This window comes from Mesorhizobium sp. RSR565B (assembly GCF_054719465.1).
On sequence record NZ_JBTTIE010000001.1, the window covers coordinates 3102501 to 3160171 of the forward strand.

Consider the following 57671-nt stretch of genomic DNA (forward strand, 5'->3'; position numbering starts at 1 on the left):
AAAAACACAGGGCTCTGCGAAGTCGCAAGACGACGTATAGGGTCTGACGCCTGCCCGGTGCTGGAAGGTTAAGAGGAGGGGTGCAAGCTCTGAATCGAAGCCCCAGTAAACGGCGGCCGTAACTATAACGGTCCTAAGGTAGCGAAATTCCTTGTCGGGTAAGTTCCGACCTGCACGAATGGCGTAACGACTTCCCCGCTGTCTCCAGCATAGACTCAGTGAAATTGAATTCCCCGTGAAGATGCGGGGTTCCTGCGGTTAGACGGAAAGACCCCGTGCACCTTTACTATAGCTTTACATTGGCATTCGTAGTGGCATGTGTAGGATAGGTGGTAGGCTTTGAAACCTGGGCGCCAGCTCAGGTGGAGCCACCCTTGAAATACCACCCTTATTACTATGGATGTCTAACCGCGGCCCGTTATCCGGGTCCGGGACAATGTATGGTGGGTAGTTTGACTGGGGCGGTCGCCTCCTAAAGAGTAACGGAGGCGCGCGATGGTGGGCTCAGAACGGTCGGAAATCGTTCGCTGAGTGCAATGGCATAAGCCTGCCTGACTGCGAGACTGACAAGTCGAGCAGAGACGAAAGTCGGTCATAGTGATCCGGTGGTCCCGCGTGGAAGGGCCATCGCTCAACGGATAAAAGGTACGCCGGGGATAACAGGCTGATGACCCCCAAGAGTCCATATCGACGGGGTTGTTTGGCACCTCGATGTCGACTCATCGCATCCTGGGGCTGGAGCAGGTCCCAAGGGTATGGCTGTTCGCCATTTAAAGCGGTACGTGAGTTGGGTTCAGAACGTCGTGAGACAGTTCGGTCCCTATCTGCCGTGGGTGTAGGAATATTGAAAGGATCTGTCCCTAGTACGAGAGGACCGGGATGGACGGATCTCTGGTGGACCTGTTGTGGCGCCAGCCGCATAGCAGGGTAGCTATATCCGGACGGGATAACCGCTGAAGGCATCTAAGCGGGAAACCCACCTTAAAACGAGTATTCCCTGAGAACCGTGGAAGACGACCACGTTGATAGGCCGGGTGTGGAAGAGCGGCAACGCTTGAAGCTTACCGGTACTAATAGTTCGATCGGCTTGATCGTTCTCATTCCTTATGCTCATCGTGAAACACGATGATCTGACCAGCGCTCACGCATGAGCGGCCCTTACAGGGCCTATGCTCCGCGAGGGCGCCGGAAAACCGGCGACGCGCAGTCGCGCTTGCGGGCTTACGCCCGTAAGCAAAACACAAACGTCGCCTTGGCACGAAAAAACAGCTTCTCGATATAACGTGCGTTTTGCCGACCTGGTGGTTATGGCGGAGCGGCTGCACCCGATCCCATTCCGAACTCGGCCGTGAAACGCTCCAGCGCTGATGGTACTTCGTCTCAAGACGCGGGAGAGTAGGTCGCTGCCAGGTCTGCAAAACGCACGTTGAACTCTCATCCGCAAACCGGATGAAACTGAAATCTTCTCTCTACGAAAAGGCCCGCCAAGGGATCACGGGCCGCGCAAGCGGCCCTTTCATTTGGTCAGCCATATACCTATGTGTAAGCCATCCTGTTCATAGGCCCAGGCTTACGTCCAGATAAGCAAGCAAACGCTTGCTTCAGATCCGGAGCAGGCAAGAGCTTGCCCTGGAGAGTCCGGAGCAAGCAAGAGCTTGCCCTGGAGAGTCCGGAGCAAGCAAGAGCTTGCCCTGGAGAGTCCGGAGCAAGCAAGAGCTTGCCCTGGAGGTGACGCGGGGTGGAGCAGCCCGGTAGCTCGTCAGGCTCATAACCTGAAGGTCACAGGTTCAAATCCTGTCCCCGCAACCAACATCAAAAACAGCCCGCTTCACGCGGGCTTTTTGCGTTCGGACCGCGATCTATGGCCGCGACCGACTATTCAACGATTGAGGAGGGCAGCAAGGTTGGCGTGCTCGGCTTTATTGAGAGGTCCGCGAACCGGGGGATTGATGCCGCCTCGGCGCATTCGCGAAAGCTATACGTCGAGCATTAGGAAGTTCGCCAACCCGTCATGGCAAGCGATCTGCACGACAACAGCATGATTCGAGCCGCGGAGAGATCGTCGTGCGAAGGCGCGAACCGTTGATTTAAACAACCCGCGCCTTGCCGAAGCTTTTCGTCGCGGGCCGCGTCAGCCAGCTCGCCGCAATGACGCCTGGAAGGCCAGCGAGGTCCAGCTGTTGCTCGAGGCGAGATGGCAATAGAGCAGCGCAAGCGCGCCGGATTTCCTGAGATCAAGAAACGCCTCGTCGCTCAATTTGTTGAAGGCCGGCTCGTCGATCACCTGAAAGTCGGTGAGGTTGAGGGTCTCGCCGCCCTCCAGCGTCACCTTGCTCTGCCGCGGCGCGAACAGGCCGTGCGCGTCGATCTTGTCGATCATGGCGCGAGTCGCATTGAAGTCGGTCTGGAACTGGCTGCAGAAGGCGAGCGCCTGCCTCGAGGCCTCGGCCGGCTCGTTGCCGTCGAAGAAGGGCGCGGTCTCGTCGCCGCCCTTGGACGAAGGCGTCTGCTCGACGACGCGTTCGCTGGCGCGGTCGATGCACAACGTCAGGCGGCCGGTCGTTTTCGATTCATCGGCCAGGATGAAGGGGTACCGGCGGACATAGGCGGGAATGTAATGCGGCTCCGCCCATTTGCCGTCGGCGCCGACGAACAGGTTCTGGTCCTGACGCAGGCCGGTGATGATGACAGGCGCCTTGGCGTCGCCGATGAAAACGATCGGGTAGGAGCGCATTGCCGCCGGCATTTCCGAGGCGACGACGGGGATTGCGTGCGCGGTGCGGGCAAAGGAGAAATCGGCCCGCGCCGTAAGGCCGAGTGAGCCGTGCCGCAGCGGATTGAGCGCCTCGGGTTTTTTGTAGAACAGCGGCAGCGCGTTTGTCGCGGTGCTTCCGGCCGGGGCCGTGTCTGTTTTCGCGTCAGTCATCCCTAGTGTTCTCCTCTTATACCATTCCGGTTTAGGCCAGTGGCTGCCGGTGCGCAACGCGTTGACGGCTGCTTCACCCTACATGGCCAAGATAAATCTATCTGTTTGTTTGATCGTGCTCTTTTGTACTTCTGGAGATCGAGCTCTATAGACAGCACGCCATGAAGCGGCGAGATTGGCTGACGGGATAGACATCTCAAGAGAGCCGTCTGAAAGACAGACGAACCAGGGCAGGCGCATGGCATCGCTTTCGGATTTCGAGCAGGGGCAGAGCTTTTCCGTCGAAGCCGGCGGTCAGACGCTCACGATGGAACTGAGCGCGGTGCAGCCCATTGCCAACAGCCCGCGCGACGGCGGTGGCTTCACGCTGCTGTTCAGGGGGCCGCGCGACGCGGCGCTGCCGCAGGCTATCTATCGGTTCAACGGCAAAAGCGGCGCCCATGAGATCTTCATCGTGCCGATCGCTGCCGATGAGGCAGGGCGGCTTTACGAGGCGGTATTCAACTGATTTTTTTCGACCGGATCGGCCACGGGGACGCTCCGGCCATCAGGGCGATTTGGCAGCGCGGCGGCTCGACATATGATCGACTATATCGAGATTGCGGACGTATTTGACGGAGCGGCGTGTAGCGCACTGTGCGCGGAAATTCGGGCGGCCTTGGGCCGTCCGGCCGGCCTGCTGGGGCGTGCCGACCAGAAGATGGCATGGCCGGAGATCCGAAAGACCGTGCGCGCCGATGTTTCGCAGGCCACTGAAGAGCGAGTGAGTGCCCTGTTGGCGCAGCAGAAGGCGGCTCTGGAGCGGCATTTCGGGCTGCTGCTCGGCCAGGTCGAGAAACCTCAGTTCCTTCACTATCGGCAAGGCGATTTCTTTGTGCCGCACCAGGATGGCAACACGCCGCTCATTCACGACGAGTCGCGGTTCCGAAAGATCTCGGTGGTGATCTTTCTCAACCGTCAATCGGACAACCCTTCGCCAAAAAGCTATGCAGGCGGCTCGCTGGTCCTGCATGGGCCTTACAGCGGCCCGGGCCTGCGCGTTGCCATGCCCGCGTTGCCGGGCTCTCTCGTCGCCTTTCGTTCGGAAACGACGCATGAAGTCACCCCGGTCACGCGCAACGAACGTTTCACCATCGTCTCCTGGTATCGCGGCACGTGACGACCGGCACGACCCTTACGGCGAACGGATCATCAGGTCGTAGAGGCCCTTGTCCTCGGCAACGGTGAAGCCGAGGCGTTTGTAGAGCCGCCGCGCTGGATTGTTCTTCTCGACATGGATCGAGACCGACTTGCCGACGGCGGCGGCCTCATCGATGAGATCGGCGAGCAACGCACCGCCAGACCCCTTGCCGCGATGCGCCGGCAGGAAGGCGATATCTATGATGCAATGCTCGCTCGCCGAGCGCTCGATATACAGGCGACCGATATCTTGCCTTGCCTGCTCGATCACCAGCCAGTCGGCGTTGGGATAGTATTTCTGGTAATGCGCGTGCTGCGCTTGAAACTGCATGTCGAGGAACGCCGTTTTCTGCGCATCGCTCCACGGCGTGACGGCAAGTTCTTCGGCGCGGGTCGAGGCGTAGAGCGCCGACAGGAACGGCAGATCGGCGTCCGCCATCGGGCGGAACGTCAGATCAATCCGCGCCGCGCGCACCCAGCAAAATATAACAGGCCCGTTGTCCACAATCGGAAGCTGGATCATGGAGTGGCGCTTACGGACGCGCCGGATAAACGCCTTGCATGGCAATGATGAACGTCATCGCCAGATAGGGAGGCAGGTTGTTGTGAGGCAACGTACTGCCCGCCATGCTCAGTGCCTGGGGGTCCATCTGGACCAGATTTTGCGAAGTGTTGTTCTGATACAGCGTTCCGCCCCCCGACTTCCCCAGAACAACCGCATCGGTAAGAGTTCCCTGGGCGCCACTCTCGGTGGACATCGCGACAAAATGATTATGTTGCGGCATTTCCGTTTGCAGAAGGGTGATGGACGTTTCGCCACCCGTCTCGCCGAGAAACCGCTCCGACAAGCCATTGCCGTGTCCTTGCCCCATGGGCGCGGAGCCAGCCATATTCGGCAACGCGAAGGTCGACTTGCCGTCGCCGCCGTAAACTGTGCCCAGCAGCGAAAACAGCGCCGTATTCTGCGAGATTGGCAGGAGCTGGCCATCGCAGGTCGCCCACCCCGTCGGGGCGAAATCTCCGGCAAAAATTCGAATTTCGGCGACGAACGGATTGGTCATGGCAAGTCTCTAGCTTTGCTGGGGGAAGATGCCAAATAGCGAGATGATGAAACTGACGGCGAGGAACGGCACCATATTGTCGTGAGGCTGGCTGCCGCCGGCCGGCGAAATGGCTCCGGCGGCCATGTTGCCATCAGGTGCGATACCCACATAGGGCGTCAGCAGGCTCGATGTCGCCAGGACACCGCCGGACGGACCCGGATTCTTGGCGATATTCGACGAACCGGTCCAGGTATGGGAATGGTTCGGCATTTGTTGGGTTGAAACAGTGACGGATTCGACCCCGCCCAGTTCTCCGATGATATAGGTCTGGCTGACCAGCGGGCCCTTGCCAGCATGGACGGGGATGCGGGATGCGAGGTTGGGCAGGGCGAATGTTTCCTCCCCGTCGCCGCCATAGGTCGTACCGATCAGATTGAACAAGGTTTCGTTCTCGGAGATCGGCATCAACTGGCCTTGGCAGAACGCCCAGCCATTCGGAGGGAAATTGCCACCGAACATCCTGATCTCGCCGACAAAAGGTTGGCTCATCGAAGCGTCCTCTTAATTTCGCGACGGGAATATGCCTTGCAGGGCAATGATGAAATTCAAGACGAGATAGGGCGATCTGTTCTCATGCGGCTGGCCGCCACCGACGAAAGTGATGTTTTCCTTCGCCATAGCCACCGCGCTGCCAGGCGGCTGATAGATCGGGCTGGCGTTCGCCCCCAACAGCGCGCCGGATGGATTGTTGACGTTGCCGGCAGTGTTCGATGCGTTGACGAAATGGTTGTGTGTCGGCATTTCGCCGAGCGTGAGCGTGTGAAACTCTTCGCCGCCCTGGCCGCCGACAATTGCACCGATAGGGCCGCCCGTATGAACCGGCGCACGTCCCCTCATATCCGGAAGGGCAAAATTTGTCTGGCCGTTGCCGCCGTACCTGGTGCCAAGAAGTGAGAACAATGGCTGGTTCTGGTTAAGCGGCAACAACTGGCCGTTACAAAATGCCCAGCCGCGCGGTGCATAGTTCCAGGAAATGATCTTGACTTCACCTAAATAAGGCTCGCTCATCCCCGTTCCCTTCGTTGGCGGCTTACTGTCTGAATTCTTGTATTATGCCTAAGTAAGACAACAAGTCGATATCAGATTCATAAAATATATTTCCTAGGACGAAATCCAAGGTTGCTGACTACGGTGTCGCGGCAGGCAGCAGTGGCAGCGGCTGGTTGAAGAACGTCCGGGTGTCCGTCAGTGCCGTTGCCCCGCCATTGACGGTTTCGATACCGGCCTCGCTCGCCTGCGGTACGTTGATCGTGCCGTCGGCGCCGCCGAGGCCGTCCGCGAGGAAGCGGATGGCATTGGCGTTGTTGACGTTGGTGATGGTGTTGGCATGAACGTCGGCATTGATGATAGCGCCGGCAAATGTGGCGGTGACCGTGATGCCGCGGCTGTCGGCATTGTCGCGAATGGTGTTGTTGGTGACCGCCGCGTGCACGGTGCCCGGCTGCACGAGCTGCGTGATCGAGACGCTGTCGCCACCGCTTATGCCGTTGACGCCGATGCTCTGGATAATGTTGTTGTCGATCAGCACCTTGGCGACGCCGAGGCTTTCATGCCCAACCCTGATGCCGTTGCCGGTTCGCGATCCCGAGGTTGCTACGCCTTGCGTACCGATGACGTTGTTGGCGATTGTGCCGTCAAGCGTCCGTGCGAGGTCGCCGCTGCTGAACACGTTGATGGCCGTCGAGTCGCTGTTGGTGACGGTGTTGTTCCGGACGGTGAAATTCAGATTGCCGCCCGTGCCGGCGCCGGAATTGCTGCTCTGGGTGAGGTTGATGCCGTTGTTCAGATTGTTGAATAGATTTCCCGTGGTCTCGCCGATGTGAGCGTTGACGGTGCCGTCATTGGCAATGACGAACAGACCGGTTCCAGGGATGACTCCCGGTCCGGGATAGGCGTTGTTGCCGGTGAAGGTTGCGCCGTCGACGGTCAGCGTCATCGTCGGCGCGCCGGCGACACCGGCGCCGTCCGCCTCGAAGATGAAGTCGCTGCCGGCATTGTTCGAGGCGCCGTTGTTCGAGAACGTGCCGCCGCTCACCACCAGGTTCGCCAACGTGCCGCCGGAATTGATGACCTGCACGTTATGGGTGAATGAGTTGGAGACCGTGAGGTTGGTGAACGTGGTGACGTGCGAGGCGTTGCCGGTAAGTTCGTTGAACAGGATTCCGGACTCGGTGTTGGCATCGGCATTGCTGTTCAGGGTCAGACCGTTGAGCACCACGCCGTTGACCCGCAGCCCCTTTATGCCGTTGCCCGCATTGTCGCTGATGATCATGTTGCTCAGGCTGACATCCTGAGTGTCGGTCAGGCTGACGCCATCGCCGGTCGAGTTCTGGATCGTGCCGCCGCTGCCCCCCGTCGCGCCGGTGCCGGTCACCACCAGATTGCCGCTGGTGCCGGTGTTGTTGAGCACGATGCCGTTGGCTGCACCATTGGACGCAATGCTCCTGAACGTCACGTCGCCGGCGCCGATCGTCGTGTTGGCGACATTAAGCGCCGTGCCCGTGCCGGACGCGATGGTGTTGCCGGTGCCCTGCACCGTCACCGTGCCGCCGCCGGTGGCATTGAAACCGGCGCCGCTGGTGGTGGCGATGACCAGCCCGCCATTGGTGAAGTTGATCGTCGCACCGGTATTGTCGCTCAGGCTGACGCCAGCCGCCGTGGTCGAGGTGATCGACTTCGACGCGCCGGAGAAGGTGATGATGCCGGCGACATTGTCGTCCAGCAGGAGGCCGATCTGGCCCGCCGCATTATGCGTGATGTTGCCCGACAGGGTGATGTTGCCGGCGGTCAGGGCGCGATCCTGGATGTTGACCGCCTGGCCGGTGCTGCCGCTGGTGATCGCGCCGGCATAGGTGAAGGCCGCCGTGCCGCCGCTGTTGGCGGTGCCTAGGCCATCGCCGATACGGATCACGGCGCTTGTTCCGCCCACCAGCGCGCCGGTGCCGAGGTCGATCGCTCCCGAACCGGTGACGGTATCGAGGATGACGGCGCTGGTGCCGCCGGCGCCTTTGTTCGTGGAAGCGAAGGTCACGCCGCCCGCCGCGATGGCAACGCTGTCAAGGTTGACCGCGACGCCGCTGCCGGTCGAAATCGTGTTGCCCGAGCCGATAACGGTCACGGTGCCAGTACCGTTGCTCGTGGCGTTGAAGCCGGTGCCGGAGGTGGTGGTGATGGCTAGGCCGCCGCCGGTGAAGTTGACCGCGGTGTTGGTGTTCGCCGTCAGGTCGACGGCATTGTTGGCTCCGGTGGTCAGTATCTTGCTGGCGCCGGAGAAGTTGATCGTGCCGCCGGTGTTGGCGTTGACGAGGATCCCGTTGGCCACGCCGCCGGTGGCGCTGAGAGTGCCCGACAATGTCGTGGTGCCGGCGGTGCGGGTGGAGATGCTGACGACGTTTCCGGCCGTGGTCTTGGTGACCGAGCCGGCATAGCTGACATTGGCCGAGCCGCCGGTGACCAGGAAGGCCGCGCCGGTCGCGCCGCCGAGCGCACCGGAGCCGAGGCTGACAGTGCCGGCGCCGGTGACATTGGTCAGCGACACGTTGTTGGTTCCGCCGGTCGAATTGGTAGAGGTGAAATTGATGCCGGTGGTGGTGGCGATGCCGTTGAGGTTGACCGCCTGCGCGGAAGTGGAGCTCACCGTGCCGGTCGTCACATTGACCGTGCCGCCATTGATGGCGCTGAATCCGGTGGTGCCGTTGGTGACGATGTCGAGGTTTGCGAAGCTGACGGTCGAGGCCGTGGCGCCGTTGTTGATTGCGACTGCGGTGCCGGTCATCGGCGTCGTGGTGCCGAGATCGACCGTACCGGTGAAGCTCACCGTATTGGCCGCCGTCGCGCCGGAAATACTAATGCCGCTGGCAGCGCCATTGGCGATCACCGAGCCGGCGAAGGTGAAACTGCCGCCAGCGCGGGTCGAGATCGTGGCCGCCGCGCCCGACGTGCTGATGATAGAGCTGGCGCCGTCGAAGCTGATCACCGCGTTGCCGCCGGTCACCGAAAGGCCGCTGCCGCCCGATATGTCGACATTGGTACCGGCAATCGTGCCGCCAGCGCCCGACGCGCCACCGAAGGCGATGCCGGTTCCGGTCGCCGCCGTGGTGATGTTGACGTTGGTCAGCGTCGTCGTGCCGGTGGTGTTGTCGAGTTTGAAAGCAATGCCGGTGGCGCCGGTGCTGGTGACGTTGGTGATGGTGGTGTTGGACGCGTTCAGCCACACATCGCTGGCGTTGCCGGAGAAAGTAACGTTGTTGATCGTCGTGCTGTTTGACGGCGTGATCTCGATACCCTGCGTGGCGAAATTGCTGATGGTCATGTTGCTGATGACGGTATTCGCAGCACCCGCGCCATTGTCCTTGACGCCACGCGCGGCACCCGCCGGGCTGCCATTCAGGATGAAGCCGTCGATGATGTTGCCGCTGGCGCCGAGCGTGATGACATTGTTGCCGGCGCTCGTCGTCAGCGTCGCGGCGCCATTGGGCGTCTGGTCGATGATCGAGATGCTGTTGCTGGCGAGCTGGATGGTGGAGGGCACTGTCAGCGCCAGATTGATGTTGCCGTTGCCGAAGCCGCGCACCTGCTCGCCGGTGGCGAGAGCCAGCGTGTCGTTGCCATTGCTGCCTGCCGCGGTGATGGTGCCGCCATCGTTGACGAGAACCAGAATGTCCGTCGCCACGGCTGCTGCTTCGGCGGTGGCCAGCGTCGCGAGATTGTTCTGGTCGCGACCGCTGCCGTCACCGGTCGCGGACGCGCCGACGAAATAGACCTTGCCGACTCCGAAGCCCAGGCCGGGAGCCGACTGGAAGTTCACATCCTGGAAATTGTAGGTGCCGGCAACCGGCGCACTGGATGCGTCGATGCCTACATTGGCGCCGATGGTCGAGAGCTGGTCGGTCGCCGATTCGCCGTCGCCATAGGTGAAAGCGAGGTTGGTGGCGCTGTTGAGGAACACGCCGGTGTTGACGCCGGCAATGCTGGAGCTGGCGCCGCCGACAACGGCATCGCCGAGGCGTACCGTCTGGCCGCCAGTGGTGCCACGCAGGTCGACGCCTATCGAGGTGCCGGCGGCGGCGGCATTGGTGACATCGAAGTCATTGGCCGTCACCGCCGCATTGATGGTGGCACCGTTGAGGTCGAAGGCCACGCCCGTGGTGCTGTTCAGGCCGATGTCGAGATCGTTGAAGGACAGCGCCGCGCCAAGCGTGCCGGAAACATCGACACCACGCGTGGTGATGCCTTGCAGGTTGACCGTGCCGAGAATGATGGCCCCGCCGCCGGACGAGGCGATATTGGTCAGCGAGATGCCGGTTGCGGCGGCAGTGGCCGAAACACTGTCGAAATTCATGCCCGCAGCGCCAATCGTAACGCCATTGAGGTTCAACGCGGTGCCGCCGGCCGTCGTGGTGATGCTGTTGTCGCTGAGGAGCGCGCCGACGCTGACCGTGCCACCGCCGCTGGCGTTGAAGCCCGTGCCGGAGGTGGTGGTAATCACCAGGCCACCCGTATCGAAGTTGATCGTCGCGCCGGTGTTGGTCGTCAAGTCGACCGCCGTATTGGCGCCAGTGGTCAGCGTCTTCGTGCCACCGCTGAGAGTGATGGTCCCGCCGGAGTTGCCGTGGACATAAATACCATTGTCGAAACCGCCGGTGGCGCTGAGCGCGCCGGACAGTGTGACCGTGCCGCCGGTGACGCCGGAGATGTCGACGATCTTGCCGGCGGTGGTCTTGGTGACCGTGCCGCCATAGCTGACGGTCGCAGCACCGCCGGTGAGCTGGAATGCGACGCCCGAAGCGCCGCTCAATGCGCCGGATCCGAGGCTGACTGTTCCGGTGACATTGGCCAGGCCAACATTGTTGGTGCCGCCGCCCGACGAGGTCGAGTCGAGCGCAATGCTGGCGGCGACGTTGATGAGGTTGATCGCCTGGCCGCTGGTCGAATTTACCGTCTGGGCTGCAGCGGAAGCGGTGATGCCCATAACGCCACCGGTCCCGACAATGCCGGTGCCGCTGGTGGTATCGATGGTCAGGCCGTTGAGGAAGTTCACCGTGCCGGCGCTTTGCGAGAAGCCGACGCCGCTGCTCGTGTCGATGTTGGCGAGGCCGGCGATGTTGAGGTTGCCGCTGACCCAGTTGATGCCGCCGCCGGTCGTCGCGACGTTGTTCACCGTCACCGTGTTGAAGGTGAACGTGCCGGTGTTGGCGCCGGTGACGTCGATGCCGAAGCTGCCGGTGCCGGTGATGCTGGTTGCGCCGGAGACATTCACCGCCCCGGTGACGCCGTTGAGGATGATGCCGCTGGTGGCGCCGCTCGAGGTGATGCTGTCGAAATTGACGCCGCCGGCGCCGAGTGTGCCTTGCAGCGACAGCGCGGTCTGGCCCGTGGCGTTGATCGTCGTCGAACCGGCATTGGCGACGGTGAGGCCATTCAGTCCCGAAAGGCTGAGGCCGGTGGCCAACGATGTCGTGATGTCGAGGCCGCCATTGAAGTTGACCGCAGCTGCCGCGCTGCCGCCCGAAATCGAAACGCCGTTGCCGCCGGTGATCGTCACCTGGTCGGTGAAGGTCACCGCGCCGCCGGTGCGGTTGGCGATATTGATGCCGCCACCGGTCAGCGTTCCCGGAGTGGCGCTGTTGGGCAGGATGCCGCGCGACACCGAAATGGCGCCGGTGCCGCCGTTGACGTCGAGCAGCGTGCCGGCAACGTTGATGTTGTTGTTGATGATCGACAGATTGCCGTTGAGGCCGGCGACCTGGATGGCCGTCTGACCAGCGGCGACGTTGCTGATCGTCACGCCTTCGATGGTGATGCCGCTGGCATTGCTGAAGCCGACCGCGCTCTGATCGATGAGGAAGGCGGCACCGGTCGCGCTGCTGAAGTCGAAAGCGGTGTGGCGCACGGCGTTGTCGCCGAGCAATTGCATCAGGTTGGCCGTCCCGCTGACCACGGCCTCGTCGCCGGTGATGTTGCCGCCGGTGGCGCCGAAATTGCCCTGGACGTTGGCCGGCTGGATCGTGCCGGTCGAAACCACATTGCTGTTGCCGAAGCCGGTGATCGTCTGGCCGGAATCGAGCGTGAAGGCGGTGGCGCCGAGATTGATCGTGCCGACGAAGGCGAAGTTCTGCGTGCCGGTCAGCGCATCGGCGGCGGCGAGCGAAATGGTGTTGACGCCCATGCTGAGATTGCCGGTCGTGCCGGCGGCGATGAAGCCGCCCGACTGCGAGACCAGCGTGATCGAACCGGGCGCGGTGGCGAGGTTGGCGCTGCCGGTGAAGAACACGTCGTCGAAATCGTAGTTGCCGAGCGTCGGATCGAGACCGACCGTGTTGACGGTGAAGCCGCCGGCGGCGGCGATGATGAAGGATTCCAGCCCGTCGGTCGAATCGCCGTCGCCGAAGGTGAAGTTGGCATTGGCGGAGGTCGCCGTGGTCTGGCCGGACGACAATTCGACGCCGATGCCGACATTGTCGATCTTCGAGCCCTGCAGGAAGGTGATGACCTTGTTGCCGGTGGTCGACGACAGGTCGATGCCGCGCGAGGTCAGGTCGCCCAGGCCGGTGATCGTCGTCAGGCCGAAATCGGCCGTCGTCGAGGAGCCGCTGAAGTCGATGCCGGTCTGGTTGGCGCCGACATCGTCGATGGTGGTCGTGCCGAAGCTGACATCGTTGTTGGTGCCGGCGAAGTTGATGCCGGCAGTGCCGCTCGTGGTGCCCAGCGTGACCTGGGTCGTGCCGAAGGTCACCGGGCCGGCATTGCCGACAATGTTGATGCCGATGCCGCCGGCGCCCGTCACGGTCACCGCCCCGAAGGTTGCCGATGCGGTGCTCGCGACACCGGAGACGGACAGGCCGGTGCCCAAGGCATTGGTGATCGATAGCGGGGTGGTAACATTCAACGTTGCGGTGCCGATCAGGCCACCGACCACCGCGCCGCCGCCACCGCTCGCCGACAGGGTCGGGCCGGTGAAGCTGAACGCACCGCCTGCCGGGGGCAATGTCGAGCCGATGGCGAACAGATTTCCGGTGCCGGTCGACGTGACGCTGCCGCTGAACTGGGCCGAGCCGCCGATGGTGCCGTCGATCTTGACCGCCGTGCCTGGTGCTGTTGCCGAGCTGGAGATGTTGGCCGAGACCGTGATCGCGGCGCTGCCGCCAAAAACCACGACGCCGTTGCCGGTGCCGGAACCGGTGATGGTGCCGCCGATGTTGATCGTGCCGGTGTTGTTGGTCAGGCTGACGTCGTCGCCCGAAACCAGCGTCGTCACCAGATTGTTGACATTGACCGTCGCGGCGCTGCCTTGCACCACGAAGCCGGGGCCACCGCCAACAACCGTGTCGATCGTCGTCGTGCCATTGAAGGTAACGGCGTTGGCCACGTTGGTGAGGCGGATGGCGTCGCCATTGACGCGATTGATGTCGACAGCGCCGAAGGTGACGCTGCCGCCGCTGGTGTTTTCGATGAGGATGCCGGTCTGCACGGCGCCGCCTGAGCCGTCGACGGTGACGCTGTCGAAAATGACGCCGCCTGCGCCGATGGTCAAACCGCCGGCGCCACCGAGATGGATGCCGTTTTCGACAGGGCCGAGCCCAGATGCGGTCGTGTTGGTGCCGGTGACGGTGAGCGTGCCGCCATTGATGGCGCTGAAGGCAAGGCCGCCATCGGTGGTGAGGTCGAGCCCTCCGGTGAAATTGATCGTGCCGCCGGCATTGCCGGTCAGGTCGATGGCGTTGGCCGCGCCGGTGCTGGCGGTGATTTGGCCGGCGAAGGTGGCGGAGCCGCCGGTCATGCCGCTGATCATGACCGCGCTCGCGGCACTCGTCTGATTGATGGTGCCGTTGTAGGTGAGGTTAGGCGTTGCTCCAAGAATGCTGAGCGCCGTGCCCGTCGTGCCGGCGATCGAACTCGCATTGTCGAAGGTCAGCGTGCCCGTGGAACCGCCCGTGACGCTGACGCCGATACCGGCGCCGGTGATATCCAAATTGTTGAAGGTGCCGGTGCCGCCGAAGTTGCTGGCCAGCAGGCCGGTGCCGCTGACGCCGCCCATCGTCGTGTTGGTGATGTTGATCGCACCCGTTGCGCCGGTCAGGTCGATGCCGGTTACGGCGCTGCTGATCGTCACCCCGGTTATGGTGGCCGCGTTTACATTCGATCCGTTGATCGCCGAGCCCGAACCCGCATTGCTGAGGCTGAGGTCGGCGACGCGGTTGCCGTTGGCGAGATCGATGGTGCTGCCGGCCGAGTTGTTGAGAGTGGCGGCGCCATTGCCGAACGGATCGACCTGGGTGCCCGAAGTAACCACCTCGGCGCCGGTGACGTTGGCCGGCGGCCCGCCGAGAGCGACGGTGTTGCCGTTGGCGAAGGAGACGATCTGCTGGCCGTCGGCAAGCGTGAAGCCGTCGGCATCGGTGTTGATGGTTCCAGCGCCGTTGTTGACAAGGACGAAGATGGTGTTGGCGTCGGTCGTCAGACCGTCGGCGGCGTCGGCGTTGATAAGGTCGCCAACGCTCGCGCCGGAGCCGGTCCCGGTGTTTGCTGCGCCGACGAAGATGACGTTGGCGGTGTCGAACAGCTGCGGGCCGACCAGATGGGTGGCGTTGAAGGCATAGGTGCCGTTGCCGGCTAGCAGGCCGCGCATGTCGAGCGAGGCGGTCGTCCCGGTGATCGAACTGGTGCCGACACCGGCGCCGAACGAGAAGGTCGTGTTTGCGCTGGTGCCTGCCGCGCCGTTGGTGCCCATCTGGACGCCGGTGCCGGCGGAGATCACACCGGTGCCGATCGTCACCGAGCCGCCGGTGGTGCCGGAAAGGTCGATGCCCGTGGAAGTGCCAGCTCCGGCAATGTCGAGCGACGTGGCGGTGAAGGTCGACTGGCTGCCCGACAGGTCGAGCCCGGTCTTGCCTGTGGGCAGGCCGGTGATGTCGATGTTGGCGAAGCTGATCGTGCCGTTGGCGCCCTGGACGTCGATGCCGCTCTGGGTCGGCTGGCCGATGCTGGCGTCGCCGAACGTTACCGCGCCGGAATTGCCATTGAGGAGGATCCCGTTCACGCCGGCCTGGTTGATCGTCACCGTGCCGAACGTGGTGGCGCCGGAACTGTTGTTGATCGAGATGCCGTCGCGCGATGGCTGGGTGATGGTGGCCGCGCCGCCGAAATCAACCGTGGCGGCGCTGTTTGTGATGAAAATGCCGTCGAAAAGGGTGTTGGAGGTCGTCGTCGTGCCGGTAACGGAGAAATTGCCGCCGACGTTGCCCAGGCCGATTCCACTCTGTCCGCCGGACTGGCTCACCATGTCCAGCGTGACATTGAGCGCCATCGGGTTGATAAGCCCGAAAGTGACGACATAGACGGCCTGGAGGCCGTTGCCCGAAACCGTGCCGCCGGTCGTCGTCAGGCTTCCGCCGCCCGTCGAGTTGACGAAGATGCCTAAGCCGCCATTGTCCTTTGCATCGAGCGTCTCGAATCCATAGTTTCCGCCGCTGACGATGAACAGGCCGTGGCCGGTATTGTTCGAGAGTGTCGTCGTGCCGGTGAAACTGTAAGTTCCGCCACCATTGTCGATGAGCAGGCCGCTGCCGGTATTGCCGCTTGAGTTCAAATTGTCGGCGGAAACATTGTTGATGGCGCCATCGAACAGCACGCCGTTCAGGCTGGCGCCTGAAACATTCAGCCCCGACATCGTGACATTGCTGACGCCGCTGCCATGCACGCCATTGCCGTTCGCCACACCGGCGATGTTGAAGTCGAGCAGCGACGTGTTGTTGGCCAGCGTCACGGCGTCGCCGGTGCCGGTATTGGTCAGCGTGGCTGCGCCGCCTGGATCCGAGACGACCTGGTCATGCTTGACGTTGTCACCGGTGACGTTGACGGGAATGCCGCCGAGCGAGAAAGTACGCCCGTTGCCGAACGAAGCCATTGTCTGTCCGGCACTCAGCGAGAAGCCGCCAGAGGCGTCGATGGGCGTCCCGTCATTGACCAGCACGAAGATCGCGGTGCCGTTGGTGATAAGGTCAGCCTGGTTAATCGCAAGCAGACTAGACGTGGAAGAGCCGTCACCCAATGATCCGACGCCGCCGACGAAAATCACATTCTGCTGGTCGAACAGCTGCGGGCCGCTGAAGGTCGTCGAGCCGAAAGCATAGAGCCCGAGCGTCTGGTTGAGCCCCCGCGCGTCGAGGGAGGCGGTGATGCCGGCAATCGAGCCGCCGCCGAAACTGAATTGGGCATTGGCCGAATTGGCCGGCGAGCCGGAAATGCCGAAGCGCATGCCGGTGTCGACATTGGCGATCGCGCCGCCATCGGTGATGACGATCGTTGCCCCGCCCGCGCTCGGGGAAGACAGATCGATGCCGATCGAGCCGGCGGCGCCTGTGCCAGTGATGTTGAGCGACTGCGCGGTGAAATTCGTCTGGCTGCCGGAGAAATCGAGGCCGACGCCGGAGCCGAGGCCAGCAATGACGATGTTGCCGGCAATTATTGATGTGTTGGCGCCCGCAAACACCATGCCGTCGGTGCCGGGATTGGTGATGTCGATGTCGCCGAAGCGGATCGCGGCCGGCGAATCCGTGATCGCGATGCCCGGTCCGGTCGTGTTCGAGATCGTCGTCGCGCCGTTGACGGTGAAGCTGCCCGAAAGATTCTCGAGCACGACGCCCGATGCGCCGCCGGTCTGGGTGATCGAATCCAGCACGATATGGGCGGTGATCGGATCGATGAAGACACCGACGCCGTCGTCGCCGAGCGCCTTGTTGCCCGACACCTGGCCGCCGGTGATGGTGATCGAGCCGGCGACCCCGGTGCCCTTAACGGTAATGCCGGCATCGTTGTTGTCGAGCGCGTTGAGGGTGGCGAAAGTGTAGGTGCCGTGGCCGGTTATATCCAGGCCGTCGTCGCCATTGCCCTGCAGCAGCGTCGTGCCGGTGAAGTTATAGGCGCCGTCGCCTTCGATATGCAGTCCGTCGAGGCCGTTGTCGGTCGCGGTGAAGTTCGAGCCATTGACGCCGGTCGAGGTGCCGGTGAAGTCGGCGCCGTGGCCGACCGTGCCGGTGACGGTGACCTTGGTCAGCGTGGCGCCGGCGATGTTGTTGCCGAAGATGCCGTCCTTGCCGCCGGTGATGATGATGCCGCTCAGCGTGTTGCCGTTGGCGAGCGTCAGGACGTTGTTGGCGGGGTTGGTGCCCTGGAGGGTGCCGTTGGATCCGCCGAAATTGTAGGTGCCGATGCTGCCGTCGACGAGCCGCGCCTGGACGCCCCCGCCACCGCCGATGACGGTCTGGCCGTTGGCGAGCGTCACACCGGCTGTCGTAATGTTGCCCTTGCCGCCGAGCGCGACGACGACGCCGTTCGCGCCGGCGCCGGCGACCGCATTGTCGAGCGTGGTCGGGTCGCCGATCGTGCCGAGGCCGAGCGCGTCGTTGTCACCATCGGCAAAGAAGAACTGGCCGAATGCCGTGTTGGTGGCGGCATTGATCGCCACCCGCGTCGACGTGCCGGTAACTTTGTCCTGGCTCTCGATGCGTACGCCGATGTCGCCGCGCACGCGCTCGTTGACGCGTTTGCGCAGGCCGGGGCTGACCGGATAGACCGGCTCGGCGCCGTCATCGGCCGAAGACGAGCCCTTGTCGAAAGCGTTGAGCGGCACCGTCAGCCGGATGCTGCCGGCGAACTGGGTGTCATCGCGGTTGTCGTTGCGCACCTCGCCGGTGAAGGTCAGCGACGTGCCTTTGCCGATGACGTCGCCGATCGAATATTCCAGGCCGGCCTTGGCGCCGGTGATGCTGCCGTCGTCGCCGTCGGGATCGCCGAAATGGTAGGCGCCGACATCGAAACGCAGTGAATGGTTCTCGGGCAGGTTGAGCGGCACCTGAACGCCGACCTCGCCCTCGATGCCCCAGGCCGCGTAATCGCGGTGGGCGATGGCCGATATCTGCTCGATCAGCTGATGACCGACCAGCGACAGGCTCGACTCTTGCCCGGCCATGCTGCGGTCGCCGCTGATCGGCAGATAGACGTTTACGTGCGCATCGTATTTTGAGGTGATGGCCTCGAGGCCGAGCGTCGAGGCGACGAACTGGTGACTGTCGTGGTTCTGGATGTTGAGATAGGCGTAGCCGCCGATCATCAGATCCGGATTCACGATGCGGCGAACGCCGAGGCCGACGTCCTGGCCGAAGCCGTCGTCGAAATCGTATTTCGAGCGCACATCGAGAAAGAGAACGGATTCGAGGTTCTGCTTCAGCGGCAGGAAACCCTCGATCGCCGTGTTGCCGCCATTGTTGTTGGCGCCGATGATGGCGCGGACCTGCGGCTGCCACAGTCCGGTGTCGCCGGCATGGGCGGCTATGCCGGAAAGGGCAAGTGCCAGAGTGGACAGCGCAGTCGTCTTCCAGAGATGCCTGGAAAAACCTGACCGGCGATACTTGCTATTCGCCCGGAAGCTTCTTCCGTGCGTCGCCATGTCATTGATCTGCCGAGTTTTCTCGGTCGTCTCCATCCCTTGCGAACCCCGACGAGTACACGCTCCGTCGCTAATACTATCCGAATCCCAGTGTATAGCGAGCATGATTGTTTGCTTTACACGTACAAGATTTCAAAGTTGTTTATTGTGACAATTCAGCAACAGTAATTTAGCCCGAGCTCATGTACCGTATTGGCTTCCCCGCCAGGCTCGGCTGTTGTATCAACGCGCTCGGCGAAACCCTGACACGACGAGGATCGGGTGGCTTCATTGCTGAGAACCGTTTGTGGCCGGGCCGCCTGGGTCGGCGCGCTATGGCTGGTCGTGACGGCAGGGTCGGCGCTTGCCGAAGAGCCGAAGTCAACCACATCCGCCGAGACCAAGCCTGCAGAAGGCAATCCATGGGCGCTAAACTGCGCCAGCGGATCGGCCGGCATCGAGCTTCAATGCCAGGTCTCCCAAAACCTTACCGAGGCCAAGACGGGGCAGCGCGTTCTTACCGTTACGGTTCGCCGCGACAACGGCAATGGCAACCTCGCCATGCTGCTGGCCTTGCCGCACGGGCTGTTCCTGCCTTCCGGCGCCTCGTACCAGATCGACCAGGGGCAGAAGACGACCATTGCCATCCAGACCAGCGACCAGAACGGCGCCTATGCCGCGACCCCTTTGTCGGCGGACCTCGTCAAGGCGATGAAATCGGGAACCAACCTGAACATCGGCATGGAGTCGGTGACGCGCAAGCCGGTGACCATTCCGGTCTCGCTTGCCGGATTCACTGCCGCGATCGACAAGCTTCAAGCGTTGAAATAGCCGGCCTATCTCGGCAGATGCGTAAGCATCAGCTTACGTTGTGGACTGGCCGGGCTCACACGTGCTTGCGGCCGCCTGTCTCGCGGAACCAGCTGTCGGGGTAAGGGTACCACCAGTCCTGGATCGCCGGTCTGTGGTCGATGATGACCATCTTGGAGCGTCGGAAGGCGTCGAGTCCCTGGCGTCCCAGCTCGCGGCCAAGGCCTGATGCCTTCCAGCCGCCGAAGGGCAAGGCGTCATTGTCGATCAGCGGGTTGTTGACCCAGACCATGCCGGCCTCGAGCCGCTCGGCCGCCTCATGCGCCTCGGCGAGGTCGGTGGTGAACACCGAGGCGCCGAGGCCGAACGGGCTGTCATTGGCAAGCCGGATCGCCTCGTCGAAATCCTTGACGCGGCAGATCGCGGCGACCGGTCCGAAACACTCTTCGCGCACGATCGCCATATCGGGGGTGACGCCGGTCAGGATCGTTGGCTCGTAGAACCAGCCAGTGTTGTGCGCCGGCGGAATGCGCCCGCCGGCAACGGCTATAGCGCCGTTGCTGATAGCATCATCGACCAGCCGCATCACTTTCGCCCGGGCGGCTTCGCTGACCAGCGGGCCGATCTCGGTCTTGTCCATGCCATTGCCGATGCGCAGCGCCCGCGTCTTCTCGGCGAACAGCTCGACGAAGCGATCGTGAACCGAGTCGACGACAAAGAAGCGTTCGGCCGAGGTGCAGACCTGGCCGGTCAGGTGGAAGGCGGCGGTGACGCTGCCGGCTGCCGCCACGTCGAGCGGCGCGTGCTCGCTGATGATCAGCGGATCGCTGCCGCCGGCTTCGATGACGCAAGGCTTCATGCGCTCGGCGCAGGCGACTGCCACGGCTTTGCCGGCGGCGACCGAGCCGGTGAAGGCGACAGCGTGGATGCGTTCGGAGGCGATCAGCGCCTGCGCGGTGGCGGCCGTGCCAGGCAGGCAGGCGACCAGCCCTTCCGGCAGTGAACGGAACACCGTCATGTAGTCCAGCGTCGACAGCGTCGTCGCTTCGGCCGGCTTGATGACGCAGCCATTGCCGGCGGCAAGCGAGGCCGCGACGGTCCAGCACATCAGCAGGATCGGGAAGTTGTAAGGCATGATGTGCACGGAGACGCCATACGGCTCGTAGCGCGCATACTGGAACGAACCGGCCTGGGTCGTGCCGGCGATCTTGCCGGCATCGTCGCGCGCCATCTCGGCATAGTAGCGGAAGATCGGCGCGCAATTGGCGATCTCGCCGATCGCTTCGGGATAAGGCTTGCCCATCTCGCGGACCATCAGCTCTGCGCAGCGGGTGAAGTCCGCCGCCTCGATGGCGTTGGCGACCGCATGCAGATGCTTTGCCCGGCTCTTGGCATCGAGCTTCTTCCAGGCGGCTTGTGCCGTGGTTGCGGCACACAGCACCGCATCGACCTCACCGTCCGTTGCGGCGGAGATCGAGCCGACGGTCTCCAGCGTCGCCGGATCGATCACCGGTTTTGCCGTGCCGGCCATCGGCCGGTAGTCCGGATTGACGAAGAAGGTCGGCCGGTCAGCGGAGAAATCCATGGTCGTCCTTTCAAGCCCGCTCAGCGGATCATGTAGACCTTCTTGATCGTCTCATGGACGGTGCAGACGCCTTTCCAGTCCTGCGGGAAGAACGCCGCCGTGTCCGGATCGATCTCGATGACCTCGCCCGATTCGTGCACATAGGTGCAGCGGCCCTCGAGGAAGTGGCAGAACTCGTCGCGGGTGACATGGCAGTGCCATTTGCCGGGAGTGCAGACCCACAGGCCGCATTCCGAACGGCCCTCCGGCCCCTTGTAGAGCAGCTTGCCCGAGGTGTGGGACTCGCCCTCGATCATGGTCGGGATGACGCCCCAGTCGACGAGGTCGGTGATGGCAAGCGGGGATTGCATGATGGGCGTGGTCATGGCGATTTCCTTTAAAAAAGTGCTCAGCGGCACATGAAGGCCTTGGTCGGTGTTTGTGTGATGGTGGAGGTGCCGGCCCAGCCGGCGGGGAAGAACACCAGCGTGCCGGCCTCGACCGGGATCTCTTCGCCATTCTCGCGGACATAGGTCCCGCGGCCCGACAGGAAATGGCAGAACTCGTCGGCGGCAAAGGTAACCTTGCGGCTGCCTGGCGTGCACGACCACAGGCCGCATTCGCTTGAGCCGTCCGGGTTCTGCGAGAGGATCCTGCCCGAGGCGCGCGGCGAGCCGGCAAGCGTGTTGCTGCCCCCGCCCCAGTCCTCCAGTTTCACGGTCGAGGCCTTTGGCCAGTGCGGTGTCGGCATATTGGGAAGCTCCGTTGCTGTTCAAGCCAGCATGTAGACGTTGCGCATGGTCTCATGCACGGTGCATTCGCCTGTCCAGCCGGCAGGGAACATGACCACGGTCCCGGCTGCGACTTCTACCACCTCCCCGGCATCCGACCGGTACGTCGCGCGGCCGGCGACGAAATGGCACAATTCGTCGCGCGGAATCGAGAGCCGCCAGCGGCCGGGCGTGCACACCCAGATGCCGGATTCCGGCTGGTTGTTGGGTCCTTTGTGGACAAGCCTGCCGGTCGAGTGCGACGCGCCGTCCAGCGCGTCGGACTGGGCGCCCCAGTCGACGAGGTCGGTGCGGGTGGAGGCTTGGTAGAGATGCGGGGCGGAGGAGGTCACAGCAGCGCCTCCAGCAGCCCGGCTGCCTTCTCAGGCCCGTTCTGGGCCTGCATCTGCGCCGAGGTCTTCGCCAGCCTGATCTTCATCTTGGGGTCAGTCAGGCAGGCTTCGATCCTGCTGATCAGCTGGGCGTCGCTCCAGTCGTAGCGCGGCATGCCGAAGCCGTGGCCGGTTTCCTGGACGCGGGTGGCGTTGTCGTGGCCGTCCCAGACATAGGGCATGATGATGGCCGGCTTGCCGAAATAGAGGCACTCTGTGAACGAGTTGTTGCCGCCATGGTGGATGACCGCATCGACTTGCGGAATGACCGAAGGCTGCGGAAACCAGCTCTCGACGATGACGTTGCCCGGCACATCCGTGTACTGGTCCTTGTAGCCGCCGACATTGACCAGCGCGCGGTAACGGGTCTTGCCCAGTGTTGCGATTATGCGCTTCAACAAATCGACATCGCCGGCGCCGAGGCTGCCGAAGGAGACATAGAGCAGCGGCCCGTCATTGTTCTCGGCGAAGGTCGGCACGGCGTATGGCTTTTCCTGCCGCACGCAGCCTTCGAGATACTGGAATTTCGTCGTATCAAGCGGATGGCGGCGTTTGAACTTTGCCGCTTCGGGATAGAGCAGGAGATTGAGATAGGGCGAGGCCTCGAAGAACTGACCGACCGGGTATGGCGCTTCATTGTTTGCGGTGAGGAAGGCGTTGAAGTCGTCGTGGATGGGCTTGATCACCGCGTTGAAATGATCGCGGTAGCGCTGGTGGCCGACATGGTCGTTCTCGCCGCAGCCCGAGAGATGCGGCGGGATGTCCTCATCCTCGATCTCGTTTTCCGAGCAGGAGATGACGCGCACCCAAGGCTTGCCGAACTGTTTGATGGCCGGAAACAGGATGACATTGTCGACGCAAATGACATCAGGCTTGATGGCGGCCAGGACTCGCGGCAAATCCTTCTGCGCCCATTTGGCGCTGTCGACAATCGCGGTCCAGCAATCCTTCACGTAATTGTCGACCTGATCGTAGGGCGATTTGCGGAAGTTCGGGATGTGGCCGTTGATGAAGTCTTCCCAGAATTTCGCCATCTGCTCGGGCGGCATCGGCTCCGACAGGTTCACCGGATGCGCTTCGAAGCCGTAACCCTTGTAGACATCGACAAAGCCGGGGTCGGACAGGAACACTGCCTTATGGCCGCGCGCCTCGACCGCTTGCGCGATGCCGACCGAATTGAGCGCTGGGCCGTAGGCCGCTTCGGGAAAAAACGCGATCGTCTTCTGCGCCATCAAGCTCTCCTATTCCTGAAAAATTCTGACATCGGCGGCGTCCCAGCCGAGTTCGACCTGGTCGCCCGAGGAGGCCGGCCGGCGGTCGGCGGCATCGGCGGTGACGCGCACCAGGAACGGTTTTGGCGACAAGGGCGTGCGGATATGCAGCTGCAGGTCCAGCCCGTGATAGGCCAGCGCCTCGACCGTGCCGGCGGTGCGGTTGGCGGTCTCGGGTGACGGGAACAGCCGGATGCGCTCGGGTCGCACCGAAGCGACAGCGGAAGCGCCGGGTGTGAGCTTGGCGGGAACCTTGCCGGTGATGCGCGCGCCGTTCGCGGCGATCACGCCATCCGCAGACACCTTGCCCGGTACGAAATTCATCACGCCGATGAAGTCGGCGACGAAACGGTCGGTGGGATGCTCGTAGATCGCGTGCGGCGTGTCGCATTGCAGCAACTGGCCGTCCTTGAGCACCGCCATGCGGTCGGCCATGACGAGTGACTCTTCCTGGTCGTGGGTGACGATGACGAAGGTGATGCCGACTTCGTGCTGCAGGCGCTTCAGCTCCATCTGCATGGCGCCGCGCAGTTTCTTGTCCAGCGCGCCCAGCGGTTCGTCGAGCAGCAGCAACCGAGGCCGTTTGACCAGCGCGCGGGCGAGCGCGACGCGCTGCTTCTGGCCACCCGACAATTGCTCAGGCTTACGGTCGGCGAAGGGGACAAGCTCGGTGGTGGCCAGAATGGCCTCGACGCGGGAACGGATTTCAGCTTTCGGCAAGCGCTCCATCTCCAGCCCGTAGGAGACATTGGCGCGCACGCTCATATGCGGGAACAGCGCGTAGGACTGGAACATCAGATTGACCGGCCGATTGTTGGGCGGGGTCCGGGCGATGTCCTTGCCATCGAGCAGTATGCGGCCGTCGGTTGGCGTCTCGAAGCCGGCCAGCATGCGCAGCAGCGTGGTCTTGCCGCAGCCGGAGGGTCCAAGCAGCGCGAAGAACTCGTTTTCGCGGATGTCGAGCGAGATGCCGTCGACGGCGGTGACCCGGCCGAACTTCTTCGAAACGTTATCAATGGCCAGCAGCGTGCGCGGTTCGCTCATTGGCCGATGATCCCACGGTTGAGCCGCTGCGACAGGGTCAGCGCGGTGATGGATACCGCCATGACGATCGTCGCCAGCGCGTTGATCTCCGGCGTGATGCCGAAGCGGATCATGGCGTAGATCTGCATCGGCAGCGTCGTCGAGGCGCGGCCGGCACCGGCGGTGAAGAAGGCGATGATGAACTCGTCGACCGAGAGCGTGAAGGCAAGCAGAGCGCCGGCGACCACTGCCGGCGCGATGACCGGCAATGTCACACGCCGGAAGGTGGTCAGAGCCGAGGCGCCGAGGTCGGCGGAGGCCTCGACGATCGACCAGTCGAAACTCTTTAGCCTTGCGCGCACCACCGAGCAGACGAAGGCGAGGTTGAAGACGACATGGGCGAGGATGATGGTGTGCAGGCCCATGGTCAGGTTTAGCATGGAGAAGAACGACAGCAGAGCGATCGCCAGGACGATGTCGGGGATGATCATCGGTGCGAAGATCAGCGCCTCGAGACCCCTGCCGTATTGCCGGCGCATCTCGATGCCGATGGCCAGCAGCGTGCCGAGCAGCGTGGCGATGGCCGTGGAGACCAACGCCACGATCAGCGTGTTGAGCGCAGCGGAAAGGATGGCGGAATTGCCGGCCAGCGAGGCATACCATTTCAGCGAAAAGCCCGACCATGCCGTCGGCAATCCGCCTTCGTTGAAGGACAGCGCCACCAGCACGGCGATCGGGATGTAGAGGAAGGCGAAGACGAGGGTGAGGATCGTCCGCATGCCGAGCGTACGGGTGAAGGAATGGGTCATCGCCGGCCTCCGACAATTGGAACGCAAGCGAACGACCAGAGTCCTTCTTCCCGTTCACGGGGAGAAGATGCCGGCAGGCAGACGGGGGGCAGCGTTGAGCGTCGCAAAGGTTGACGCCTCCCCTCATCCGCCCCTTCGGGGCACCTTCTCCCGGTGAACGGGGAGAAAGCAAGAATTGCGCAGCGCTCAGCCATCGGCGTCGCCCCTTGCCTCAGTCGCACGCCCCGCGGCGCGGTCGGCGGCGAGCGCCTGCGCCATCAGCACCAGAAGCATGATGGCGATCAGCGCCATCGCCAATGCCGCGCCAAACGGCCAGTCATTGGCGGTCAGGAACTGGTCGTAGACGAGGTTGCCGATCATCTGGAAGCGGCCGCCGCCAAGCAGCGCCGGGGTGACGAAATTGCCGATCGACAGCACAAAGACGAAGACAGCACCCGCAGCGATGCCGGGCACGGTCAGCGGCAGGATGACACGTCGGAAGGTGGTGGCAGCGGAGGCGCCGAGATCGCGTGAGGCCTCGGCCAGTTCCGGGTTGAGGCGTGACAGCGGCGCGTAGCAGGCGAGGATGACGAAGGGCAGATAGTTGTAGACGAGGCCTGCGATGACCGAGCCTTCGGTATAGAGCATCGAGGGCGGTTCGCCGGTGTAGCCGAACCAGCGCAAGAGCTGGGTGATCAGGCCTTCGCGGTTCAGCAGCACGATCCAGGCATAGGTGCGGATCAGGTAGTTGGACCAGAACGGCAGCACGGCGAAAAACAGGAACACCGGCTGCCACCGGCGCGGGGCGGCCGCGATCGCATAGGCGGCGGCATAGCCGATCACCACCGCGATCAGGGTCGCGGTGCCGGCGATACGCGCCGATTTGAATAAGATGCCGGCATAGAGCGGGTCGAAGACCAACCCGAAATTTTCCAGCGTCAAAGTGTAGTCGATGCCGCCATAGACGCCGCGCCGGAAGAAGGCGAGCGCCAGCACCAGGGCGCATGGGATAACCATCAGCGCGGTCAGCCAGACCAGCGCCGGGGCCATCAGCAGAGAGGAACGAAGTCGGGTCTGGGACAATTTCTCGGGTACCGCTCAGGGCCGGCGGCAGAAGTGCTGCCGGCCGTGAAGTCTGCGCCGCTTACTGCGCGGCCTTGATCTCGCTGACGATCTTGGAATAGTCGCGCTGGGCTTCGCCGACGTCACGCAACTGCTCGAACTTGACGAGATCGGCCACCGGCATCGCCATGTTGGGGAATTTGGCCAGGAAGTCGGCCGGCAGGCTTTCCATCGCCGGCTTGTTCGGCACCTTGTAGTCGATGTTCTGCGCCGCCCAGGCGTGGTTCTTGGCGTCGAGCATGAAGTTGATGAACTTGAAGGCGTCGTCCTTGTGCTCGGACGCCTTCATCACCACCATCGTGTCGACCCACAGGTCCGAACCTTCTTTAGGGATGACGTATTTGATCTCCGGCTTGTCGGCGATGCCGTAATTGCACCAGCCGTCCCAGGCCTGCACCATCAGCGCCTCGCCGGAAACCAGCTTGGAATAGAAGGTGGTGTCGTCATAGGCGAGCAGGGTCTTCTTGGCGGAGATCAAGAGGTCCTTGACCTCGGCCATCTTGGCCGGGTCGGTCTCGTTGACCGAATAGCCCTTGTCGAGCTGCCCGGCGGCCAGCAGCCAGCGATCGGTCGCCAGCATGGTGGTCTTGCCCTTCATCTCGTCGGAAGGGGCGAGCAGGTCGCTCCAGCTCGTGGGCGCCGTCTTGACAAGGTCAGAGCGGTAGCAGAGGCCCGTCGTGCCCCAGGTGTAAGGCACGGAGAAAGCGTTGCCGGCATCGTGCGGCAGCTTGGTCGCTTCGGGATAGAGGTTGGCGAGGTTGGGGATCTTGGCATGGTCGATCGGCTCGGTCAGGCCAAGCTTGTTTAATACTTCGGCGAAGGGCGAGGAGACGAAGACCACGTCATAGCCCTTGCCGCCGGCGGCAATCAGCTTGCCCATGATCTCTTCATTGGTGGCGTGCACCACCACTTCGCCGGCAACGCCGGTGGCGGTCTTGAAAGCGGCCATGGCGTCGGGTGCCATGTACCCATCCCAGTTCGAAATAACGAGGTCGGCTGCGGCGGCCGGCCCCGAGAGCGTCAGGGCGAGACCGAGAGCGATTGAGGATGTATTGAGCGCACGGCGCCGCAGGCTGGTAGCGGTCATGGCAGTCTCCCATTCGGTTTGATCGTCGAAATCATTTGCCGGACCAAGGCCGGCGACGCGCGCGCCTGCCTCGATCCTGTTCCCTCGGTCTTTTCTCGCCGATTGTGCCGACAGTACTATTGCAGAAAAAAGTACGTCAATCCATAATCTGTCAACCGACGGAGGAATTTGGCCGATTGTCCCTGTTCCGGCGATCAGCCAGACCAATGCGCCACATTCGCATTCGAGAAAAGTCATGCAAGCCGTAGCCAGACGACCTCGCACCAACCATCTCGATCTGGCGCAGCGCATCCTGGATGTGGCGCGGCAGCGTGGCTTCGAGCCTGGCGCCCGCCTGCCCGAACAGCAGATCGCCTCGCTGTGCAATGTCTCGCGCACGCCCGTACGCGCGGCACTCGGCCTGCTCGCGGAACGGGGCGTGGCGCGCTGGGAGGCCGACAGCGGTTATCATCTGACGGTCGACCTCGCCGCCCAGCCCGCCATTGCCGCCGAACTACCCAGTGCGGAGGAAGACGAGCTCGCCGAAGCCATCCTGCGCGACCGCTCGGCGCGACGGTTGGACCAGACGGTGACCATCGCGGGGCTGATGCGACGCTACGACGCTGATCGCAAGACGGTACTAAAAGCACTTAACAAACTGACCGACGAGAATCTTCTGGATCGTGCGCCTGGGCAATCCTGGTTGTTTCGCCGCGCGCCGGACGATCCGGAGGCGCAAGGCGAAAGCTACGAGTTCCGCCTGGTGCTAGAGCCGGCGGCCATCCTGACGCCAGGCTTTCGGCTGGACGGGGCGCGGGCAGCAATGTTGCGGCAAGGCATGGAAGCGCTTGCAGCGCTGCCGGACGAGACATTCGACACGCGCGAGTTCCAGCGGCTGGACATGGATTTTCATGGCATGATCGCCGAGGGCTGCGCCAACCGTTTTGTGTCGGATGCATTGGCCGATCATCTCCGCCTGCGCCGGCTGCCGGGCATCTATTCCGGCGTCAACGTGTTTCGGCTGCGGCAATCGTTGCGCGAACACTCGGGCATACTCGACTATCTTGAAAGCCGGCAGTATGAGGTGGCTGCCGATCTGCTTCGCATCCACCTGCGGCTCTCCCGCAGCCAGCGACCGCAAGCAGCCAGCCGCGGAGCTCCCGCACTGTTCGGCATGATCAGCCGGCCGGATTGAAGAGGAATAATTGACGCGTAAAGCCAGCCCGACCATCGCGCTGTTTCCCGAAGCCAGTTTCGGCGCCGCGTTGAATTGCGTCGGTATCGCACAGGCATTGCGCGCACGGGGCGCTCGCCCCGTCTTCATCTGCCATGCCGGCTTCTCCGGCGTCTTTACCGACTATGGCTTCCAGGAATACCATCTGCCGACGGATGAGCCGCTGAGCGACAGCGACCGCCAGAGCTATTGGCAGGCCTTCGTGCGCCGGCACCTGCCGCATTTCCGGCTGAGCCCGATCGACCAGCTCGAGACCTATGTCGCGCCGACCTGGCAAGCGATCGTCGACACCGCCGTCAACGCCGAGGCGCCGCTGCGCCAATTGCTGGCGCGGCTGAAGCCGGACGCGGTGGTGCTCGACAACGTCATCATGTTCCCGGCGATCGCCGCCGCCGGCTGCCCGTGGGTGCGCGTCGTCTCCTGTGCCGAGACGGAACTGCCGGATGCCGAGGTGCCGCCCTATCTCTCGGGGATGGGTGCCGACGACCCGCAACGTGCGGCGTTCGAAGCGCGCTATCTCGCGGCCTCCGCACCCGCGCATGAGTGCTTCAACCGTTTTCGCGCGGATGCCGGCCTGGCGCCGTTGCCCAAGGGCCTGTTCCTCGAGACATCACCCGACCTCAATCTGCTGCTGACGCCAGCGATCGTACGGCGTGAGCGGGCCGAGCCGCTCGACCCCAAACGCTTTGTCTATCTCGAAGGCTGCGTGCGTTCGGAAGGGCCATTCGAGGTGCCGGTGTTTCCGCGCAATGGCGGGCCGCTGGTCTATGTCAGCTTCGGCAGCCTCGGCGCGATGGATGTCGGGCTGATCGAGCGCATGCTCGCCGTCTTCGACAGGCTGCCGGCGCGCTTCATCGTCAATGCCGGCGGCCTGCGCGACGCCTATCGCGCGGTGCCGGACAATGTCTATCTCGACGCTTGGTTTCCGCAGCCTTCGGTGGTGGCGAAGTCGGACCTGTTTATTCATCACGGAGGAAACAACAGTTTTTGCGAGGCGCTGCGCTTCGGCGTGCCGTCGCTGATCATGCCCTATTGCTGGGACGGACATGACAATGCGCAACGCGCGGGAGAGACGGGCGTGGGCGACCATATCGGCCGCGACGCCTGGACCGAAGGGGGATTGGAGAGAGCCATTCTCGGCCTGCTGGCCGACGATGCGATGCGCGCCCGCCTCAGGGACAATGCTGCCAAGATGGCGCTGACCCCTGGAACGGATGTGGCCGCGCAAGCCATACTCTCTCTCTCATAGGTACGTGAACCAAAATGCAGGACAAAAATACCAACACCGCTCTCTTCACCGGCAACGATCCCAAGGCCTGGCTCGCCCAGCACGGCATCACGGAGGTCGAGTGCCTGGTGCCCGACATGAATGGCGTGCTGCGCGGCAAGGCGCTGCCGACAGCAAAATTCCTCAAGGCGCTGGAAGACCGCGCACTCTACCTGCCGAGCAGCGCTTTCCTGGTCAGCATCGATGGCCGCTACTCCGGTTCGATCGACGAAGGCTTTGCCTATCAAGACCCGGATATGCGCATGGTGCCTGATATGTCGACGCTGTGCCTGGCGCCGGGCGGTGGCCCTGGCAAAGCCTATGTCTTCGCCGACGCCTTCCACATGGAAGGCAAGCCCTGGATGGCCTCGCCACGACATGTGCTGCGCGCCGTGCTCGATCTCTACCGGAAGCGCGGTTGGCGCGCGGTGGTGGCGCCGGAAGTCGAATTCTATCTGACCGCGCCCAATCCGAATCCCGACCAGCCGCTGACAGCACCGGTCGGCGCCAATGGCCGCGCCGAGGGTTCGCAGCATCCCTATGACATGGTGGCGCTGGAAGAATTCGAGCCGGTGATAAGGCGCGTCTATGACTATGCCGCGGCCGCCGGTCTGCCGCTCGACACGCTGATCCATGAATCCGGCACCGCGCAGCTGGAGATCAATCTGCTGCATGGCGACGCGGTGCCGCTGGCCGACCAGGTGCTGCTGTTCAAGCGGCTGACGCGCCAGGCGGCGCAGCAGAGCGGCATGCACGCCACCTTCATGGCCAAGCCGATCGCGGCGCAGGCGGGAAGCTCGATGCACCTGCACATGTCCGTCGTCGATGAGAAGACGGGCGCCGCGCTGTTTGCCGACAGAGATGATGCAGACACCGAAATGTTCGGCCATTTCATCGGCGGCCTGCAGAAATATGTGCCCGAGATCATGCCGCTATTCGCACCCAACGTGAACTCGTTCCGCCGCATCCGGCCGAACCACAGCGCACCGGCCAACATCGAATGGTCGCATGACAACCGCTCTTGCGGCCTGCGCGTGCCGGCAGGTGGCCGCGCCGCCCGGCGGGTAGAGAACCGCTTGCCGGGAGCGGATTGCAATCCCTATCTGGCGATCGCCGGTTCGCTGCTTGCCGGCTATCTCGGCGTCGAGCAGAAGCTGGCGCGCTCGGCCGAGGCATCTGGCAATGCCTACAAGATCAAAAGCACGCTGCCGAAAACCATGGAGGAGGCGCTTGATCGTTTCACCGCTTGCGAGCCGGTGCGGGCACTGCTGGGCGAGGATTTCTTCCAGACCTATCTGCGCGTCAAGAGCGTCGAACTCGACCTGTTCCAGAGCGTGGTCACGAGCTGGGAACGCGACCATTTGCTGCTGAAGGTGTGATCATGGCCTCCAGCTCGACGGGTTTCAATTCGGGCCTCGATATCGGCAAATCCTATTATGTCGCCACCGCCAATCCGGCGCCGGACCATCCGGCGCTGGCGGGAGATGTCGACGCCGATTTGGTGGTGGTCGGCGGCGGCTGCACCGGCCTGTCGGCCGCCCTACACGCCGCCGAGCGCGGCCTGAAGGTGGTGCTGCTCGAAGGCGGCAAGATCGGCTGGGGCGCGTCGGGCCGCAATGGCGGCCAGATGATCCCCGGCCTGCGCAAAGGCGCCAAGGGGCTGGTCAAGCTCTACGGCCCCGAGCGGGCGAAGGCGCTGTTCGACCTCGCCTTCGAGGCGCGGGGCCTGGTGCTCGACATCATCGAGCGCCACGCCATCGACTGCGATCTGCGGCTGACCGGCCATCTCGTCGGTGCCGTTAATGGCTCCGACCTCAGGGATCTCGAAGACGAGGCCAAATGCCTCGAGAGCGTGATGAAGTTCCACGACGTCGAGATCCTGTCGGCGGCGCAGGCACGCGGCAAGGTGGACACGCCGTATCATGGCGCCATGTATGAGCCGCTTGGCGGCCATATGCATCCGCTGAACTACACGCTCGGCCTTGCCCGTGCCGCCGTGGCGGCCGGTGTCGTCATCCATGAAAATTCCGTCGCGGTAAAGCTGGAGCGCGAGCCTTCGATCCGGGTCTCGACGGCGCAGGGGTCGGTAAGGGCCAAACATGTCGTGCTGGCCGGCGACGCGTTGCTGCATGGGCTGGAGCCGCGCGTCAACAGCCGCATCATGCCGGTCGGCAACTACATCGTCGCCACCGAACCGCTGGAGGGCAAACACAATGTCATCCCGGCCAATGTCGCGGTGTCCGACACGCGCTTCGTCGTCAACTACTACCGCATGTCGGCGGACGGTCGGCTGCTGTTCGGCGGCGGCGAGCGCTACACGCCATCGCCGCCGGCCGACATTGCCGGCTTCGTGCGGCCGCACATGGAGGCCACCTTCCTGCAATTGAAGGGCTGCCGCATCGATCATGCCTGGGGCGGCCTGGTGTCGGTGACCACGTCGCGGCTGCCGCATGTCGGGCACTATGGCGAGGTCTATTTCGCGCATGGCTATTCCGGCAAGGGCGTCATCCTGTCAACGCTGTCGGGCAAGCTCTTGGCCGAAGCGATTACGGGCGACGCCTCGCGGCTGGACCTGTTCTCGACGCTGACGCCGATGCCGTTCCCGGGCGGTACGGCGCTGCGGGGCCCGCTCTATGTGCTGGGGATGTTGTGGTACGCCATGCGCGACCGCATCAAGCATTGAAGGCTGCGGCCGGCGGGCGCGAAATCATTGGAGGCGATTGCATGCGTGATTTTCAGTCCCCCGGCCGCTCGCCAGTTCGCGCGACAGAAGCGATGGCGGCGACATCGCATCCGCTGGCGACGCTGGCCGCCATCGACATGCTGCGCTCCGGCGGCAATGCCATGGATGCCGCTGTGTGCGCTGCGGCGGTGCAAGGCGTCGTCGAGCCGCAATCGACCGGCATCGGCGGCGACTGTTTTGTGCTCTACAGTCCCAAAGGCGAGGGCGATGTTCTCGCTTTCAACGGCTCGGGGCGTTCGCCCGCTGCGGCAACCGCCGAATGGTATCTGGAGCGGGGGCATTGCGAACTGCCTGCGGCCGGACCGCATGCCGTCACCATACCAGGCGCCATCGATGCATGGTGCCGGCTACTCGAGGACCACGGAAAAAAGGGCATCGACGCCGCGCTGGCGCCAGCCATTCGCTATGCCGAACAAGGCTATGTCGTTCATGATCGCGTCGCCTTCGACTGGGCCGACGAGGTCGCTCTGCTCTCAGCCGATGAACATGCCGCGCGCATATTCCTGCCCGAGGGAAGGGCGCCGCAAGCCGGCGATGTGCATCGGCAGCCGCACTTGGCGGACACCTTGCGCATCATCGCCAACCGAGGCCGTGCAGGGTTTTATGAAGGTGAAGTCGCGGACGATCTGGTGGAACGTCTTCGCGCGCTGGGCGGGCTGCATGCATTGGAGGATTTCGCCGAGACCCAAGGCGACTACGTCACGTCGGTGAATACGTCCTATCGCGGCTACGATATCCATCAGATGCCACCGAACAATCAGGGCATGACGGCGCTGATCATGCTGAATGTGCTTTCGGGCTTCAGCCTTGGTTCGTTGGAGCCGAACAGTGCCCAGCGGCTGCATCTCGAGATCGAAGCCGGCCGGCTTGCCTACCAGGACCGCGATACTTTCATCGGCGACCAGGATTTCGTCCAGGTCCCCGTCGAACAACTGCTGTCGGCAGCTTGTGCGGAGCGGCTGGGCGCCGCCATCGATCCGGCCCTCGCCATGACGCATCTGCCGCGGCTTGAGCTGCCGCGCAGCGACACCGTCTATATCTCCGTGGTCGACCGCGACCGCAATGCAGTCAGCTTCATCAACTCGACCTTCGGTTCCTTCGGCAGCGGCGTCGTCGGTCCCAAGACAGGCGTCGTGCTGCAGAATCGCGGCAGCAGTTTTCGCCTCACGGAAGGCCATCCAAATCGTATCGCGCCGCGAAAGCGACCGATGCACACCATCATGCCTGGCATGGCGACGCGAGGGGGTAAGGTGGTGATGCCGTTCGGGGTGATGGGCGGCGGCTACCAGCCGTTCGGCCATGTCCATCTGTTGACCAACATGATCGATTTCGGGATGGACCCGCAGCAGGCACTGGATGCGCCACGGGTGTTCTACAAGGACAATGCCGTGCTGGCCGAGCGCGGGATTCCGGCTGAGGCGATCGCCGGCCTGCGTCAGCGCGGTCATCAGGTTTCGATCGCCGAGGAGCCGCATGGCGGCGGCCAGCTGGTGCTGATCGATTGGGAAAAGGGCACGCTCACCGGTGCCTCCGATCCTCGCAAGGACGGTTGTGCGCTGGGCTACTGATCTGCGTTGCTGGAATGCGCATTCAGAACCAGATCAGCCAGACAAGCTGCAGGGTTACCAGTGCAATGGCGTCCCAGAAGATGAGTTCGCCTGTCGAGAACCAGCGCCGCGACCGGTTGAAGCTGTAGAACAGCCACCAGACCAAGGCTGCGGCGGCCAGCGGCACCAAAGCGAGCAGCGTGCTCACGGCAGCCGCGCTCCCGACACAGCATCGAATGTGTGCAGCGCTGCCGGCGGAAAGCGTAGATAAAGCGGCTGGCCGGGATCGAAAGCGCGATCGTCATTCACAGTCCTGACGATCAGCGCGTTGGCCTCGCTATTGGCGAAGATCAGCACGTCCGGCTCGACCGGTTCGACGACGTCGACGGCAAACAGGATGGCGTCGCCGGCAGTCGCGTCGACAAGCTGGATCTGCTCCGGGCGAATGCCGAGCACGATGGGACCATCAGGCTTTCCCGGAAGCGGGCAAGTGAAACCGCTGGCGTGGAAGACGCCGGCGCGGACATCGCCATCGAACGTGTTCATCGCTGGACGGCCGATGAATTCGGCGATGAAGCGATTGGCAGGCCGCCGATAGATCTCGCGCGGGTCGTCGTACTGGATCAGTGCGCCTTCGCGCAACACCGCGACCCTGGTCGCCAGCGTCATCGCCTCTTCCTGGTCGTGGGTGACGAAGACGAAGGTCTTTTTCAGCTCGCGATGCAGACGCTTCAGCTCGGTGCGCATGTGGAGCCGCAACAAGGCGTCGAGATTGGACAGCGGCTCGTCCATCAGACAGAGGCTCGGCTGCCAGACGAGTGCGCGGGCCACAGCCACGCGCTGCGCCTGGCCGCCCGACAATTGCGAAGGGCGGCGGTCGAGGTAACGGGTGATTTCGAGCAGCTCGGCCATGGCGCGGACGCAGCGGTCAAGCTCGGCGGCCGGCATCTTTCGGATGCGCAAGGGATAGGCGATGTTCTCGTAGACGCTCTTATGGCTGTAGAGCGCATAGTTCTGGAACACCATGCCCATGCCGCGCAGGCGCGGCGGCAGGTCGGTGACATCGAGGCCCTCGACCATGATGCGCCCGGCGGTCGGCCGCTCCAGCCCGGCGAGCAGCCGGCAGGCTGTCGTCTTGCCGGAACCGGACGGGCCGAGCAGAACCAGGAATTCGCCGGGCTCGAAAGCAAGATCGAGCGCCTGCAGCGCCACCGTCCCGTCCGGGAAGGCCTTGGTGACGCCGTCGAAAACAATTGCCATAAAAGATCCCTTCAACCCTTGACCGCGCCGAAGGTGAGGCCGCGGACGAGCTGTTTCTGGACAAGGAACGTGAAAAGCACGATCGGCAGCGTTGCCACGATCGCGACTGCCGCGACCTGTCCCCAGAGCGTGCCATGCGGCGTCACCAGCCCCGGTATGCCGACGGTCAGCGGCCGCCCGTCGAAAGCGACGAGGATGAAGGCATAGAGGAACTCGTTCCACGACAGGATGAAGCAGAGCACCGCTGTGGCGCCGATGCCGGGTGCGGCCAGCGGCGCGACGACGAAGAAGAATGCGCCGAGCCGCGAGCGGCCGTCCATCATCGCGGCCTCGTCGATCTCCCTGGGGATTTCGGCGAAGAAGCCGCGCATCATCCAGACGACGAGCGACAGGTTGAAGGAGGTGTGGGCGATCACAACGGCGTAGATGGTGTCGATCAGGCCCAGCGAGGTGAAGAACAGGAACAGCGGCACGGCGATTGAGATCGGCGGCGCCATGCGCGTGGTCAGGAAGAAGAAGAACAGGTCTTCCTTGCCGGGAAAATCCGAGCGGGCAAAGCCATAGGCCGCTGGCGCGCCGATGACGATGCAGAGTATGGTCGACGACACCGAGATCAGCACCGAATTGATCGCCAGCGGCCAGTATCCCTTGTCGATGAAGACGGCGGGATAGTTGGCAAGCGTCGGCGAAAAAATCCATTTCGGCACAGAAGACAGAAGATCGACGCGGTTCTTGAACGACGCCAGCACCATCCAGACATAAGGCGTCAGCGCCACCACGACGGCGACGAGCAACACCGCCCAGGCAAAGCTTTTCCAGGCGCGGTTGGTGGACTGATCGATCATCGCAGCGCCCTCAAAACGCCCCCACCTGCTTGCGGCTCGACCAGTAGACGGCCTTGTAGAAGACCGAGCACAGGATCAGCACGACGAGATAGATCATGAAGGCGACCGCGGCGCCGTAGCCGAGGTCCCAGTTACGGAAATTGACGCGGTAGGCGTAGATCGAGACCAGCTCGGTCAGCGTTCCCGGTCCGCCGCCGGTCATCAGGAAAACCTTGTCGAACTCCTTGAAGGCGTCGATGCCGCGCAGCAGCAGCACGAGCGCGATGACCGGCCGCAGCAGCGGCAGCATGACGTTTCGGAAAATCTGGAACGGTTTGGCGCCATCCATCATCGCCGCCTCGAACGGCGCGCGCGGCAGGCTCATCATCCCGGCGAGCATGATCAGGGTGACGAAAGGCGTCCACTGCCAGACATCGATGGCGACGATGGTCGGAAACACCAGGTCGGGTGCCGAAAGCACCGCCGAATTCTGCGCCAGCAGGCCGACCTTGCGCATGTAGAAGGTGAGCATGCCGAAATCGCCCTGCAACAGCAGCCGCCAGATCAGCCCGACGGCGACCGGCGCGATCATCATCGGGATGAGCAGCAGTGTGGTGAGAAGCCGCTGGCTGGCGACGAAGCGGAAGATCAGGAAGGCCAGCGCAAAGCCGAGCAGGAATTCCAGGCCGACGGCGATGATGACGAATTTCAGCGTCAGCAGGAACGATGCCCAGAAGAATGGGTCGTTGCGCATCAGCTTGCGGAAATTGTCGAAACCGACGAAGGCGCCGGCATGGCTGGCGTCGGCGAAGCTGAGGTCGGTCAGCGCGGTGTAGACCATGTAGTAGAACGGGCCGACCAGGAAGACGACGACGAGCAGCGTCGCCGGCAGCATCAAGAGCGGCCCCACCCCACGGTCGAGAAGCGGCATTCCGCGCGGCGATGGAGTGCGGTTCGTCACGGGCGTTTCCTGCGGACAAGAACGGCTACCCGCTTGTGCGGGTAGCCTCTGCGCGACATCTCAAGGCCTATCGTGCCGGATAGGTCATGGGTGCGCAAGAACCGAGCAGTGTCGAGATGTCGGTGGCGGCGGTGTCGAGGGCGGCCTGCGCCTCCTTTTCGCCGGCGAGGTAGGATGACAGTTCGCGCACTAGTATGTCGGTCATCTCGGCCGATTGCGGCAGCGTCGCCTTCGGCACCGCATGCTCGTTGGCCTCCATCGAAGCCTTGGCATAGGGCAGCTTCTGCACCTCGGCGGAGGCATAGACATCTGGCCGACCTGAAGCGCCGCCATTGAGATGCTGTTCGAGCTGGCGGTCATAGCCCATCATCCACTGGACGAAGAGGAAGGCGGCCTGCTGGTTCTTCGAATAGACCGGGATGAGATAGGTCCAGCCCTCGACCTGGCCGATCTTCCCGCCGTCGCCTTGCGGCACGAGATCGAAGCCAACCTTGCCGACCACGGTGGAGGCCGTGGTGTCGACCGACACGGCATAGGTTGCGTCGTTCCACATGATCAGCTCGGCGACCTTGGCTTGCTGCATCAGCGCCATGACATCATCCCAGAAATAGTTGAGGCTGTCCGGCGGCGAGAATTGCAGCAGGCTCTTGTAATATTCGAGCGAGGCGACGGCCTTGGGGCTGTTGACGATGACCGGGCCGCAGGCCGAGCCGCTCTTCACGTCGAGCACGTCGCCGCCGAAGGAATAAAGGAAATTGAGCCACTCATACCACAGTGCCTCATGGCGCTTGCCCTGCAGGGCGGTGCCGTAAAAACCCTGGTCGGGGCGATAGAACCATTCGGCGATATCGCGGTATTGCTTCCAGTCCTTGGCGGGAGCGAGGCCGTAGCCATACTTGCCCTTGAAGCCTGCCTGCTCCTTGGGATCGGCGAGCAGGTCCGAGCGATACCACATGAACATGTTGAGCACTGTGAAGGGGAAGCCGTACTCCTTGCCGTCATACCAGGAGATTTCGTGCCAGGCGGTCTGGTAGAGCTGCTTCTCCGGCTCGAAGCTCGGATCGCGCAAAGCCGGGTCGGCCATCATCTTGGCGATTTCGACCAGATGGTTGTTGGTGGCGAACTTGCCGAGTTCGCGATGCGGCTGGATGATGACGTCGTAGCGGCCGCGGTGCGAGTTGAGATCGAGCTGCACCTTGTTGACGGCTTCCGAGTGCTCGTACATCTCGACTTCGACATGGATGCCGGTCTGTTTTTCAAACTCCGGCGCCATCTTCTTCAGCGCTTCGAGCGGCGGCAGCGCCTCGCCGACCATGCGGATGGTCTGGCCGCTATAGGGTTTCGACGCCTCTTTCAGATCCCACGCGTCCGCTTGTGTCACTTGCCACGTCAGGGGCCACACAAATACGACTGCGACGAGCAGTCTGGACGCGGTACGTCTCAGCGGCTTGAGCATTCTTCCCTCTCCCTAGAAGTCGTGCCTGGCGGGCCGGCGCCCGTTTTGTCATAAAATGTGTGGTACTGCAAATCAAAATGTGGCACCTTGCAACAAATGGTTGGGAGGTGTTAACAGACCGGCAGCAAACCGGCTTTCCCGACCAGGCGAGGGACCTTTCGGATGGACTTCATCTTCATGCTGACGCGCAACGATCGCACGGTCGAGGACTGTCTCGACCTGGTCGATTTGATTGAGCCGGTCGGCCTGAAGCATGTCGGCTTCAAGGATATTGGCGTCGCGCCGGATGTGCTGCGCAAGCTCGCTGTCGCCATTGGCCGGACAGGCGCCACCACTTACATGGAAGTTGTCTCGACGACGGCTGAGGCCTGCCTTAATTCCGCGCGCATCGCCAGGGATCTCGGCATCCAGCGCCTGCTCGGTGGTACCCAGGTCGACGAGATCATGGCGTTGCTGGAGGGGAGCGGCACCGAATACTACCCTTTTCCCGGGCGGCCGGTCGGCCATCCGACCAAGCTCGGCGGTTCGGCCGAGGATGTCGAGGCCGACTGCCGGGCCTTCGCCGAGAAGGGTTGTGCGGGATGCGACATCCTCGCCTATCGCGCCACCGAGGCCGACCCGGCCGAACTGGTGCGCGCAGCCCGGCGCGGGCTTGGTCCGTCGCGGCATCTGATCGTCGCCGGCGCTGTGGCATCAGCCGATCGGATCAAGGCAATCAAGCTGGCCGGCGCCAACGCTTTTACCATTGGCACAGCGGTTTTCGATGGCTCCTATTCGCCGACGAAAGGTTCTATCCTCTCGCAACTGCGGGATGTCCTCGCGGATTGCGAGCGTGTCTAATGCCAGTCATCGGCATCGATCTCGGCACACAAAGCCTAAAGGCGATCGTTGTCGATGACGAATTGCGGCTGCGTGGCGAGGCCGCTGTGTTGTACCAGCCGGCCTTCCCGGCGCCCGGCTGGGCCGAACAGAACCCGGCGCTGTGGCTGGCGGCGCTCAAGCCGGCCATTGCCGGCGCGCTCGACAAGGCTGGGCTTGCGCCGTCCGACATCAAGGGTATTGCCATTGCCGGCCAGCTCGACGGCTGCGTCGCGGTCGATGGCAATGGTGAGGCGCTGGCTCCGTGCATCATCTGGATGGACCGGCGGGCGGCAGGAGAGATCGCCGGCATCGATCCGGACTTCATCCGCGAGCGCACCGGTCTTGTCCTCGATGCCACGCATATGGCGGCGAAAATCCGCTGGGCAGCGCGCAACCTGCCCGAAGCGCGCCGGGTGGCGCTCTGGCATCAACCGGTATCGTTCGTGGTCGCGGCGCTGTGCGGTCGTGCCGTCATCGATCACGCGCTGGCCTCGACAACCATGCTCTATGGACTGAAGGAGCACAACTATGCCGGCGATCTGCTGGCCGCCTTCGACATCGATGCAGATAAATTGCCCGGCATCGACGATGCATCTGAGATCGCCGGCGCCTTGACGCACGCCGGCGCCGAGCTCACCGGTCTGCCTGTGAGCACGCCGCTGGCGGTCGGCACCGGCGATGATTTTTCGGCCGCCATAGGCGCCGGGGTCGTCGTGCCCGGTGTCGTCGCCTGCAATCTCGGCACGGCCGAAGTGGTCGGCGCGGTGTCCGGCACGCTTCGCCTCGACCCCGGCGGCCTGGTGGAGACCCATGGCTTTCTCGGCGACGGCTATTTCATCTCCAATCCCGGATGGCTCTCGGGCGGCGCGGTGACGTGGTTTCTAACAACCTTCGGCGTCGATTCGCCGGCGGCGATGTCGGAACTGGCGGCGACGGTGGTTGCCGGCAGCGACGATTTGCTGTTCCTGCCGGCCTTGTCCGGTGCCATGGCGCCGCGCTGGATCGCCGAAGCGCGTGCCGCTTTCTACGGCCTGACATCCTTCCACGGCAAAGCGGCCTGCGCTCGCGCAGTGCTGGAAGGCTGCGCCTTCGCCATGCGCGACGTTGTCGACCGGCTGGACGAGCTCGGCATAACAACCGGGCGCATCCGGCTCTCAGGCGGTGGCGCGCGCAGCCGGGTGTGGGGGCAAATCCGGGCCGATGTCAGCGGCAGGCCGGTCGAGATCGCGGATGCGGCCGATGCCTCGCCGATCGGTGCGGCAATCCTTGCCGCCGCGGCCGTCGGCCTTACCTCCTCAGTGCAGCAGGCGGCTGAAAGGCTGGCCGGCCACGTCGAGACGATCGACCCTGATCCTTCCGCCAAGGCCGCCTACGACAGAAGTTACCGCCGGTATCGCACCTTGTTCGATGCCCTGACCCCGCTTCATGCTGACTGACCGGACTGCATCCTATGTCCAGACAAATGCTCGATCGCCTTATTGCCGGCACGCTGCCTGACCCGGACAGCCAGGGAATGCTGTCGGTGCCGCTGAAGACCATCGTCATAGGGCGCGGTCTCGGCGACGAGGCCGATGCGCTGGTCAAGCCGCTGCCGCTCGGCCGCAAGCTCGCCGTGGTCATGGATCCCGACACAGGGCTGGCGCTGGGTGAGAGGGTGTCGATCGCACTGCGTGGCAGCAGCGATGTCGACAAGATCATCCTGCCGCGCCATCCGCATCCGGACATGGACGCGGTGCGATCGGTGATCGCACGCACGAAAGACGCCAGCGGCCTAGTCGCGGTCGGATCTGGCTCGATCAACGACATCACCAAATATGCTGCCCATCTCACCCAAAAACCTTATGCGGTGTTCGGCACCGCGCCATCGATGAACGGCTACACCTCGGTGTCGGCGGCAATCACCGAGGACGGCCTCAAGAAATCGCTGACGGCCAGCCTGCCGGTCGGCGTCTTCCTCGATCTCGATGTCATGGCGCGGGCGCCGCACCGGCTGATCGCTGCCGGCTTCGGCGATTCGATGGCGCGGCCGACCGCGCAGACCGATTGGCTGATGGCGCATCTGTTGCTCGGCACGCCCTACAGGCAGGCGCCGTTCATGCTTCTGGCCGAGGACGAGAAGGCGCTCATCGCCAATGCCGGCGAACTCGGGACCGGCGACCTTGAGGCGATGGAAGTGCTGGTGCGCACGCTGGTCATGTCCGGTCTCGGCATGACGCTGTGCGGCGGCTCTTATCCGGCCAGCCAGGGCGAACATCTGATCGCCCACTATATCGACATGCGGGGCCAGGGATTGCCTGAGGCGCATCACGGCGAACACATAGCGGTGACGACGTTGACGATGGCGCGGCTGCAGGAGCGCGTGCTGGCACTGCCGGAGCTGCAGCTCGCGCCGTCCGCGGATACGCCAGAACGCTTCATCGAGATCTTCGGCGAAACGCTCGGACGTTCCTGCTGGGCGGCATTCAAGCCCAAGCTGCTGGACCGCGAACGGGCAAACGCCATCAACACCATGCTGGCCAAGCAATGGCGCTCGCATCGTGAAAGGCTGGTGCGGGTGGCACGCCCGGCGCGCGAGATCGCGGCAGCACTGCGCGCCGCCGGCGCGCCGACCACGCCGCAGGAGGTTGCCATACCGGCTGGCTTCTACGACGAGGCGGTCGCCAATGCCCGGCTGATCCGCGACAGGTTCACCATGCTCGACGTCGCGGCTGCCTCGCTCGAAACGGTTGCGGCGGGAGCCTGAGCGGGTGCTGCGTCCGCTTGCCGACTTCACCGCGCTGGACCGGCGCAACATCGCCGTCGTTCTGACCGATATCGACGACACCTTGACCGACAAGGGACGGCTGCCGGCAAAAGCCTATGCGGCGCTCGAGCGGCTGAAGCAGGCCGGCTTTCTTGTCGCGCCGGTGACCGGCCGCCCTGCCGGCTGGTGCGACCTGATCGCGCGGCAATGGCCGGTCGATGGCGTGATCGGCGAGAACGGCGCCTTCTATTTCCGCTATGACGACGCCAAAAAGCGGATTGTTCGCCACTACGCCAAGAGCGCTGCCGAACGGCAGGCCGATGCCGCGCGCCTCAAGGAGATCGAGCAAACCGTTCTGCGCGAAGTTCCGGGTGCGGCGGTCGCGGCCGACCAGGCCTATCGCGAGGCCGATCTGGCGATCGATTTTTGCGAGGACGTGGCGCCGCTGCCCAAAACCGAGGTTCTGAAGATCGTCGGCATCTTCCAGCGCTACGGCGCGACGGCGAAAATCTCGTCCATCCACGTCAATGGCTGGTTCGGCAAATACGACAAACTGTCGACAAGCCGGCTATTCTTGCGGGACTGTTTCGGTATAGATATCGACCACGACAAGGACAGCATTGTCTTCGTCGGCGATAGTCCAAACGATGCACCAATGTTCGGCTTCTTCCCCAACAGCGTCGGCGTCGCTAATGTGCTGGACTTCGCCGGCGAGCTTCCGGCGTCTCCCGCCTTCGTCACAAGCGGTCGCGGCGCGGAGGGATTTGCCGAGCTTGGCGACGCGCTGATTGCTGCAAAGGGAATGGAATAGTCATGGACCAAGGCCGACTGACGAAGAAGGAGCGGCACGCGCTTATCCTTTCGGAAGTGCGCCGGTCGGCGTCGATACGCATCTCCAAGCTCGCACGGCGCATCGGCGTCGCCGGCGAGACCATCCGCCGCGATCTCATCGAACTCGGCGATGCCGGGCTGATCAACCGCACCTATGGCGGTGCGACGATCTCGCTGGTGACATCAGAACCGGTGATTTCGGAGCGTGGCCTGACCCTGATCGAGGAGCGCGCCCGCATCGGCCGCGGCGCGGCAAGCCTTGTCGAGAAGGGCCAGATCGTGATGATCGATGGCGGTTCGACCACCTATGAGGTGGCGCGCAACCTTTCGCAGCTGAAGCGCGACCTGACCATCATCACCAATTCCACCGGCGTGGCCTCGGTGGCGGGCGCCAATCCGACCTTTCGGGTGCTGCTCTGCCCCGGGACCTATGATAGCCGGGAAGGCAGCGTGTTGGGCGAAGACACCGTCGAGTTCCTGCGCCGCTACAATGCCGACGTCGCCATTATCGGGGCATCGGGGATAAGCGCCGATGGCCCGAGCGACATGATCTCGGGCGCCGCGGCCGTTAAACGCGCAATGATATCGCGTTCACTGTCGACGGTGCTGGTGGTGACCCACGACAAGTTTGGCCGCAGCAGTCTGGAACGCATCTGCGGGCTCGACGACATTGCCGATATCGTCACCGACAGCGAACCGAAGGCCGACCTGCGCACTGCTGCCGAACAGGCGGGCACGGAGCTGCATGTGTTTGCCGCCGACTGATCAGCATTGGCTATCCGGCGGCATCCCGGTTGGTCAGCGCGATGTGGCAGCAGCCGGGGCCGTGGCCCGGCGTCCAGGTGACATTGTCGAAGCGCACGCCCGTTGCCTCGAACAGACCACGGTCGAAAGCGCCGGCGATGCGGCAGAGCGTGGCGAGTTTTTCATCACCGACACCGGCCTCGACCCAGGCGTCCTTCAGCGGACAACGCTTCACCTTGAATGCGATGTGGTCCGGCCCGCGCTCGACATCGGTCGGATACATCAGGCCGCCATCCGGGCTGACGGCCAAAAATGCCTCGCCGATGGCCGGCGCGTCGTTAGGTCCGAAACGGGCGAAGGCGGCGGCCGCCACCTCCTTGCCGCGCTGCTCGATGGTGCGAATCATGATCGCCTCGGCCTTTTCCGCGCCGAGTTCGCCGGTCAGCTCGTCGAGAAACAGGCGGTAGAGATCGGCGCGGTTGCGGAAGGCGAAATCGAGTTCGCGCGAGAGTTTTTCGGCTCTGGGTGCTTCGGGATCGGTCATGATGTGTCCTTGCCTTTGACCATGATCTTGTCCGCAAACGGGTTTGCACTTTGCGGGATCATGGCCGGATCCTGTTCAATCTTGGCGCGGCCGCCACCAGCGCCTTGCCGACCGCCGATTGCGGCCCGTCGATGATGGTGCGGGCGTCGCCGCTCTCGGCGATCCGCCCGGCGTCGAGAAGGACGACGCGGTGAGCGATCGCACGGACCACGCCGAGATCGTGCGAAATGAAGAGATAGGCGATCCGTTCCCTGGCTTGCAGGTCGAGCAGCAGTTCGAGGATCTGTCCGCGCACCGAAACATCGAGCGCCGACACTGCCTCGTCGAGCACGATCAGCGACGGGTTTGTCGCAATGGCGCGGGCGATGGCGACGCGCTGGCGCTGGCCGCCGGAGATTTCGTGAATGGCGCGCGGGGCGAGATCGGCTGCCAGCCCGACGCGATCCAGCAAGGCAGCAATGCGGGCCGGCCTCTCGGCGCGGGAAGCGATGGCATGGATGCGCAAGGGATCGTCAAGCACGCGAGCCACCGTGGCGCGCGGGTTGAACGCGGCGAGCGGATCCTGGAACACCATTTGCAGGCGCGCGCGCTTGGTGCGCAGGGCCGCACCCTTCAAGAGCAGAAAGTCATCGCCTTCGAACTGGACGGTGCCGGCGTCCGGCTCGATCAACCTAAGCACCAGCCGCGCGATCGTCGACTTGCCGCCGCCGGAGGGCCCGGCCAGCGCCAGCGTCTCGCCGGGTTCGATGGCGAAGGAGACACCGTCGACGGCCGCGATGGCCTTGCCGCCACGACGGTATCGCTTGGTAAGACCGGAGACGGTGAGCAAGTTCATGCCGGCGCCCGTCGTAGCAGCGGATCGGCGTCGAGGCCGAGATGGGCGTCGAGCAGCGTTCGTGTATAGGCATGGCGCGGGGCGTTTATGATTTGCTCCGTCGGGCCGAGTTCGATCAGTTCGGCGTTCCGGAATACAGCGATACGCTCTGCGAGTTCGGCGGCCAGCGCGATGTCGTGGCTGATGAACAGCAGCGTCATGCCGTCCTCCGCCACCAGTTGCCGAATGAGGCTGACGATTTCGGCTTGCACAATGGTGTCCAGCGCGCTGGTCGCCTCATCGGCGATCAGCAGTTTCGGACCGGCTGCAATGGCCGCGGCAACAGCAACGCGCTGCTTCTGGCCGCCGGAGAGCTGGTGCGGGAAAGCACGCATGGCGGTTTGTGGGTCGGGCAGCCGGACACGTTGGAGCAGGGTTTTGGCTTTGGCGTAAGCTTGTGGCCAGTCGAGGCCGAGGTGGGTGCGGGCGACTTCGGCGATCTGTTTGCCGACGGTCATGACGGGGTCGAGGCTGGCGGAGGGGTCCTGGAAGACGAAACCAATGTCGCGACCGGGAAGGGGGAGCGTGCTGGGCTCGGTTAATTTGAGAGGTCGGCGTTCCGTCACACCCCCCTCTGTCCTGCCGGACATCTCCCCCGCAAGGGGGGAGATTGCTCTCTCATCTCCGCCTTCGCCAACCACGAACGTTGCAGAAGGGAAGCCGTCGGCAAAGCTGCTGATCTCCCCCCTTGCGGGGGAGATGTCCGGCAGGACAGAGGGGGGTGGGAAGGATCGCGGCGCCTGAAATTGCCACTTGACATGTCCTTCAATCTTGGCGCTCGCCGGCAGCAGTCCAGCCACCGCCAGCGCCAGCGTGCTCTTGCCCGAACCGCTTTCGCCAATGATCGCCAGCCGCTCGCCGGCAATAACATCCAGGCTGACCCCCTTCAGCGCCGTCACCTCGCTGCCATCTCGCCGATAGCGCACTGACAGATCGCGTATCTCAGCCAGTGCGGTCACGACAGGCTCCTCCGCACCGCCGTCGTTTCGACCACGCCTTCGCCGGTGAGATAGACGCCAAGCACGGTCAGCACCAAGGCGATGCCCGGAACGATCGACAGAAAGGGCGCGGTGCGCAGCACAGTGCGGCCCTCGGCGATCATGCCGCCCCAAGTGACGCGATTGGGGTCGCCGAGACCGAGGAAGGACAGCGCTGCCTCGGTGAGGATCGCGGCGGCCACGATCACCGAGGACAAGGCCAGCACCGGCGGCAACGCGTTGGGCAACACCTCGCGAAAAGCGATCTCAAGCGGATGCATGCCGATGACGCGAGCGCCGGCGACGTAATCGCGCTCGCGGATCGACAGCACTTCGGCGCGCGCTACACGCGCCGGTCCGGTCCAGGCGCCAAGCGCTATTGCCGTGACGACGACGCCGAGCGACGGCCCGACGACGCTGACGAAGGCCAGCGCCAGGAGAAAACTCGGCACGGTCTGGAAGGCATCGGTGATGCGCATCAGCCCCTCGTCCACAAGGCCGCCGGCAAAGCCGGCCAGCGTGCCGACGACCGCGCCGATGAAGAGTGCCGCCGCTGCCGCCGCCAGGCCGACCGCCAGCGAGGTGCGGGCGCCGTGGAACAGTTCGGACAGCACGTCACGGCCGAGCCGGTCGGTGCCGAGCGGCAGCGACCAGTCCTGGAACGGCGGCAGCAGTGCTGGTCCGGCAATGGCCTGCGGGTCGCCGGGGAAGAGCAGCGACGCAAACAGCGCCATGGCGAACAGAAGCGCCAGGATGATCGCGCCGGCGACCGCTTCCGGCCGGCGCAGGAACCGCGGCAGCGCGCTCACGCGCTGGCCTCGCTGGCGCCGACGCGCGGGTCGAGGAAGGCGTAGGCGATGTCGACTGCAAGGTTGACGGCAATGACGAGGACGGCGCTGGTGAGGATGATGCCGAGCAGCAGCGGCGTGTCGCGCGAAGCGACCGCTTCCTGCGCCAGCCGGCCGAGCCCGGGCACGGCAAAGACGCTTTCGATGACGACGCTGCCGCCCAGCATCTGCGCCGATTGCAGGCCGAGCATGGTGACCAGCGGCAAGAGCGCGTTGCGGGCGACATGGGCGAGCACGATGCGGCGGCGTGACAGCCCCCTGGCGCGGGCGGCGAGTACAAAATCCTGCCGCCACGCCTCGGCCATGCCGGCGCGCATCATGCGCAGATAGAGCGCGAGATAGATGAAGCCGAGCGCGGAAACCGGCAGGACGAGGTGGACGGCGATGTCGGTGGCGCGGTCAAAACCGGTCTTGTCCGAGGCCAGGCTCTCGATGCCGCCGATCGGCAGCCAGCGCAGGTCGACGGCAAAGACGACGATTAGCACCAGGCCGAGCCAGAAGCCCGGCACCGCATAAAGCGCCAGCGAGCCGATCGACAGGAAGCGGTCGCGAAAGCTGCCGGGTCTGGCGCCGGCGTAGATGCCGAGCGCCGAGCCGAGCCCGAAGGAGAGCGCGGTGGCGGTGACCATCAGGAGCAGTGTCGTCGGCAGGCGTTCCAGGATAACATCGCGAATTGGCCGCGAGAAGGTAACGGACTGGCCGAGGTCGAAATGCAGCAGCGCCCAGAGATAGTTGGCGAGCCGTGTCAGCTCGGACTGGTCGAGGCCCCAGCGATGACGCAGCAATTCGATCATGCCGGCGTCGCCGCCGGTCGAGACGATGTAGGCGTCGACCGCGTCACCGGGGGCGGCTTCCAGGAGGAGGAATGTGCCGATGATGACGATCAGCAGCACGAAGATGCTGCCGACGAGGCGACGGCGAATGAGGGTGAGGGCACGGGTCATGGCTGCCTTACCCTCCCCCTTGTGGGGAGGGTCGATCCGCGAAGCGGAGCGGGGTGGGGGTTCTCGTAGGGCGCTACCCCCACCCCGTCGAGCGGCTGCCGCTGCGCAGCAACCGCTCGCCGACCCTCCCCACAAGGGGGAGGGTGAAGGTTGGCGCTATCCGGCAGGACAGAACAGAGGCGTGAAGGAACTCTCATCCCTGATGATGAGCATTCGTCCAACCGATGCGCAAGCATGCCGGGCTGATCGCTAGCCAGCCAGATAGGTGTCCGCCCAGTTCGACACCGCCCATCGCGGGTTGTTGGCGATGTTGCCCACGGTATCGCGCGCGACGCTGATGAAGCTCCATTCGGCGACGTTGATCAGCGGCAGGTCGGCCGCGACCTGTTTCTGGAATTCGTTGTAGAGGTCGGTGCGCGCTGACGCATCCAGCGTTTCCGATGCCTTGGCGATCAGCGCATCGAGCTCGGCGTTCTTGTAGCCACCCTGGTTGGAGAACGGCACACCGTCGGGAATGCCGCTCTGCACCAGGATTGTGGTCGAGATCGCAGGATCGCCGCGGAACACCGGCGGGCCGACGGCGAGGTCGAAGGCGTGGTCGGTGTAGACGGCCTTGATGTGCGCGGCCGAGTCGTTGTTGACGATCACGGCGTCGATGCCGATCGCGGCCAGCGCCTGGCGCAGATAATCGCCGAACTGTTTTGTTTCGTTGAAATAGGGTGCCGGCAAAAGCTTGAGCGCAAACCGCTTGCCATCATCGGCCTTGGTGTAGCCGGCCTCATCGAGCAGGGCGTTGGCCTTGGCGACGTCGAAGGGATAGGTCGGCACGTCGGCGGTGTAGAATTGCGGGTCGTTCTTCGGCACCGGACCGGTAGCGGTGGCGGCATAGCCGAGGAACACCGTCTTGACGACGAAATCCTTGTCGATGGCATGCGCGATCGCCTGGCGCACCTTCACGTCGGCCAGTTCCTTGCGGCGATGGTTGATCTCGACGACGAGTTGATAGGTCAGCCCCTCATAGCCCTTGGAGATGACCTTCAGGCCCGGCACTTTCGAGATGCGGTCGAGGTCGGCCAGTGGCACGGCGGAGAAGGCGGCGAGCTGGATCTCTTCGGCCTCGAGTGCGGCCGCGGCGGACGTGCGGTCCGGCAGCACCTGATAGATGATCTCGTCGAGATAGGGCTCGTCCTTGCCCCAATAGTTCGCATTCCTTGTCAGCTTGTAATATTGGCCGGCCTTGTACTCGCCGAACTTGAACGGGCCGGTGCCGATGGGGGCATTGTTGGCCGGGTTGTCCTCGATCTTGCCGACTTCGTAGATATGTTTCGGCACCACGCTGCTCAGCGCCGGCAAGGCATTGCGTATCAGCTGGAACGGGGTCGGTTTGGCGAATTTGAACACGGCGGTGAGATCGTCGGGGGTGTCGACGCTGGCCAGATCCTTGAACACGGTGCGGCCGAGATTCTGCAGCGGCTTCCATATCTGCAGCGCCGAGAAGGCGACGTCGGCCGAGGTGAACGGCTTGCCGTCATGCCATTTGACGCCATCGCGCAGTTTGAAGGTTACCGAGAGCCCGTCGGCAGCACCTTCCCAGGAGAGCGCCAAGCGGGGCTCGAGCCCGTCCTTGCCGTCGAACGAGGCTTCGGCCAGCGTCTCGACAATCTTGCTGGAGATGAAGAAAACGCCGTTGGAGGCGACGATTGCCGGGTTGAGATTGCGCGGCTCGGAATCGGCGGCGAGCACCAGCCGGCCACCTTTCTTCGGCGTCTGCGCCCAGCTGAATGTGGGCAGGGCGGTGGAGGCCAGCAGCAAAGCTGAGCCGCCAAGCAGCGTGCGTCTGGAAATATCTGACATGACCGAACTCCGTCCTCTCCGCGACCAGATGGGCGCACCCCTCGAAGCTGGCGGCACCCGCCAGCATCCTCGCGGCGATTATGGCCCTTGCCAAGGGTTTCGCCAGAGACGGAATTGGCGCATCCTTGCTTGGCTTTGAAATTTTCGTCCGCTGGACCAGTTTAGAGGTGGCCCTTTCATTCTGATATTCTGGTAGGACCAGATTGCCTTGATATGCAGCAAAGACGACTTGGCGACCGCCCGCTGAAGCAATTTGACCTATTTCTGGCTGGACCAGAGTGGACAAAATGATGCAGATTTGACCGACAGCCAAGGGAATCGGGCGCAGCGCGGCCGGCGATCCCACGGAAATCAGGGAGAGAACAATGAACATTGCCCCGGGCAAGAATGCCGTCAGCAATATCCCGTTCGACCAGGCAAGGGTCGACCGGCTGATGGAGGAAGCCGGCATCGATGTGCTGCTGGCGACGTCCAAGCACAACACGCAATATCTGCTCGGTGGCTACAAATTCATCTTCTTCGCCGCCATGGATGCGATTGGCCACAGCCGCTATCTGCCTGTTGTCGTCTATGAGAAGGGCGGGCCGGATCATGCCGCCTATATCGGCAACCGCATGGAAGGCGCCGAGCACCAGAACAACCCGTTCTGGACGCCGACACTGCATGCCGCCTGCTGGGGTACGCTCGACGCCGCCAATCTTGCGGTCGAGCATGTCAGCAAGATCGGCAAGGCAGGCGCCCGCATCGGCATCGAGCCGGCCTTCCTGCCGTCCGATGCCTATGCGCTGATCCGCAAGGCGTTGCCGGACGCGAAGCTGATCGACGCGACCGACATGCTGGAGCGCATGCGCGCCATCAAGACAGACGCCGAGCTGGAGAAGCTGCGCATCGCCTCCGAGCTGATCACCGATTCCATGTTGGCGACTATCCAGTGGGCGCGCGAAGGCACGACCAAGGCCGAGATGATCGAGCAGCTCAGGCGCGAGGAGACCAATCGCGGCGCGCATTTCGAATATTGCCTGCTGACGCTGGGCTCCAGCCACAACCGTGCGGCGTCACCGCAGGCTTGGGAAAAGGGCGAGGTGCTGTCGATCGATTCCGGCGGCAATTATCACGGCTATATCGGCGATCTCTGCCGCATGGGCATTCTGGGCGAACCGGATGCCGAGCTGGAAGATCTGTTGGCCGAGGTCGAGACGGTGCAGCAGGCGGCGTTCTCGAAGGTGAGGGCAGGCACCATCGGCGGCGATATGATTTCGCACGCGGAGGGCGTGCTGAAGGCGTCGAAGGTCGCGCCCTATACGGATTTCTTCGCCCATGGCATGGGCCTGATCACCCATGAAGCGCCGTTCCTGATGACCAACCACCCGGTCACCTATGAAGGCACCTATTCGGCCAAGCCGCTGGAGACGAACATGGTGCTGTCGGTGGAGACGACCATGCTTCACCCGACGCGGGGGTTCATCAAGCTGGAGGATACGCTGGCGGTGACGGATGCGGGGTATGTGATGTTTGGGGATCGGGCACGGGGGTGGAATAGAGGTGGGATAGCCTAGCTCGGCGCTACCCCCTCACCCGGATTGCCATCCGAATTTCGAAGGGCAATTCGGGGCTATCCGACCTCTCCCCGAGGGGAGAGGAGTTTGCGCCGGCGCTGGCTTCTGCCTCTTCTCCCCCTCGGGGAGAAGGTGGCCGCGAAGCGGCCGGATGAAGGGGGCCTTTCGCGATTACTTCCCCGCCGGAATCAACCTGAAATCCGGCAACTCCCGCAGCACCAGTTCGGGTCCGGCCGGCGAATAGACGACGAAGAGCTGCATCGGCCCATCGCCCGTGTTCAGTGTCGAATGGAAACGGCTTTCCGGCACATAGATGGTGCAGCCGGGGCCGACCTTGGCGACGACCGGATTGCCCTCCTCGTCCTCCACCATCTGCTCGCCATTGCCTGAGATGACGAAGATGATCTCTTCCGCGCCGGGATGGTTGTGGCGCGTGTGGCCCTTGCCTGACGGCAGGTCGACGACGCCGCCGGAAAAGCGCGTCGCGCCATTTACTTCCGGCGCGACTGTCAGCGACAGCTTGCCCCAGTCAAAGCCGAAGGCGCTCACGTCCTTCGGGTATACGAACACCTTGCTCTTGTCGGTCATGATCTCATCCCTTCTTTTTCTTCTGGTCGTGCAGCGTGACGGCCTTGAAATCCGCCGTCTGCCTGGCGATCGCGGCTTCAGCCGGCAGCCGTTCCATCGAACTCGCGCCATAAAAGCCATGCAGGCCCTTGCAGCGGTCGAGGATGTATCTCGCGTCGTCCGGCATGGAGATCGGTCCGCCATGGCAAAGCAGGATGACATCCTTGCGCACCGATCGCGCCGCGTTGGCGATGGCGTCGATCTCGACCACGCAGTCGTCGAGCGACTTGGCCGACGTGGCTCCGATCGAGCCGCCGGTCGTCACCCCCATATGGGCAACGACGATGTCGGCGCCGGCTTTTGTCATGGCGCGCGCCTCGTCGGGGTTGAAGACATAGGGCGTGGTCAGAAGATCGAGCTTGTGCGCCTCGGCGATCATGTCGACCTCCAGCCCGAAGTCCATGCCGGTTTCCTCAAAACTCTGGCGCATGCTGCCATCGAACAGGCCGATGGTCGGGAAATTCTGCACGCCGGAAAAGCCCATCGTCTTCAGCTCGGCAAGCAGCAGCGGCATGATGACGAACGGATCGGTGCCGTTGACACCGGCCAGCACCGGCGTCTTTTTGACCACCGGCAGCACCTCGTAGGCCATTTCCTTGACGATCTCGTTGGCGTTGCCATAGGCGAGCAGGCCGGCAGCCGAGCCGCGCCCGGCCATGCGGTAGCGGCCGGAATTGTAGATGATGATGAGGTCGATGCCGCCGGCTTCCTCGGCCTTCGCCGACAAGCCGGTGCCGGCGCCGCCGCCGACGATGGGCACGCCGTCGGTGATCATCGCCTTGAACTTCTTCAATATGTCCTTGCGCGGTATTGCGGGCATTTGTTGACTCTCACTATCTGGCGATGTCGAGGAAGGCCGCGGTTGCGGCTTTGGCAAATTCCGGATCATTGATGTGCAACGGCAGGCGTGTGACGCGGCGCGTGGCGCTCGGCCTGATGGTGCGCTCGATGGCATCGAACAGCACGGCGTCGGCTTCGAGGTCGAAGAAGGCGCCGCCCTCGATATCTAGTGCCGAGACGCCTTTTTCGGGGATCAGGAAATGCACAGGGCCCTCGCAGCGAGCGAGCCTGGTGCCGATCCACTCGCCTATGCCGCGGCATTCATTCGCCGTGGTGCGCATAAGCGTGACGTTGGGATTGTGCTCGTAAAACAGCCGGCCCCTAAACTTCTCGGGAATGGTCGGCGGCGCCCAGAAATTGACCATGTCCAGCGCGCCGACCGAGCCTACATAGGGCAGCTTGGTGCGGGCGATGGCGCCGAAGCGGTCCTCCGTCGCCGGCAGCACGCCGCCGAACAGCAGGTCGCAGACTTCCGTCGTGGTGATGTCGATGACGCCGGCGAGCAGGCCCGAGTCCGCGAGCTTCTCCATCGAGCGGCCGCCGGTGCCGGTGGCGTGGAAAACCATGCAGTCATAGTTGGCGCGCAACTGATCCGCGATGGCGGTCACGCAAGGCGTGGTGACGCCGAACATGGTGAGCCCGAGTGCCGGCTTGCCGGTGGCAGTCGGCGCCGGCCTGGCGGCCATGCCGGCGATTGCCTGCGCCGCATTGTGCAGCACGACGCGTGACAGCCGGTTCAGTCCCGCCATATCGGTGACCGATGGCATCATGATGATGTCGGAGACGTCGACATAGGGCGCGGTGTCGCCGGAGGCGAGCGTCGAGACCATGATCTTGGGCAGCCCAAGCGGCAGCGCGCGCATGCCGGCAGTGATGATCGACGTGCCGCCGCCGCCGCCAATGCCGATCACGCCTGATATGTCGTCGCGCGACTGAATGAAATTTGTGAAGGCGGCGCTCATGCCGGCCACTGCCGTGCCGCGATCATCGATGCCGAGCACGCCACTGGCTCCACCCGGATGATGCGCCGCGACCTCGCTGGCCGGGATATCGACCGGCACCGTGGCACCGCGCGTTCCGATGTCGACGCGGGCAACCGAACTGCCGGTGGCGGCAATAGCATCGGCCAGGAAGGCAAGTTCCTCGCCCTTGGTGTCGGCTGTGCCCACCACGTAGATGCGCTTCATCGCGTTTCTCCCGTCACCGGCCGACCGGCGCCGGGCCGCCTGTCGCCCTTTGCCGGCCTTTCGGTGGGCAAAGGTCATTGCAATTTTTTGAGACGCGCGTATCGTATTGACATGGAAGTCTCACGTCAACAAGCCGCTGGGAACGACGACGCCAACGAGGCTGCAGAACGCGGCCCACGGGCCCGCACAAAACGGCTGATGCTGAAGACGGCGACGCGGCTGATGCAGGCGGGCGTCACCCCGTCGGTCAGCGAAGTCGCGGAGGCGGCGCAAGTGTCGCGCGCCACCGCCTATCGCTATTTCCCCAGCCAGGCAGCCCTGGTGCAGGCGGTGGTTGACGAGGGGCTTGGGCCGATCCTGACCTGGCAATCGACGTCCACCGATGCCGGGCGGCGCGTTGCCGAATTGTTCGATACCGCCATGCCGCGCATCGAAGCTTTCGAGGCAACTTTCAAGGCAGCGCTGAAACTGTCGCTCGACCAATGGGCGCAGCGGCAGGCGGGCACGCTGGGCGGCGAGCCGCAATTCACGCGCGGACATCGCGTCCAGCTGCTGAAGGATGCCATCGCACCGCTCAAGGGCCGGCTGCCGCCGCGCGAGTTCAAGCGCCTGGCGCAGGCGCTGTCGATGATGTTCGGCGTCGAAGTGCTGATCGTGCTGAAGGATATATGGGGGCTCGATAGCCGCGGCATGCGGTCGGTCGCGCAATGGGCGGCGGGCGCCCTTGTGCGCGCCGCGGTGGCGGAATCAACGGCTGAAATCGATGCGGCCCCGACGGCGGCATTGGCGAAATAGCGCCAATCTGGTTCGACCAGATTTGGATGCCCACTATTGATGTTAACCGGGATGGCAGTGCCGAAACAAGGCTCTCCTATATCAACGAGTAGGAAAATTCAGGGAAAACAGTCGGATACATGAAAAATCCGGTTATACAAGGTCCGGTGGTGATCCAAGAAAGAGCTTGACGGCTATCCAAAATTGGTAATACCAGATCAGGAAAGAAAAGGCGGATCGAGAATGACAGCCGCAGTCCATTTCGGCAGGACGAGGAGAATCATACGGATGGCGCGTGTTCCGTCCGCACGAGGTGGCGCATCGTGACGCAGACGTCGCCTCGCGCCAGTGACGGCAAGGGGATTGCGCTGCGCCTCGATGGGCTCAGCAAGGCCTATGGATCCGTGCGCGCCATCAACGACCTGAGCTTCGCCGTCGACGAAGGCCGCTTCTTCGTACTCTTCGGGCCGAGCTCCGTTGGCAAGACGACGACGCTGCGCACTATCGCCGGCCTCGTCAAGGCCGACTCCGGCACGCTTGAGATCGGCGGCCGCGACATGGCCCATGCGCCGATCGCCGGCCGAGGCATCTCGATGGTCTTCCAGTCTTTCGCGCTTTACCCCCACCTCACGGTCTATGACAATCTCGCCTACCCGCTGCGCGAGGAGAAAGCCGCGCGCGCCGAGATTGACAAGCGGGTGAAAGAGACCGCCGAGATCCTGAAGCTGACACACCGCCTGAAGGCCAAGCCGGCAACCCTGTCCGGCGGAGAGCAGCAGCGCGTCGCGCTCGGCCGCTCCCTGATCCGCCGGCCAAAGATTCTTCTGCTCGATGAGCCGCTCACCAATCTCGACGCCAAGCTTCGGCACGAGACGCGCGCCGAGCTGAAGCGGCTGCACCGCCAGTTCGGCATGACCGTGATCTATGCCACGCCCGACGAGATCGAGGCTCTCTCGATGGGCGAGACGATCGCCGTCATGCGCGATGGGGGCATCGTCCAGATCGGCACGCCAGACGAGCTTTACGAGCAGCCGATCGATACCTATGTCGCCAGCAAGATCGGCTCGCCGCACATGAATCTGTTCACGGCCTCGGTGCGCGCCGACACCAGATCTTTCGACACGCCGCTCGGGACTCTGGTTCCGGCGACGGCGCCAAAGACTGCCGATGCCAACGAGGCCGCGCTGATCGGCATTCGCCCGAGCGACATTCGGCTCGCCGCCAAGGGCGAAGCCGGGGTTGCCTCGAAGGTGCATCTGGTCGAACCGCTCGGCGACATAACGATCGTCTCGGTCGAGGCCGGCGGCGAGATGTTGCGCATGGTGCTGCCGGAAGCGATCGCCGCCAGCATCAGGACCGGCGATTCGGCATCGATCGCCATCGATAACAGGAAAATCCACGTCTTCCGCGCCGCGAGCGGCCAGGCAATGACCTGACTCGAAAGGCGAGAAGCAATCCGGTTAACCAAGGGAGGAAACGCGAATGACGGCGATGACCAAACTGAAAGGGCTAGCGACAGCCGCAAGCTTCGCTGCCACACTACTGGTGGGAGGCGTGACCTATGCCTCTGCCGAAGAAGTGACGTTGACGATGGCGGTGCCGGATTGGCCCCCGACCCGCATTATGAAGAAGTTCTTCGACGAGCAGTACAAGCCGAAGTCTGGCAATACTGTGAAGCTCGATGTGGACTTCATTCCGTGGCCGGATTTCTACACCCGCGTCAACGCCTCGTTGACCTCGGGCGAAAAGAAGTACAACTTCATCGTGTCGGACTCGCAGTGGCTGGGCGCCTTCGTCGAAGGCGGCTACTTCCGCAAGATCAACGATCTCATCGATGCCGACCCGGAACTCAAGGCGACGATGGAGTCGATGCATCCCGCCGTGCTCAACGCCTACTCGACCTATCCCAACAGCACGCCGAACTACTACGGCTTCCCGCAGTTCCCGGACGTGCTGGTCACCTACGGCCGCAAGGACGTGCTCTGCAACAACGACGAGCAGGCCGCCTACAAGGCGAAGTACAATGAGAAGCTGCCCTGCACCGGCGAAGAAATCGACGCCATGGACTGGAACACGTTCGAGCATGTTGGCGAATTCTTCCAGCGCAAGAAGGGCGACAAGCTCGCCGGCCAGGTGCTGGATGACGATTTCTATGGCATCGCCTATCAGGCAGGCAAAGGCTACGACTTCTCGACGAGCTCGGTCCACACGTTCGTCTGGGAGCATGGCGGCGGCATCTGGGATGAAACCAAGGCCCCGACCGGACATGCCGAAGGCGTCGTAAACTCCCCGAAGTCCATCGAGGGCATGGAGCATTTCCTCAAATTGCTGAAGTTCATGCCGCCGGTGGTCAAGACCGGCACCATGGACATCTTCGTCTCGGACCAGTTGTTCCGTGAAGGCAAGGTGGCCATGAACATCGACTGGATCGGTCTCGCCGAAGCCTCGCTCGATCCCAAGACGTCGAAGGTTGCCGACAAGCTGGTGTTCGGATTGGCGCCAGGCCTGCGCGGTGCCGACGGCAAGGTGAATCGTACGTCACAGATCGGCGGACAGCCTTTCGTTCTCACCACCTGGACGACGCCTGAGCAAATCAAGGAAGCGGTTGGCTTCGTGAAGTGGTGGCTCTCGCCTGATATCCAGCACCAGTTCGCCGCCGGCGGCGGCCAGTCCGCGATCAAGTCGGTCTACAGCGATCCGAAGTATGTGACCTATCGTCCGTGGGACCGCGCCTG

46 protein-coding genes, 1 tRNA gene and 2 rRNA genes (2 of these 49 cut by a window edge) are annotated in these 57671 nt (G+C 63.5%); 20 read left to right on the plus strand and 29 right to left on the minus strand.

All coding sequences use genetic code 11. From position 1 onward, the window contains the following. From ACYG9R_RS15135 to ACYG9R_RS15145, 3 genes are all read left to right on the plus strand, one after another. Nucleotides 1-1095 (plus strand): 23S ribosomal RNA (locus ACYG9R_RS15135); it begins 1706 nt to the left of the window's first position. A 202-nt stretch (nt 1096-1297) separates the two neighbouring features. Next, nucleotides 1298-1412, plus strand: a 5S ribosomal RNA gene (rrf, locus tag ACYG9R_RS15140). A 320-nt stretch (nt 1413-1732) separates the two neighbouring features. Beyond that, nucleotides 1733-1809, plus strand: a tRNA-Met gene (locus tag ACYG9R_RS15145). A 322-nt stretch (nt 1810-2131) separates the two neighbouring features. Here the strand turns inward: ACYG9R_RS15145 and ACYG9R_RS15150 are convergent. Next, complete coding sequence (locus ACYG9R_RS15150; RefSeq protein WP_023698851.1) at nt 2132-2926, minus strand: SapC family protein; 795 nt, start codon at nt 2924-2926, stop codon at nt 2132-2134. Between the two features lie 238 nt (nt 2927-3164). Between ACYG9R_RS15150 and ACYG9R_RS15155 the strand changes: the two genes are divergently transcribed. Beyond that, the gene (locus ACYG9R_RS15155) at nt 3165-3434 is read left to right on the plus strand and encodes a DUF6916 family protein (RefSeq protein WP_023672960.1); all 270 of its coding nucleotides are present in this window, start codon (nt 3165-3167) and stop codon (nt 3432-3434) included. Nucleotides 3435-3506: 72 nt separating this feature from the next. Next, nucleotides 3507-4085 carry a 2OG-Fe(II) oxygenase gene (locus ACYG9R_RS15160; protein ID WP_023698850.1) on the plus strand — a complete coding sequence of 193 codons (579 nt, stop codon included), beginning with the start codon at nt 3507-3509 and terminating at the stop codon, nt 4083-4085. A 15-nt stretch (nt 4086-4100) separates the two neighbouring features. On the opposite strand, the gene ACYG9R_RS15165 is transcribed toward ACYG9R_RS15160, so the two are convergent. The 5 genes from ACYG9R_RS15165 to ACYG9R_RS15185 form a co-directional block, all read right to left on the minus strand. Continuing rightward, nucleotides 4101-4628, minus strand: a complete 528-nt coding sequence (locus tag ACYG9R_RS15165; protein ID WP_023835059.1) for a GNAT family N-acetyltransferase — start codon at nt 4626-4628, stop codon at nt 4101-4103. Nucleotides 4629-4638: 10 nt separating this feature from the next. Beyond that, nucleotides 4639-5166, minus strand: a complete 528-nt coding sequence (locus ACYG9R_RS15170) for a phage tail protein (protein ID WP_023698848.1) — start codon at nt 5164-5166, stop codon at nt 4639-4641. Between the two features lie 9 nt (nt 5167-5175). Further along, nucleotides 5176-5697 (minus strand): phage tail protein, encoded by a 522-nt coding sequence (locus tag ACYG9R_RS15175; RefSeq protein ID WP_023672956.1) that lies wholly within the window; start codon nt 5695-5697, stop codon nt 5176-5178. A gap of 12 nt (nt 5698-5709) precedes the next feature. Then, a complete protein-coding gene (locus ACYG9R_RS15180; RefSeq protein ID WP_023672955.1) occupies nt 5710-6216 on the minus strand; it encodes a phage tail protein in 507 nt (168 codons plus the stop codon). A gap of 118 nt (nt 6217-6334) precedes the next feature. Then, nucleotides 6335-18655 (minus strand): beta strand repeat-containing protein, encoded by a 12321-nt coding sequence (locus ACYG9R_RS15185; RefSeq protein ID WP_460221834.1) that lies wholly within the window; start codon nt 18653-18655, stop codon nt 6335-6337. A 270-nt stretch (nt 18656-18925) separates the two neighbouring features. Between ACYG9R_RS15185 and ACYG9R_RS15190 the strand changes: the two genes are divergently transcribed. Then, complete coding sequence (locus ACYG9R_RS15190) at nt 18926-19465, plus strand: invasion associated locus B family protein (protein ID WP_023672953.1); 540 nt, start codon at nt 18926-18928, stop codon at nt 19463-19465. Between the two features lie 55 nt (nt 19466-19520). On the opposite strand, the gene ACYG9R_RS15195 is transcribed toward ACYG9R_RS15190, so the two are convergent. The 9 genes from ACYG9R_RS15195 to ACYG9R_RS15235 all read right to left on the minus strand — a co-directional run bounded on the left by ACYG9R_RS15195 (nt 19521) and on the right by ACYG9R_RS15235 (nt 27461). Continuing rightward, on the minus strand, nt 19521-21029 hold the full coding sequence (locus tag ACYG9R_RS15195) for an aldehyde dehydrogenase family protein (protein WP_023824670.1): 1509 nt from the start codon (nt 21027-21029) through the stop codon (nt 19521-19523). Nucleotides 21030-21049: 20 nt separating this feature from the next. Beyond that, nucleotides 21050-21394 carry a cupin domain-containing protein gene (locus ACYG9R_RS15200; protein WP_023824669.1) on the minus strand — a complete coding sequence of 115 codons (345 nt, stop codon included), beginning with the start codon at nt 21392-21394 and terminating at the stop codon, nt 21050-21052. Between the two features lie 23 nt (nt 21395-21417). Continuing rightward, nucleotides 21418-21759: a cupin domain-containing protein gene (locus ACYG9R_RS15205; RefSeq protein ID WP_023824668.1), complete on the minus strand. Its 342-nt coding sequence runs from the start codon at nt 21757-21759 to the stop codon at nt 21418-21420. Nucleotides 21760-21780: 21 nt separating this feature from the next. Next, a complete protein-coding gene (locus ACYG9R_RS15210) occupies nt 21781-22131 on the minus strand; it encodes a cupin domain-containing protein (RefSeq protein WP_023672949.1) in 351 nt (116 codons plus the stop codon). Next, a complete protein-coding gene (locus tag ACYG9R_RS15215; RefSeq protein WP_023824667.1) occupies nt 22128-23402 on the minus strand; it encodes a glycosyltransferase in 1275 nt (424 codons plus the stop codon). Before ACYG9R_RS15215 ends, ACYG9R_RS15210 begins: the two co-directional genes overlap by 4 nt. Before the next feature lie 9 nt (nt 23403-23411). After that, nucleotides 23412-24485, minus strand: a complete 1074-nt coding sequence (locus ACYG9R_RS15220) for an ABC transporter ATP-binding protein (protein ID WP_023824666.1) — start codon at nt 24483-24485, stop codon at nt 23412-23414. Next, nucleotides 24482-25273 carry an ABC transporter permease gene (locus ACYG9R_RS15225; protein WP_023707562.1) on the minus strand — a complete coding sequence of 264 codons (792 nt, stop codon included), beginning with the start codon at nt 25271-25273 and terminating at the stop codon, nt 24482-24484. The genes ACYG9R_RS15220 and ACYG9R_RS15225 overlap by 4 nt, the downstream gene beginning before the upstream one ends. A 186-nt stretch (nt 25274-25459) precedes the next feature. Beyond that, nucleotides 25460-26302 carry an ABC transporter permease gene (locus ACYG9R_RS15230; RefSeq protein ID WP_023824665.1) on the minus strand — a complete coding sequence of 281 codons (843 nt, stop codon included), beginning with the start codon at nt 26300-26302 and terminating at the stop codon, nt 25460-25462. Nucleotides 26303-26396: 94 nt separating this feature from the next. Beyond that, nucleotides 26397-27461 carry a polyamine ABC transporter substrate-binding protein gene (locus ACYG9R_RS15235; RefSeq protein ID WP_023698839.1) on the minus strand — a complete coding sequence of 355 codons (1065 nt, stop codon included), beginning with the start codon at nt 27459-27461 and terminating at the stop codon, nt 26397-26399. Between the two features lie 235 nt (nt 27462-27696). On the opposite strand from ACYG9R_RS15235, the gene ACYG9R_RS15240 reads away from it, so the two are divergent. Genes ACYG9R_RS15240 through ggt form a run of 5 tightly spaced genes read left to right on the plus strand, consistent with a single transcriptional unit; the run spans nt 27697 to nt 34252 of the window. Then, nucleotides 27697-28635 carry a GntR family transcriptional regulator gene (locus ACYG9R_RS15240; RefSeq protein ID WP_023824664.1) on the plus strand — a complete coding sequence of 313 codons (939 nt, stop codon included), beginning with the start codon at nt 27697-27699 and terminating at the stop codon, nt 28633-28635. Between the two features lie 10 nt (nt 28636-28645). Next, a complete protein-coding gene (locus ACYG9R_RS15245; protein ID WP_023824663.1) occupies nt 28646-29923 on the plus strand; it encodes a glycosyltransferase in 1278 nt (425 codons plus the stop codon). A gap of 14 nt (nt 29924-29937) precedes the next feature. Then, nucleotides 29938-31320 (plus strand): glutamine synthetase family protein, encoded by a 1383-nt coding sequence (locus ACYG9R_RS15250; protein ID WP_023824662.1) that lies wholly within the window; start codon nt 29938-29940, stop codon nt 31318-31320. A 2-nt stretch (nt 31321-31322) separates the two neighbouring features. Then, complete coding sequence (locus ACYG9R_RS15255; protein WP_031199672.1) at nt 31323-32624, plus strand: NAD(P)/FAD-dependent oxidoreductase; 1302 nt, start codon at nt 31323-31325, stop codon at nt 32622-32624. A gap of 41 nt (nt 32625-32665) precedes the next feature. Continuing rightward, complete coding sequence (ggt, locus tag ACYG9R_RS15260) at nt 32666-34252, plus strand: gamma-glutamyltransferase (protein ID WP_023824660.1); 1587 nt, start codon at nt 32666-32668, stop codon at nt 34250-34252. A gap of 22 nt (nt 34253-34274) precedes the next feature. Here the strand turns inward: ggt and ACYG9R_RS15265 are convergent, their stop codons facing one another. The 5 genes from ACYG9R_RS15265 to ACYG9R_RS15285 all read right to left on the minus strand — a co-directional run bounded on the left by ACYG9R_RS15265 (nt 34275) and on the right by ACYG9R_RS15285 (nt 38657). After that, nucleotides 34275-34439 carry a hypothetical protein gene (locus tag ACYG9R_RS15265; RefSeq protein WP_023701459.1) on the minus strand — a complete coding sequence of 55 codons (165 nt, stop codon included), beginning with the start codon at nt 34437-34439 and terminating at the stop codon, nt 34275-34277. Next, nucleotides 34436-35491, minus strand: a complete 1056-nt coding sequence (locus tag ACYG9R_RS15270) for an ABC transporter ATP-binding protein (protein WP_023685718.1) — start codon at nt 35489-35491, stop codon at nt 34436-34438. The genes ACYG9R_RS15265 and ACYG9R_RS15270 overlap by 4 nt, the downstream gene beginning before the upstream one ends. Before the next feature lie 11 nt (nt 35492-35502). Further along, a complete protein-coding gene (locus ACYG9R_RS15275) occupies nt 35503-36336 on the minus strand; it encodes a carbohydrate ABC transporter permease (protein ID WP_023686650.1) in 834 nt (277 codons plus the stop codon). A gap of 10 nt (nt 36337-36346) precedes the next feature. Beyond that, nucleotides 36347-37276: a carbohydrate ABC transporter permease gene (locus tag ACYG9R_RS15280; RefSeq protein ID WP_155923309.1), complete on the minus strand. Its 930-nt coding sequence runs from the start codon at nt 37274-37276 to the stop codon at nt 36347-36349. Between the two features lie 67 nt (nt 37277-37343). After that, nucleotides 37344-38657: an ABC transporter substrate-binding protein gene (locus tag ACYG9R_RS15285; RefSeq protein WP_023824659.1), complete on the minus strand. Its 1314-nt coding sequence runs from the start codon at nt 38655-38657 to the stop codon at nt 37344-37346. A 237-nt stretch (nt 38658-38894) separates the two neighbouring features. Between ACYG9R_RS15285 and ACYG9R_RS15290 the strand changes: the two genes are divergently transcribed. From ACYG9R_RS15290 to ACYG9R_RS15310, 5 genes are read left to right on the plus strand one after another with little or no spacing between them, the layout of a single operon-like run. Then, nucleotides 38895-39572 (plus strand): beta/alpha barrel domain-containing protein, encoded by a 678-nt coding sequence (locus tag ACYG9R_RS15290; protein WP_023672934.1) that lies wholly within the window; start codon nt 38895-38897, stop codon nt 39570-39572. Then, nucleotides 39572-41029 (plus strand): xylulokinase, encoded by a 1458-nt coding sequence (locus ACYG9R_RS15295; protein WP_023824658.1) that lies wholly within the window; start codon nt 39572-39574, stop codon nt 41027-41029. Before ACYG9R_RS15290 ends, ACYG9R_RS15295 begins: the two co-directional genes overlap by 1 nt. 14 nt (nt 41030-41043) lie before the next feature. Then, a complete protein-coding gene (locus tag ACYG9R_RS15300; protein WP_081726918.1) occupies nt 41044-42336 on the plus strand; it encodes an iron-containing alcohol dehydrogenase in 1293 nt (430 codons plus the stop codon). A 7-nt stretch (nt 42337-42343) separates the two neighbouring features. Next, nucleotides 42344-43147 (plus strand): HAD-IIB family hydrolase, encoded by an 804-nt coding sequence (locus tag ACYG9R_RS15305; RefSeq protein ID WP_023824656.1) that lies wholly within the window; start codon nt 42344-42346, stop codon nt 43145-43147. Nucleotides 43148-43149: 2 nt separating this feature from the next. After that, nucleotides 43150-43932 (plus strand): DeoR/GlpR family DNA-binding transcription regulator, encoded by a 783-nt coding sequence (locus ACYG9R_RS15310; protein ID WP_023824655.1) that lies wholly within the window; start codon nt 43150-43152, stop codon nt 43930-43932. 10 nt (nt 43933-43942) lie between these two features. Here the strand turns inward: ACYG9R_RS15310 and ACYG9R_RS15315 are convergent, their stop codons facing one another. The 6 genes from ACYG9R_RS15315 to ACYG9R_RS15340 all read right to left on the minus strand — a co-directional run bounded on the left by ACYG9R_RS15315 (nt 43943) and on the right by ACYG9R_RS15340 (nt 49952). Next, on the minus strand, nt 43943-44455 hold the full coding sequence (locus tag ACYG9R_RS15315; protein ID WP_023824654.1) for an L-2-amino-thiazoline-4-carboxylic acid hydrolase: 513 nt from the start codon (nt 44453-44455) through the stop codon (nt 43943-43945). A gap of 58 nt (nt 44456-44513) precedes the next feature. Continuing rightward, a complete protein-coding gene (locus ACYG9R_RS15320; protein WP_023824653.1) occupies nt 44514-45290 on the minus strand; it encodes an ATP-binding cassette domain-containing protein in 777 nt (258 codons plus the stop codon). Further along, nucleotides 45287-46288, minus strand: coding sequence for an ABC transporter ATP-binding protein (locus ACYG9R_RS15325; protein ID WP_460221835.1), 1002 nt, complete (start codon nt 46286-46288; stop codon nt 45287-45289). Before ACYG9R_RS15325 ends, ACYG9R_RS15320 begins: the two co-directional genes overlap by 4 nt. Beyond that, nucleotides 46285-47115 (minus strand): ABC transporter permease, encoded by an 831-nt coding sequence (locus ACYG9R_RS15330; protein WP_023726421.1) that lies wholly within the window; start codon nt 47113-47115, stop codon nt 46285-46287. Before ACYG9R_RS15330 ends, ACYG9R_RS15325 begins: the two co-directional genes overlap by 4 nt. Then, nucleotides 47112-48098, minus strand: a complete 987-nt coding sequence (locus ACYG9R_RS15335; RefSeq protein WP_023726422.1) for an ABC transporter permease — start codon at nt 48096-48098, stop codon at nt 47112-47114. The genes ACYG9R_RS15330 and ACYG9R_RS15335 overlap by 4 nt, the downstream gene beginning before the upstream one ends. 249 nt (nt 48099-48347) lie before the next feature. After that, a complete protein-coding gene (locus ACYG9R_RS15340; RefSeq protein WP_023669855.1) occupies nt 48348-49952 on the minus strand; it encodes an ABC transporter substrate-binding protein in 1605 nt (534 codons plus the stop codon). 365 nt (nt 49953-50317) lie between these two features. On the opposite strand from ACYG9R_RS15340, the gene ACYG9R_RS15345 reads away from it, so the two are divergent. Further along, a complete protein-coding gene (locus ACYG9R_RS15345) occupies nt 50318-51508 on the plus strand; it encodes a M24 family metallopeptidase (RefSeq protein WP_023726423.1) in 1191 nt (396 codons plus the stop codon). Nucleotides 51509-51679: 171 nt separating this feature from the next. Here ACYG9R_RS15345 and ACYG9R_RS15350 read toward each other — a convergent pair whose 3' ends face one another. The 3 genes from ACYG9R_RS15350 to ACYG9R_RS15360 are packed head-to-tail and all read right to left on the minus strand — an operon-like array spanning nt 51680 to nt 54162. Further along, on the minus strand, nt 51680-52096 hold the full coding sequence (locus tag ACYG9R_RS15350; RefSeq protein WP_023698983.1) for a cupin domain-containing protein: 417 nt from the start codon (nt 52094-52096) through the stop codon (nt 51680-51682). Nucleotides 52097-52100: 4 nt separating this feature from the next. Next, a complete protein-coding gene (locus ACYG9R_RS15355; RefSeq protein WP_023726424.1) occupies nt 52101-52955 on the minus strand; it encodes a phosphoenolpyruvate hydrolase family protein in 855 nt (284 codons plus the stop codon). A gap of 13 nt (nt 52956-52968) precedes the next feature. Next, nucleotides 52969-54162, minus strand: coding sequence for a Tm-1-like ATP-binding domain-containing protein (locus ACYG9R_RS15360; RefSeq protein ID WP_023726425.1), 1194 nt, complete (start codon nt 54160-54162; stop codon nt 52969-52971). A gap of 111 nt (nt 54163-54273) precedes the next feature. On the opposite strand from ACYG9R_RS15360, the gene ACYG9R_RS15365 reads away from it, so the two are divergent. The 3 genes from ACYG9R_RS15365 to ACYG9R_RS15375 all read left to right on the plus strand — a co-directional run. Next, nucleotides 54274-54957 carry a TetR/AcrR family transcriptional regulator gene (locus ACYG9R_RS15365; protein WP_023704248.1) on the plus strand — a complete coding sequence of 228 codons (684 nt, stop codon included), beginning with the start codon at nt 54274-54276 and terminating at the stop codon, nt 54955-54957. A gap of 302 nt (nt 54958-55259) precedes the next feature. Further along, nucleotides 55260-56372, plus strand: a complete 1113-nt coding sequence (locus ACYG9R_RS15370) for an ABC transporter ATP-binding protein (RefSeq protein WP_027048959.1) — start codon at nt 55260-55262, stop codon at nt 56370-56372. Between the two features lie 46 nt (nt 56373-56418). After that, nucleotides 56419-57671, plus strand: the 5' portion of a protein-coding gene (locus tag ACYG9R_RS15375; RefSeq protein WP_023728574.1) for an ABC transporter substrate-binding protein. It continues 181 nt past the right edge of the window; only the first 1253 of its 1434 coding nucleotides appear in the window; the start codon lies at nt 56419-56421; its stop codon lies beyond the right edge, outside the window.

Bases quoted from the DNA above. Each gene is read 5' to 3' on its own strand.
- ACYG9R_RS15320 (WP_023824653.1), bottom strand. From the start codon at position 45,290: ATGAACTTGCTCACCGTCTCCGGTCTTACCAAGCGATACCGTCGTGGC.
- ACYG9R_RS15275 (WP_023686650.1), bottom strand. From the start codon at position 36,336: ATGATCGATCAGTCCACCAACCGCGCCTGGAAAAGCTTTGCCTGGGCG.
- ACYG9R_RS15170 (WP_023698848.1), bottom strand. From the start codon at position 5,166: ATGACCAATCCGTTCGTCGCCGAAATTCGAATTTTTGCCGGAGATTTC.
- ACYG9R_RS15255 (WP_031199672.1), top strand. From the start codon at position 31,323: ATGGCCTCCAGCTCGACGGGTTTCAATTCGGGCCTCGATATCGGCAAA.
- ACYG9R_RS15215 (WP_023824667.1), bottom strand. From the start codon at position 23,402: ATGGCGCAGAAGACGATCGCGTTTTTTCCCGAAGCGGCCTACGGCCCA.
- ACYG9R_RS15230 (WP_023824665.1), bottom strand. From the start codon at position 26,302: ATGGCCCCGGCGCTGGTCTGGCTGACCGCGCTGATGGTTATCCCATGC.
- ACYG9R_RS15175 (WP_023672956.1), bottom strand. From the start codon at position 5,697: ATGAGCCAACCTTTTGTCGGCGAGATCAGGATGTTCGGTGGCAATTTC.
- ACYG9R_RS15345 (WP_023726423.1), top strand. From the start codon at position 50,318: ATGAACATTGCCCCGGGCAAGAATGCCGTCAGCAATATCCCGTTCGAC.
- ACYG9R_RS15290 (WP_023672934.1), top strand. From the start codon at position 38,895: ATGGACTTCATCTTCATGCTGACGCGCAACGATCGCACGGTCGAGGAC.
- ACYG9R_RS15295 (WP_023824658.1), top strand. From the start codon at position 39,572: ATGCCAGTCATCGGCATCGATCTCGGCACACAAAGCCTAAAGGCGATC.
- ACYG9R_RS15235 (WP_023698839.1), bottom strand. From the start codon at position 27,461: ATGACCGCTACCAGCCTGCGGCGCCGTGCGCTCAATACATCCTCAATC.
- ACYG9R_RS15185 (WP_460221834.1), bottom strand. From the start codon at position 18,655: ATGGCGACGCACGGAAGAAGCTTCCGGGCGAATAGCAAGTATCGCCGG.
- ACYG9R_RS15205 (WP_023824668.1), bottom strand. From the start codon at position 21,759: ATGCCGACACCGCACTGGCCAAAGGCCTCGACCGTGAAACTGGAGGAC.
- ACYG9R_RS15310 (WP_023824655.1), top strand. From the start codon at position 43,150: ATGGACCAAGGCCGACTGACGAAGAAGGAGCGGCACGCGCTTATCCTT.
- ACYG9R_RS15340 (WP_023669855.1), bottom strand. From the start codon at position 49,952: ATGTCAGATATTTCCAGACGCACGCTGCTTGGCGGCTCAGCTTTGCTG.
- ACYG9R_RS15365 (WP_023704248.1), top strand. From the start codon at position 54,274: ATGGAAGTCTCACGTCAACAAGCCGCTGGGAACGACGACGCCAACGAG.
- ACYG9R_RS15195 (WP_023824670.1), bottom strand. From the start codon at position 21,029: ATGGATTTCTCCGCTGACCGGCCGACCTTCTTCGTCAATCCGGACTAC.
- ACYG9R_RS15160 (WP_023698850.1), top strand. From the start codon at position 3,507: ATGATCGACTATATCGAGATTGCGGACGTATTTGACGGAGCGGCGTGT.
- ACYG9R_RS15315 (WP_023824654.1), bottom strand. From the start codon at position 44,455: ATGACCGATCCCGAAGCACCCAGAGCCGAAAAACTCTCGCGCGAACTC.
- ACYG9R_RS15150 (WP_023698851.1), bottom strand. From the start codon at position 2,926: ATGACTGACGCGAAAACAGACACGGCCCCGGCCGGAAGCACCGCGACA.
- ACYG9R_RS15300 (WP_081726918.1), top strand. From the start codon at position 41,044: ATGTCCAGACAAATGCTCGATCGCCTTATTGCCGGCACGCTGCCTGAC.
- ACYG9R_RS15250 (WP_023824662.1), top strand. From the start codon at position 29,938: ATGCAGGACAAAAATACCAACACCGCTCTCTTCACCGGCAACGATCCC.
- ACYG9R_RS15220 (WP_023824666.1), bottom strand. From the start codon at position 24,485: ATGAGCGAACCGCGCACGCTGCTGGCCATTGATAACGTTTCGAAGAAG.
- ACYG9R_RS15225 (WP_023707562.1), bottom strand. From the start codon at position 25,273: ATGACCCATTCCTTCACCCGTACGCTCGGCATGCGGACGATCCTCACC.
- ACYG9R_RS15165 (WP_023835059.1), bottom strand. From the start codon at position 4,628: ATGATCCAGCTTCCGATTGTGGACAACGGGCCTGTTATATTTTGCTGG.
- ACYG9R_RS15360 (WP_023726425.1), bottom strand. From the start codon at position 54,162: ATGAAGCGCATCTACGTGGTGGGCACAGCCGACACCAAGGGCGAGGAA.
- ggt (WP_023824660.1), top strand. From the start codon at position 32,666: ATGCGTGATTTTCAGTCCCCCGGCCGCTCGCCAGTTCGCGCGACAGAA.
- ACYG9R_RS15355 (WP_023726424.1), bottom strand. From the start codon at position 52,955: ATGCCCGCAATACCGCGCAAGGACATATTGAAGAAGTTCAAGGCGATG.
- ACYG9R_RS15270 (WP_023685718.1), bottom strand. From the start codon at position 35,491: ATGGCAATTGTTTTCGACGGCGTCACCAAGGCCTTCCCGGACGGGACG.
- ACYG9R_RS15350 (WP_023698983.1), bottom strand. From the start codon at position 52,096: ATGACCGACAAGAGCAAGGTGTTCGTATACCCGAAGGACGTGAGCGCC.
- ACYG9R_RS15200 (WP_023824669.1), bottom strand. From the start codon at position 21,394: ATGACCACGCCCATCATGCAATCCCCGCTTGCCATCACCGACCTCGTC.
- ACYG9R_RS15180 (WP_023672955.1), bottom strand. From the start codon at position 6,216: ATGAGCGAGCCTTATTTAGGTGAAGTCAAGATCATTTCCTGGAACTAT.
- ACYG9R_RS15240 (WP_023824664.1), top strand. From the start codon at position 27,697: ATGCAAGCCGTAGCCAGACGACCTCGCACCAACCATCTCGATCTGGCG.
- ACYG9R_RS15155 (WP_023672960.1), top strand. From the start codon at position 3,165: ATGGCATCGCTTTCGGATTTCGAGCAGGGGCAGAGCTTTTCCGTCGAA.
- ACYG9R_RS15335 (WP_023726422.1), bottom strand. From the start codon at position 48,098: ATGACCCGTGCCCTCACCCTCATTCGCCGTCGCCTCGTCGGCAGCATC.